Source organism: Geobacillus sp. CAMR5420 (genome assembly GCF_000691465.1).
Classification (GTDB): Bacteria; Bacillota; Bacilli; order Bacillales; family Anoxybacillaceae; genus Geobacillus; species Geobacillus thermoleovorans.
This window is the reverse complement of the sequence record NZ_JHUS01000002.1, coordinates 1-57671: the sequence shown is the minus strand read 5'-3', so window position 1 is coordinate 57671 and position 57671 is coordinate 1. Positions and strand designations below refer to the sequence as shown.

58 protein-coding genes and 1 pseudogene (1 of these 59 running past the window's edge) are annotated in these 57671 nt (G+C 54.5%); 54 read left to right on the top strand and 5 right to left on the bottom strand.

The features are described from left to right. The 3 genes from DI44_RS16210 to DI44_RS16220 all read left to right on the top strand — a co-directional run. Window positions 1-41 carry the 3' end of a DUF1450 domain-containing protein gene (locus DI44_RS16210; RefSeq protein WP_011232879.1) on the top strand. 187 nt of this gene lie to the left of the window's left edge, so 41 of the gene's 228 nt are visible here — the last part of the coding sequence; the start codon falls outside the window, past its left edge; its stop codon occupies window positions 39-41. A gap of 144 nt (window positions 42-185) precedes the next feature. Further along, complete coding sequence (locus tag DI44_RS16215) at window positions 186-1484, top strand: HD domain-containing protein (protein ID WP_021321330.1); 1299 nt, start codon at window positions 186-188, stop codon at window positions 1482-1484. Between the two features lie 13 nt (window positions 1485-1497). Then, window positions 1498-2016 carry a YwgA family protein gene (locus DI44_RS16220; protein ID WP_021321331.1) on the top strand — a complete coding sequence of 173 codons (519 nt, stop codon included), beginning with the start codon at window positions 1498-1500 and terminating at the stop codon, window positions 2014-2016. A 183-nt stretch (window positions 2017-2199) separates the two neighbouring features. On the opposite strand, the gene DI44_RS16225 is transcribed toward DI44_RS16220, so the two are convergent. Both DI44_RS16225 and DI44_RS16230 read right to left on the bottom strand, forming a co-directional pair. Further along, a complete protein-coding gene (locus DI44_RS16225) occupies window positions 2200-3501 on the bottom strand; it encodes an NCS2 family permease (RefSeq protein WP_021321333.1) in 1302 nt (433 codons plus the stop codon). A 103-nt stretch (window positions 3502-3604) separates the two neighbouring features. Continuing rightward, entirely contained in the window at window positions 3605-3793 is a 189-nt protein-coding gene (locus DI44_RS16230; RefSeq protein WP_014196981.1) for a 2-hydroxymuconate tautomerase, read from the bottom strand. A 130-nt stretch (window positions 3794-3923) separates the two neighbouring features. Between DI44_RS16230 and DI44_RS16235 the strand changes: the two genes are divergently transcribed. Both DI44_RS16235 and DI44_RS16240 read left to right on the top strand, forming a co-directional pair. After that, on the top strand, window positions 3924-4592 hold the full coding sequence (locus DI44_RS16235; protein ID WP_014196980.1) for a site-2 protease family protein: 669 nt from the start codon (window positions 3924-3926) through the stop codon (window positions 4590-4592). Window positions 4593-4611: 19 nt separating this feature from the next. Further along, a complete protein-coding gene (locus DI44_RS16240; RefSeq protein WP_014196979.1) occupies window positions 4612-5127 on the top strand; it encodes a YwhD family protein in 516 nt (171 codons plus the stop codon). 131 nt (window positions 5128-5258) lie between these two features. Here DI44_RS16240 and DI44_RS16245 read toward each other — a convergent pair whose 3' ends face one another. Continuing rightward, window positions 5259-7304: a PBP1A family penicillin-binding protein gene (locus tag DI44_RS16245; protein ID WP_014196978.1), complete on the bottom strand. Its 2046-nt coding sequence runs from the start codon at window positions 7302-7304 to the stop codon at window positions 5259-5261. Between the two features lie 256 nt (window positions 7305-7560). Here DI44_RS16245 and speE point away from each other — a divergent pair, with 256 nt between their 5' ends. The 6 genes from speE (at window position 7561) to DI44_RS0116825 (ending at window position 12391) form a co-directional block, all read left to right on the top strand. Further along, window positions 7561-8388, top strand: a complete 828-nt coding sequence (speE, locus tag DI44_RS16250; protein ID WP_014196977.1) for a polyamine aminopropyltransferase — start codon at window positions 7561-7563, stop codon at window positions 8386-8388. A gap of 13 nt (window positions 8389-8401) precedes the next feature. Further along, a complete protein-coding gene (gene speB / locus DI44_RS16255; protein WP_014196976.1) occupies window positions 8402-9277 on the top strand; it encodes an agmatinase in 876 nt (291 codons plus the stop codon). A 131-nt stretch (window positions 9278-9408) separates the two neighbouring features. Next, window positions 9409-9786, top strand: coding sequence for a hypothetical protein (locus DI44_RS16260; protein WP_011232870.1), 378 nt, complete (start codon window positions 9409-9411; stop codon window positions 9784-9786). Between the two features lie 254 nt (window positions 9787-10040). After that, the gene (locus DI44_RS16265) at window positions 10041-10472 is read left to right on the top strand and encodes a DUF1934 domain-containing protein (RefSeq protein WP_014196975.1); all 432 of its coding nucleotides are present in this window, start codon (window positions 10041-10043) and stop codon (window positions 10470-10472) included. Between the two features lie 3 nt (window positions 10473-10475). Beyond that, window positions 10476-12149 carry an arginine--tRNA ligase gene (gene argS / locus DI44_RS16270; protein ID WP_011232868.1) on the top strand — a complete coding sequence of 558 codons (1674 nt, stop codon included), beginning with the start codon at window positions 10476-10478 and terminating at the stop codon, window positions 12147-12149. A gap of 74 nt (window positions 12150-12223) precedes the next feature. Further along, window positions 12224-12391 carry a DUF1427 family protein gene (locus DI44_RS0116825; protein ID WP_013146634.1) on the top strand — a complete coding sequence of 56 codons (168 nt, stop codon included), beginning with the start codon at window positions 12224-12226 and terminating at the stop codon, window positions 12389-12391. Between the two features lie 129 nt (window positions 12392-12520). Here DI44_RS0116825 and cls read toward each other — a convergent pair whose 3' ends face one another. Next, window positions 12521-13711 (bottom strand): cardiolipin synthase, encoded by a 1191-nt coding sequence (cls, locus tag DI44_RS16275; protein WP_011232866.1) that lies wholly within the window; start codon window positions 13709-13711, stop codon window positions 12521-12523. Between the two features lie 336 nt (window positions 13712-14047). Here cls and DI44_RS16280 point away from each other — a divergent pair, with 336 nt between their 5' ends. From DI44_RS16280 to DI44_RS16320, 9 genes are all read left to right on the top strand, one after another. Continuing rightward, complete coding sequence (locus tag DI44_RS16280; protein WP_014196973.1) at window positions 14048-16144, top strand: (Fe-S)-binding protein; 2097 nt, start codon at window positions 14048-14050, stop codon at window positions 16142-16144. 156 nt (window positions 16145-16300) lie between these two features. After that, on the top strand, window positions 16301-17479 hold the full coding sequence (locus DI44_RS16285) for an acetyl-CoA C-acetyltransferase (RefSeq protein ID WP_011232864.1): 1179 nt from the start codon (window positions 16301-16303) through the stop codon (window positions 17477-17479). Between the two features lie 322 nt (window positions 17480-17801). Next, complete coding sequence (locus tag DI44_RS16290) at window positions 17802-18653, top strand: 3-hydroxybutyryl-CoA dehydrogenase (RefSeq protein ID WP_011232862.1); 852 nt, start codon at window positions 17802-17804, stop codon at window positions 18651-18653. 233 nt (window positions 18654-18886) lie between these two features. Further along, entirely contained in the window at window positions 18887-20020 is a 1134-nt protein-coding gene (locus tag DI44_RS16295) for an acyl-CoA dehydrogenase (protein ID WP_011232861.1), read from the top strand. A 524-nt stretch (window positions 20021-20544) separates the two neighbouring features. Then, window positions 20545-21687, top strand: coding sequence for an acyl-CoA dehydrogenase (locus tag DI44_RS16300; protein WP_011232860.1), 1143 nt, complete (start codon window positions 20545-20547; stop codon window positions 21685-21687). A 246-nt stretch (window positions 21688-21933) separates the two neighbouring features. Continuing rightward, complete coding sequence (locus DI44_RS16305; RefSeq protein ID WP_011232859.1) at window positions 21934-22566, top strand: TetR/AcrR family transcriptional regulator; 633 nt, start codon at window positions 21934-21936, stop codon at window positions 22564-22566. Between the two features lie 17 nt (window positions 22567-22583). Continuing rightward, entirely contained in the window at window positions 22584-25844 is a 3261-nt protein-coding gene (icmF, locus tag DI44_RS16310; RefSeq protein ID WP_011232858.1) for a fused isobutyryl-CoA mutase/GTPase IcmF, read from the top strand. A 388-nt stretch (window positions 25845-26232) separates the two neighbouring features. Next, the gene (gene rpoE / locus DI44_RS16315; protein WP_011232857.1) at window positions 26233-26790 is read left to right on the top strand and encodes a DNA-directed RNA polymerase subunit delta; all 558 of its coding nucleotides are present in this window, start codon (window positions 26233-26235) and stop codon (window positions 26788-26790) included. A gap of 160 nt (window positions 26791-26950) precedes the next feature. Then, window positions 26951-28546, top strand: a complete 1596-nt coding sequence (locus DI44_RS16320) for a CTP synthase (protein WP_011232856.1) — start codon at window positions 26951-26953, stop codon at window positions 28544-28546. 180 nt (window positions 28547-28726) lie between these two features. On the opposite strand, the gene DI44_RS16325 is transcribed toward DI44_RS16320, so the two are convergent. Next, window positions 28727-29248 carry a DUF2529 domain-containing protein gene (locus DI44_RS16325; RefSeq protein WP_033024477.1) on the bottom strand — a complete coding sequence of 174 codons (522 nt, stop codon included), beginning with the start codon at window positions 29246-29248 and terminating at the stop codon, window positions 28727-28729. Between the two features lie 123 nt (window positions 29249-29371). On the opposite strand from DI44_RS16325, the gene DI44_RS16330 reads away from it, so the two are divergent. From DI44_RS16330 to DI44_RS0116820, 34 genes and pseudogenes are all read left to right on the top strand, one after another. Next, complete coding sequence (locus DI44_RS16330) at window positions 29372-29734, top strand: response regulator (protein WP_013146624.1); 363 nt, start codon at window positions 29372-29374, stop codon at window positions 29732-29734. Between the two features lie 208 nt (window positions 29735-29942). Further along, window positions 29943-30806 (top strand): class II fructose-bisphosphate aldolase, encoded by an 864-nt coding sequence (locus tag DI44_RS16335; protein WP_011232853.1) that lies wholly within the window; start codon window positions 29943-29945, stop codon window positions 30804-30806. 75 nt (window positions 30807-30881) lie between these two features. Continuing rightward, the gene (gene fsa / locus DI44_RS16340) at window positions 30882-31523 is read left to right on the top strand and encodes a fructose-6-phosphate aldolase (RefSeq protein ID WP_011232852.1); all 642 of its coding nucleotides are present in this window, start codon (window positions 30882-30884) and stop codon (window positions 31521-31523) included. Between the two features lie 132 nt (window positions 31524-31655). Continuing rightward, on the top strand, window positions 31656-32942 hold the full coding sequence (locus DI44_RS16345) for a UDP-N-acetylglucosamine 1-carboxyvinyltransferase (protein WP_011232851.1): 1287 nt from the start codon (window positions 31656-31658) through the stop codon (window positions 32940-32942). 34 nt (window positions 32943-32976) lie between these two features. Further along, window positions 32977-33939: a class II fructose-bisphosphatase gene (glpX, locus tag DI44_RS16350; RefSeq protein ID WP_011232850.1), complete on the top strand. Its 963-nt coding sequence runs from the start codon at window positions 32977-32979 to the stop codon at window positions 33937-33939. A gap of 252 nt (window positions 33940-34191) precedes the next feature. Further along, window positions 34192-35466 (top strand): transcription termination factor Rho, encoded by a 1275-nt coding sequence (rho, locus tag DI44_RS16355; protein ID WP_011232849.1) that lies wholly within the window; start codon window positions 34192-34194, stop codon window positions 35464-35466. A 257-nt stretch (window positions 35467-35723) separates the two neighbouring features. Further along, a complete protein-coding gene (gene rpmE / locus DI44_RS16360; protein ID WP_011232848.1) occupies window positions 35724-35924 on the top strand; it encodes a 50S ribosomal protein L31 in 201 nt (66 codons plus the stop codon). Window positions 35925-36325: 401 nt separating this feature from the next. Continuing rightward, window positions 36326-36949 (top strand): thymidine kinase, encoded by a 624-nt coding sequence (locus tag DI44_RS16365; protein WP_033024476.1) that lies wholly within the window; start codon window positions 36326-36328, stop codon window positions 36947-36949. 17 nt (window positions 36950-36966) lie between these two features. Next, complete coding sequence (locus DI44_RS16370) at window positions 36967-37149, top strand: hypothetical protein (protein WP_014196961.1); 183 nt, start codon at window positions 36967-36969, stop codon at window positions 37147-37149. A gap of 135 nt (window positions 37150-37284) precedes the next feature. After that, window positions 37285-37725: a hypothetical protein gene (locus tag DI44_RS16375; protein ID WP_011232846.1), complete on the top strand. Its 441-nt coding sequence runs from the start codon at window positions 37285-37287 to the stop codon at window positions 37723-37725. 95 nt (window positions 37726-37820) lie between these two features. Next, window positions 37821-38897, top strand: a complete 1077-nt coding sequence (prfA, locus tag DI44_RS16380; RefSeq protein ID WP_031406635.1) for a peptide chain release factor 1 — start codon at window positions 37821-37823, stop codon at window positions 38895-38897. Then, window positions 38887-39768, top strand: a complete 882-nt coding sequence (gene prmC, locus DI44_RS16385) for a peptide chain release factor N(5)-glutamine methyltransferase (RefSeq protein ID WP_015376070.1) — start codon at window positions 38887-38889, stop codon at window positions 39766-39768. The genes prfA and prmC overlap by 11 nt, the downstream gene beginning before the upstream one ends. 59 nt (window positions 39769-39827) lie before the next feature. Then, a complete protein-coding gene (gene spoIIR, locus DI44_RS16390) occupies window positions 39828-40691 on the top strand; it encodes a stage II sporulation protein R (protein WP_033024491.1) in 864 nt (287 codons plus the stop codon). A gap of 129 nt (window positions 40692-40820) precedes the next feature. Then, a complete protein-coding gene (locus DI44_RS16395; protein WP_013146615.1) occupies window positions 40821-41888 on the top strand; it encodes an L-threonylcarbamoyladenylate synthase in 1068 nt (355 codons plus the stop codon). A gap of 412 nt (window positions 41889-42300) precedes the next feature. After that, entirely contained in the window at window positions 42301-42852 is a 552-nt protein-coding gene (locus DI44_RS16400; RefSeq protein WP_011232841.1) for a manganese efflux pump MntP family protein, read from the top strand. A gap of 253 nt (window positions 42853-43105) precedes the next feature. After that, window positions 43106-43552, top strand: a complete 447-nt coding sequence (locus tag DI44_RS16405; protein ID WP_013146612.1) for a low molecular weight protein arginine phosphatase — start codon at window positions 43106-43108, stop codon at window positions 43550-43552. Between the two features lie 25 nt (window positions 43553-43577). Further along, entirely contained in the window at window positions 43578-44867 is a 1290-nt protein-coding gene (locus tag DI44_RS16410) for a methyl-accepting chemotaxis protein (protein WP_033024473.1), read from the top strand. A gap of 95 nt (window positions 44868-44962) precedes the next feature. Continuing rightward, entirely contained in the window at window positions 44963-45409 is a 447-nt protein-coding gene (gene rpiB / locus DI44_RS16415) for a ribose 5-phosphate isomerase B (RefSeq protein ID WP_033024472.1), read from the top strand. A 342-nt stretch (window positions 45410-45751) separates the two neighbouring features. After that, window positions 45752-46330, top strand: a complete 579-nt coding sequence (locus DI44_RS16420) for a TIGR01440 family protein (protein ID WP_013524809.1) — start codon at window positions 45752-45754, stop codon at window positions 46328-46330. Between the two features lie 92 nt (window positions 46331-46422). After that, a complete protein-coding gene (glyA, locus tag DI44_RS16425; RefSeq protein ID WP_014196952.1) occupies window positions 46423-47661 on the top strand; it encodes a serine hydroxymethyltransferase in 1239 nt (412 codons plus the stop codon). A 151-nt stretch (window positions 47662-47812) separates the two neighbouring features. Further along, window positions 47813-48442: a uracil phosphoribosyltransferase gene (upp, locus tag DI44_RS16430; RefSeq protein ID WP_011232835.1), complete on the top strand. Its 630-nt coding sequence runs from the start codon at window positions 47813-47815 to the stop codon at window positions 48440-48442. Window positions 48443-49048: 606 nt separating this feature from the next. After that, entirely contained in the window at window positions 49049-49273 is a 225-nt protein-coding gene (locus tag DI44_RS16435) for an AtpZ/AtpI family protein (RefSeq protein ID WP_015376065.1), read from the top strand. Window position 49274: 1 nt separating this feature from the next. Next, on the top strand, window positions 49275-49658 hold the full coding sequence (locus DI44_RS16440) for an ATP synthase subunit I (protein ID WP_015376064.1): 384 nt from the start codon (window positions 49275-49277) through the stop codon (window positions 49656-49658). Between the two features lie 17 nt (window positions 49659-49675). Beyond that, window positions 49676-50389 (top strand): F0F1 ATP synthase subunit A, encoded by a 714-nt coding sequence (gene atpB, locus DI44_RS16445; RefSeq protein ID WP_015376063.1) that lies wholly within the window; start codon window positions 49676-49678, stop codon window positions 50387-50389. A gap of 67 nt (window positions 50390-50456) precedes the next feature. Then, window positions 50457-50675: a F0F1 ATP synthase subunit C gene (gene atpE / locus DI44_RS16450; protein ID WP_011232830.1), complete on the top strand. Its 219-nt coding sequence runs from the start codon at window positions 50457-50459 to the stop codon at window positions 50673-50675. Window positions 50676-50795: 120 nt separating this feature from the next. Beyond that, complete coding sequence (locus DI44_RS16455; RefSeq protein ID WP_198527184.1) at window positions 50796-51329, top strand: F0F1 ATP synthase subunit B; 534 nt, start codon at window positions 50796-50798, stop codon at window positions 51327-51329. Further along, window positions 51326-51862, top strand: a complete 537-nt coding sequence (locus tag DI44_RS16460; RefSeq protein WP_011232828.1) for a F0F1 ATP synthase subunit delta — start codon at window positions 51326-51328, stop codon at window positions 51860-51862. Before DI44_RS16455 ends, DI44_RS16460 begins: the two co-directional genes overlap by 4 nt. 24 nt (window positions 51863-51886) lie before the next feature. Then, the gene (atpA, locus tag DI44_RS16465; protein ID WP_011232827.1) at window positions 51887-53395 is read left to right on the top strand and encodes a F0F1 ATP synthase subunit alpha; all 1509 of its coding nucleotides are present in this window, start codon (window positions 51887-51889) and stop codon (window positions 53393-53395) included. A 67-nt stretch (window positions 53396-53462) separates the two neighbouring features. Continuing rightward, entirely contained in the window at window positions 53463-54320 is an 858-nt protein-coding gene (gene atpG, locus DI44_RS16470) for an ATP synthase F1 subunit gamma (RefSeq protein WP_011232826.1), read from the top strand. 27 nt (window positions 54321-54347) lie between these two features. Next, window positions 54348-55769 (top strand): F0F1 ATP synthase subunit beta, encoded by a 1422-nt coding sequence (gene atpD, locus DI44_RS16475; RefSeq protein WP_011232825.1) that lies wholly within the window; start codon window positions 54348-54350, stop codon window positions 55767-55769. Window positions 55770-55791: 22 nt separating this feature from the next. Next, on the top strand, window positions 55792-56193 hold the full coding sequence (locus DI44_RS16480; RefSeq protein ID WP_011232824.1) for a F0F1 ATP synthase subunit epsilon: 402 nt from the start codon (window positions 55792-55794) through the stop codon (window positions 56191-56193). Window positions 56194-56466: 273 nt separating this feature from the next. Next, window positions 56467-56835 (top strand): NADH-quinone oxidoreductase subunit A, encoded by a 369-nt coding sequence (locus tag DI44_RS16485; protein ID WP_033024470.1) that lies wholly within the window; start codon window positions 56467-56469, stop codon window positions 56833-56835. Next, window positions 56826-57338, top strand: a complete 513-nt coding sequence (locus DI44_RS16490; protein WP_011232822.1) for an NADH-quinone oxidoreductase subunit B — start codon at window positions 56826-56828, stop codon at window positions 57336-57338. The genes DI44_RS16485 and DI44_RS16490 overlap by 10 nt, the downstream gene beginning before the upstream one ends. A gap of 3 nt (window positions 57339-57341) precedes the next feature. Next, window positions 57342-57671 (top strand): annotated as a pseudogene (locus tag DI44_RS0116820) (NADH-quinone oxidoreductase subunit C); the annotation flags it as partial.

Genomic DNA, 57671 nt, shown 5'->3' with positions numbered 1-57671 from the left:
AACTGATTGATAAAATTGCTGAAAGGTTGAAAAAGCGATAACCGATCACCTTCTTTGCCGAAAGAAGGTGATTTTTTGTTTTTTCCGTCAATAATGGAGAAAGACGGAGAAAAAAGTCAACTATTTCTTTGCCAAAAGAAACGGCGTATAATAGATGTATGTTGGAGACGGAAGAGGAGGATGCGATGTATTCCGGCGGGCAGCTTGACGAAGAAAAAGTGTTTAAAGATCCGGTGCACCGATACATACATGTTCGCGACAAAGTGATTTGGGATTTGATCGGCACAAAAGAATTTCAGCGCCTGCGCCGCATCAAGCAGCTCGGCACGACATATTTGACGTTTCACGGCGCCGAGCACAGCCGGTTTAACCATTCGCTCGGCGTTTACGAAATCATCCGCCGCATCATTGACGACGTGTTTGTCGGCCGCGATCATTGGGATCATAGCGAGCGCCTTCTTTGCCTATGCGCGGCGCTCTTGCACGATTTAGGGCACGGCCCGTTTTCCCATTCATTTGAAAAAGTGTTTCGCCTTGACCACGAAGATTTTACACAGGCCATCATTTTAGGCGATACAGAAGTGAACGCCGCACTTCGCCAAGTGGATGACGATTTTCCGCGAAGGGTCGCTGAAGTGATCGCCAAAACGTACCCGAACAAGCTTGTTGTGAGCCTCATTTCGAGCCAAATTGACGCCGACCGGATGGATTATTTGTTGCGCGATGCCTACTACACCGGCGTCAGCTACGGCTATTTTGACATGGAGCGCATTTTGCGCGTCATGCGCCCGCGCGAAGACCAAGTCGTCATCAAACGAAGCGGCATGCATGCGGTCGAGGATTACATCATGAGCCGCTACCAAATGTATTGGCAAGTGTACTTTCATCCCGTGACGCGCAGTGCGGAAGTCATTTTGACGAAAATTTTGCATCGGGCGAAAAAGCTGTATGAAGAGGGGTATCGTTTTCAGACGAAGCCGGTTCACTTTTTGTCGTTTTTTGCGGGAAACGCGCCGCTTGGCGATTACTTGGCGCTGGATGAGGCAGTCATCTTGTTTTACTTCCAGCAATGGCAATACGAACGGGATCCGATTTTAAGCGATCTGTGCCAGCGGTTTGTCCGCCGCCGCCTGTTCAAATATACGGAGTTCCATCCGACGAACGAGCAAATGGCGAAGCTCATTGAGCTGACCGGTTTGTTTCAAAAAGCAGGGATTGACCCGGACTATTATTTGGTTGTCGATTCCTCGTCCGATTTGCCGTACGACTTCTATCGGCCGGGAGAAGAAGGCGAACGCCTGCCGATTTATTTGTTGATGCCAAACGGGGAGCTTCGCGAGCTGTCGCGCGAATCGGTGCTCGTTGACGCCATTTCCGGGAAACGGCGCACCGACCATAAGCTGTATTTCCCAGCTGATTTCCTGGAAGACTTGTCGACGAAGCGGACAGTGAAGAAAAAGATTATGGAAATTTTAAAGGGTTAGGAGATGACGGAGAGTGCTCACAGAGCATGCGAAAGTAATGAAGGCGTTGGCGGCCGCCGGGGAAATTGCCGGCCGCAAAAAGCTGCAAAAAATGATCTACATCGCGAAAAAGCTCGACTTTCCGTTTTACGAGAAATTCGATTTCCACTTTTACGGCCCGTATTCGGAAGAGCTGACATGCCGCATCGAAGAGCTGTGCGCGCTCGGCTTTTTGCATGAAGTGAAAGAGAAAAAGAGCGGTTATATGCAATATCGCTATACATTGACCGAAGCGGGCGAACAGTTTTTGCGCCATTATGACTGGGACATGCCGGGTCTTGCCGAATGCATGCAAGCGATGAACGAACAAAATGCCCGTTTTTTGGAACTTGTGTCCACCGTACTTTATTTTGAACATTTGCCGAAAGACGAAGTGAAAGAGAAAATTGCGGTGTTAAAAAGCAAGCAGCGCTATACGGAAGAAGAAATCGATGAGGCGTACGCGTACATTGAGGCGCTGCGCAGCCGATGCCACAACAAAACTCGCGTGTAGGCGGGCGGAAAAAGCTGCTTCAACGTATCATCAGTTGGCCATAGACGAAAAGGGGCTGACCCAAAAAGCCGTCTGTCTTCAGGATAGACACAAAATATAGTGCGAAAGAAGCGGTTAGTGCGTATATATAGAGACGAAAGAGGGTGTCCCGATCCTTTTGGGACACCTCCTTCTTCTTTTTGGTTAATGCGGCAAAAACGCCAGCTGCAAAAAGAACAGCACCGCCAGCACGTACAGCAGCAACGGCACATCGCGCCAGCGGCCGCGGGCGATTTTTAAGAGCGGGTACGAGATGAAGCCGAGCGCGATGCCGGTCGCGATGCTGGAGGTGAGCGGCATGCTTAAGATGATGAGAAAGGCCGGGAACGCCTCGTCGAGCTGATGCCACGAAATATGGGCGATATTGCTGATCATCAAGCTCCCGACGATGATGAGCGCCGGGGCGGTGATGGCCGATAACCCGGCGACCGCGCCGACCAGCGGGCTGAAAAAGGCCGCGATGACAAACAGGACAGCGACGGCGAGCGCCGTCCAGCCGGTGCGTCCGCCAGCGGCGACGCCGGTTGATGACTCGATGTACGCTGATGTCGGGCTTGTGCCAAACATGGCGCCGATGGTCGTCGCGACCGAGTCTGCCAACAGCGCCTCGCGGGCGCGCGGCAGCGTGTTCCCTTTCATCAGTCCGGCTTGCTGGGCGACGCCGATCATTGTGCCGGTCGTATCAAAGAGTGTGACGAGCAAAAAGGAGAAGACGACCGCGTACAAACTATGGCCGATGACGTCCCCGATGGCCGCGAATGGATTGGTAATGATCAGCCCTTCTGGCAGCGACGGCAGCGAGACGATGCCTTTGTCAAAGTGAAGTTGCCCGGTCGCATAGGCGATGATGCCGGTGACGACCATGCCGTAAAACAGGGCGCCGTTGACGCCGCGCATCATCAGAATGAGCGTCACCGCCAGGCCGATGAGCGTCAACACGGCCGACGGGGCATGCAAGTCGCCAAGCGCGACCAAATTTTGCGGATGGGCTTGGATGATTCCGGTCAGCCGCAGGCCGATAAAGGCGATAAACAGCCCGATGCCAGCGGTGATGCCGTGTTTTAAGCTGTCGGGGATCACTTCGATCAGCTTGCTGCGGAGCGGGGTGAGCGACAGCAGCAAAAACAACATTCCTGCCACAAACACGGCGGAAAACGCGGTTTCGTACGAAATGCCGCCGTGCGAGCCGACGACGGAATAGGCGAAATAGGCGTTCAGCCCCATGCCGGGCGCGATGGCGATCGGATAGTTGGCAAAGATGGCCATCCATAGCGTGCCGACGACGGTCGCGATGACGGTGGCGGTGAACGCCTGTTCAAACGGGACGCCGGCATCTGATAAGATGACCGGATTGACGACGATGATGTACACCATGGTGAAAAAAGTCGTCAGGCCAGCGAGAAATTCCGTTTTGCGGTCAGTCTGTTTCTCTGCGAAACGAATCATGGGCCACCTCCTAAAAAACGAACAATGTCAGAAACCATTATAAATAATATTCGTTTTTTCCTAAAAATGCAACGGGAGCGCTTCATGCGCCCCCGCTCTTGTGTCACTCTGTGTCGCTCAGCCGTTTTCCGGCGATCGCATAATGGTCTTTCGTCATTTCTTCAATGAATACGACAACGCTCTCCCGTTTCGCCCCTGTCGTCTCGACGACGGCGTCCGTCACTTTTTCAACAAGCGCTTTCTTCTGTTCATCCGTGCGGCCGGCGAGCATTTTGATCGTTACGTACGGCACGGTTGTCCCCCCATTTCATTGTCGAGTGCTGTCGCGCTTATTATACCACGGGATGAGGAAGTTCAGTCCACTTTTTTCTGCTAATCATGTATACTAAAGATAGTGAATATAGGGAAAAGGAGTTTATGAAGTGGATCGAATTTTGCCGTATTCGTTAAGTGAAATTCCGTACGTGCTCTTGACGCTGGCGTTAGCATTTTCCGTGCATGAGTTCGCCCATGCCTACGTTGCTTACAAGTTCGGCGATCCGACGGCGAAAAATCAAGGGCGGCTGACGTTATCACCGTTTGCCCATTTGGATTTGCTTGGCACCCTGCTTATCTTTCTCGCAGGGTTTGGCTGGGCGCGCCCGGTGCCAGTCAATCGCTTTTATTTCAAAAATCCGCGCCTTGCCGGCATTCTCGTGTCGGTTGCCGGACCGCTGAGCAACCTCGTGCTTGCCGCGCTTGGATTTGTCATTTGGTACGCGATGATCGATTTCGGCCTCATGCGGGCGCTGCCAGATTGGTTTGCGGCCGGGTTTGATCTGTTTTTCCAAATTTTTATCAGCTTGAACGCTGTCTTGTTTTTGTTTAATTTATTGCCGTTTCCGCCGCTTGATGGGTATCGTATTATTGAAGACTTGGCCCCGGATGGGCTGCGGGCGAAAATGACGCAATGGGAAAGCTACGGGGCGCTCATTTTTCTCATCCTTGTGCTCACGCCGCTTGACCGCTATACGATTGAGCCGGTGTTTCAAGTGGCGCTGCCGTTTGTATTGGAAAACTTGCAGTCGTTGGTCGCCAATTTGTTTATGTAAGGAAGGAGGAACAAGCGGAATGGAGCAAAAAAAGAAAAAAAACATCGGCTTTAATATCATCAAAGACGATCCGACCGACGGGCACCGCGGCTTTGGCGCCGGGGCGTTGAGCTTAGAAAACGTTTCGCCGGTCATCATTGACGTCGAAGCGGGCGAAGCGTTCGTCGATATGGGGGCGATGCATGCGCGCAGCGCCGTCGAGCGCGGCATCAAGTTTTTGCCCGACCGTTCCGCCGTGCCAAACGGCAAGCCGTATTGGATCGTCTGGGTGACGATTGAACGACGCGAGGACGGCCCGTATTACGCCGGGGTGACGGCGTGCGAAATGACGATCGACCGTGAGGCGCGCCGCGGCTATAAGTTATTGCCGGAACATGTGAATCGGCTTGATAAATCGCTAAAGCGGCACATTATTGTCGATCATATGGACGCGAAATCAAAACGGGTGCTCGCCGACTTTTTGAAAGGGCATGACATCGGGATGTGGAACCGTTCGAGCGACAAGCTGAAACAAGATTTGGAAGTGGAAATGTGACGGTTTTGTGAAAAGATATGGGCAAGGGCTTGTTCTTGTTTGAAAAAAAGGATAAACTAAATCTACATGTATAACACAGGAAAACTAGGACAAGAAAATCCCCTGCGTATGCACGCAGGGGATTTTCTTGTTTAAAACCATGGGAACCATTTCTCGAACCAGCTTTGATTGTCTTCTTTTTTCTTCTTTTTCTTTTCCAAATGGTCGGTGCAATAGTCGGTCGGTTCTGTACCGATGAGATAGTACGTTTTTCGTTTCACCGGACAGGAGTCGGTGGCCAGCTTGCCGTTTTGCGGGTCGATGTAGACGCCGATGACGCCTTTGGTCGGTTTGAACGATTTTTTCGGTTCGCCAGCGAGGCTTTGTTCCATAAAGTGAACCCATATTTGTTTGGCATATTGCCTTTCCGCAGGACGATCCATCGTTTCTCCGCGATCGTAGCCGGTCCAGACGCCGGCGACTAGTTGCGGGGCGAACCCGATCATCCAACTGTCCGTTTTCGTCGTTCCCGACTTGCCGGCGTACGGACGCGTGATGTCATCGATGATTGACTGCCCGGTGACGGTTGTATAGCCGTTTAACTTCGGGTCGAACATCCCGGTCATTAAATGGGTCGTCACAAACGCCGCGTCGCGGTCGAGCACTTGCCGGCTCTCCGGCTTATGTTCATATAGCACGTTTCCGTTTGCATCCACGACTTTTTGAATAAACACCGGTTCGGTTTGTTTGCCGTAGTTGGCCAGCGTGCTGTACGCGGCCACCATGTCGATCACTTTCACGGGCGAGGTGCCGAGCGCCAACGACGGCACTGCTTTCAATCTGCTTGTGATGCCGAGCGCTTTCGCTGTGTCGACGAGTTTGTCGGCGCCGATGAACTGGAGCGTTTTCACCGCAAAGACGTTGTCGGATACGGCGAGCGCCTCGGCGAGCGTGATCGGGCCGTTGGCATAGTAGTCATTGTAATTATGGGGGGTGTACGACGATCGGCCGCCGTTAAACGTAAATGTCGTCAGCTCGCTGCGCAGTTGGGTCGATGGGGTGAATCCTTGCTCGATCGCCGCGTAATACAAAAACGGCTTAAATGTCGACCCTGGCTGGCGTTCCGCCTGCACGGCCCGGTTGAATGGGCTCTCTTCGTAGTTGCGTCCGCCGACGAGCGCCTTTACTTCCCCGGTGCGTGGATCCATCGACACAAGCGCCGCTTGAATGGCGGAGTGCGGGTCGATGATGCGACGGATTTGCTCTTCGGCAATCCGTTGCAGACGCGGATCCAGCGTCGTATAGACGCGCAGCCCCCCAAGCTCGATCGTCCGCTCATCCAGGCCGAGTTTCGTGCGCAACTGCTGTTTGACGACATCTTGAAAATACGGAGCGATCGGCTGCTCTTGTTTGTGGTGCCGGGCGTAGACGAGTTTGTCGCGGTACGCCTGCTCCGCTTCTTGGCGGCTGATGTAGCCGGCTTCCACCATGGAGGTGAGCACGATTTTTTGCCGCGCTTTCGCCCGCTGTTCATTGACAAACGGCGAGTAGTAATACGGCCCTTTCGGAATGCCGGCGAGCATGGCTGCCTCGCTGAGCGTCAGCTCGCTCGCGTGCTTGCCGAAATAGTAGCGGGCTGCCGCCTCAATCCCGTAGGCGCCATGGCCGTAGTAAATCGTATTCAAATAGCCTTCCAAAATTTGATCTTTGCTGTAGTTGGCTTCAAGCCGGATGGTGTACAACGCTTCCTGGATTTTTCGCGACCACGTTTTTTCATGCGTCAAAAACAAGTTGCGCGCATACTGCTGGGTGATCGTGCTCGCCCCTTCGACTTTTGCCATCGCCTCGACATTCGCAATGATGGCGGCGGCGATTCGCTTCAAATCAAACCCGTGATGTTCGTAAAACTTCCGGTCTTCAACGGCGATCGTCGCTTCGATGATGTGCGGGGACATGTCTTTGAGCCGAACCCAATAGCGTTTTTGACCATGGTCGCTTTCCCCGATTTTGCTGCCGTCAGCGGCATAAAAAATCGTCGTCTGCGGCACGGCGACCGGCGGGGCGCCTTCGATTTTCGCGAACAACACAAAGCTCCCGAGAGCGGCGAAGGCAAAGATGACGAGAAAAAAGCCGATAAAGACGGCGGCGCGCACATATTTCCACGTGCCGCGAAAACGGCTGCCCGGGATCGGTTCCATTGCGCATCACCTCAACGGTTTTGGCGTTGTTTTAGACATGCGGGCGGACGCCCGGCTGAATGCGCCGCCTTGCTTTTGTCAAGGCTTCGCCAGCGAGGTTTTCCGCTTTTTCTTACCAGTATGAAAAAAAATTTTTTATTTTAAACTTGTTCCTCTTGCATTTTTGCTAGATTGCTCTATACTTTTTCATGTTTAGTTTTTCGTTGGCTAAGGAAAACTTGTATAGTAAGCAACGCTCGGAGAAAGGATGTTACCGATGGAACTTTGGTTTACCGAAAAGCAAACGGAGCATTTTGGCATCACCGCACGCATCATCCGCACTTTACATACAGAACAGACGCCGTTCCAAAAGCTCGATATGGTCGAAACGGCGGAGTTTGGCAACATGCTCATTCTAGACGGCATGGTCATGACAACACAAAAAGACGAGTTCGTCTATCATGAAATGGTCGCCCATGTGCCGCTGTTCACCCACCCCAATCCGGAAAACGTGCTTGTCGTCGGCGGCGGCGACGGCGGCGTCATTCGTGAAGTGCTGAAGCACCCAAGCGTCAAAAAAGCGACGCTTGTCGAAATTGACGGCAAAGTGATCGAGTGCTCGAAAACCTACTTGCCGGAGATTGCCGGCAAACTCGATGATCCGCGCGTCGAAGTGAAAGTCGATGACGGGTTTATGCATATCGCCAAAAGCGAAAACGAGTATGACGTCATTATGGTTGACTCAACCGAACCGGTCGGCCCAGCGGTCAACTTGTTCACAAAAGGGTTTTACGCCGGCATCGCCAACGCGTTGAAGGAAGACGGCATTTTCGTCGCCCAAACGGACAATCCGTGGTTTAAGGCCGATTTGATTCGCAACGTATACCGCGATGTGAAAGAAATTTTCCCGATCACCCGTTTGTATACGGCGAACATTCCGACGTATCCGAGCGGGCTCTGGACGTTTACGCTCGGCTCGAAAAAATACGACCCGCTCGCTGTGAGCGACGACCGATTCCATGACATTGAGACGAAATATTACACGAAAGAGCTGCATAAAGCGTGTTTTGTCTTGCCGAAATTTGTCGCGGATTTAACGAAGTAAGGGGGCGCAGGCAATGCGATTTGATGAAGCCTATTCGGGCAACGTGTTTATCGGCAGCCATCCGAATTTTGAAGAAAGCGAAGCCGTCATTTACGGGATGCCGATGGACTGGACGGTCAGCTACCGGCCTGGCTCACGGTTTGGCCCGGCCCGCATCCGCGAAGTGTCGATCGGGCTTGAGGAGTACAGCCCATATTTGGACCGCGAACTCAAAGACATCCGCTACTTTGACGCTGGGGACATTCCGCTGCCATTTGGCAATGCGGCCCGCAGTTTGGAGCTGATTGAACAGTTCGTGAAAAAGGTGCTTGACGCCGGCAAATTTCCGCTCGGCCTTGGCGGCGAGCATCTTGTCTCCTGGCCGGTCATGAAAGCGGTGTATGAATACTACCCGGATTTGGCCGTCATTCATATGGATGCGCACACGGACTTGCGCGAACATTACGAAGGCGAGCCGCTGTCGCATGCGACGCCGATCCGCAAGGTCGCTGACCTGATCGGCCCGACGAATGTCTTTTCGTTCGGCATCCGCTCCGGCATGAAGGAAGAGTTCGAATGGGCGAAAGAAAACGGCATGTACATCGCCAAGTTTGAGGTGCTTGAACCGCTCCGCTCCGTGTTGCCGAAGCTCGCTGGCCGTCCGGTGTATGTGACGATTGACATCGATGTGCTTGATCCCGCTCATGCCCCAGGCACTGGGACGGTCGATGCCGGCGGCATTACGTCAAAAGAGCTGCTTTCGGCCATTCACGAGATCGCCCGCTCCGACGTGCGAGTCGTTGGCGCCGATTTGGTGGAAGTCGCACCGATTTACGACCATTCCGAACAAACGGCCAATACGGCGAGCAAGCTTGTGAGAGAAATGCTGCTTGGCTGGGTGGCGAAGTGAAAAATGAGAAAAAGCGCCTAAATCGCAAGTTTGCGAGGGCGCTTTTTTCTTTGGTGGGACAAAAGATGCAGGAATATGAGCGTACGGAGCGTAATAATATGTAATGTATTTACAGAAAAAGGAGAGGGGGAATGAAGATGGGCGTGAAGCTGATCAAAATTTCCGTTGTGTACTTTGTCATTGGCGTCTGTATGGGGCTTGGCATGTCGATGACCCATTCGTTTGCGCTGACCCCGGTCCATGTCCATATCAACTTGCTTGGCTGGACGGCCTTGACGCTTGCTGGCATCATCTATCATTTATTTCCACAAGCGGCGGCGACGAAATGGGCGAAAGTGCATTTCTGGCTGCACAATATCGGCCTGCCGGTCATGATGATCGGTCTCATTTTCGTCGTTTACGGCAACGAAGCGTTCGTGCCGGTGACAGCGATTGGCGGGGTGCTCGTCGTGATAGGTGTCATTCTTTTTGCTATTAACGTGTTAAAAAATGTTCGGGCGTCATCATAAAATACCGATGGAACAAAGAGGGTGTCCCAAAAGGATCGGGACACCTTTTCTTATTACCGTATGTAGGTATAAAACAATCATTAAGAAACGATATGTTGTGTTTTGTTTAAGGAAAAACAACCTTTTGGGTCAGCCCCTTTTTTTGCCCACTGGAGCGGAAATCTGCCATCGGGTTTGTCCCCTCTTGAATGGAGCGAAACAGTTCATTATACTATAAATTATGACTGTTTGTTCGCAAAGGTGTGTTCATCGATATGAAGGAAACAAACGGCATCCCGGCGCGCCTCCGCCAAGTGGCTGTCATTCGCGACGGTCCGCGCCAAGAGACGGTTGTGCTTGAGGCGGATGGCACGTATTACATAAAAGGGGAAACCGTTTATTTGCAGTTTGCCGAAGAAAACGAACTCGGGCGGGTGAACAACATTGTGAAAATCGCGCCTGACGAGGTGACCATCCTTCGCTCCGGAGCGGTCGAGATGCGGCAAACGTTCCGCCGCCGGCAAGAAACGCCGGGCCATTATGGGACAGCGTTTGGACGATGGGCGCTGGCGGCCAAAACGAGCTCCATGGAGTTTCACTATGATGAGCAGCGGAAAAAGGGGCGGCTTTTTCTTTCCTATGAACTGATGCTAGGCGATGAGCGAAGCGGGCGCCATACGTTGACGTTGACATTTAAGGGGGTATAAGCGGTGAACATTGTCGGACAAATCAAGGAAAAGATGAAAGAAGAAATCCGCCAGGCGGCGGTAAGAGCAGGGCTGGCTTCGGCCGACGAGCTGCCGGATGTGCTGCTTGAGGTGCCGCGCGACAAGGCGCATGGCGACTACTCGACGAACATCGCCATGCAGCTCGCCCGCATCGCGAAAAAACCGCCGCGGGCGATCGCCGAAGCCATCGTCGGGCAGCTTGACCGCGAACGCATGTCGGTCGCCCGCATCGAGATCGCCGGGCCGGGGTTTATTAACTTTTACATGGACAACCGCTATTTGACGGCGGTCGTGCCGGCGATTTTGCAGGCGGGACAAGCGTATGGCGAATCGAACGTCGGCAACGGGGAAAAAGTGCAAGTCGAGTTCGTCTCGGCCAATCCAACCGGAGACCTGCATTTAGGTCATGCCCGCGGCGCGGCGGTCGGCGATTCGCTTTGCAACATTTTGGCGAAAGCCGGGTTTGACGTGACGCGTGAATACTATATTAATGACGCCGGCAAGCAAATTTACAATTTAGCGAAATCGGTCGAAGCCCGTTATTTTCAGGCGCTCGGTGTCGATATGCCGTTGCCGGAGGACGGCTATTACGGCGACGATATCGTCGAAATCGGCAAAAAGCTTGCCGAAGAGTACGGCGACCGGTTTGTCGAAATGGAGGAAGAAGAAAGGCTTGCCTTTTTCCGCGACTATGGGCTCCGCTATGAGCTTGAAAAAATCAAAAAAGACTTGGCCGACTTCCGTGTGCCGTTTGACGTCTGGTATTCGGAAACATCGCTCTATGAAAGCGGAAAAATCGACGAAGCGCTTTCCACTTTGCGCGAGCGCGGCTATATTTACGAGCAGGACGGGGCGACATGGTTCCGTTCGACGGCGTTTGGGGACGACAAAGACCGCGTCTTAATTAAGCAGGACGGCACATATACGTACTTGCTTCCGGACATCGCCTACCATCAAGACAAGCTGCGGCGCGGGTTCAAAAAGCTCATCAACATTTGGGGGGCGGACCACCACGGCTACATTCCGCGCATGAAGGCGGCGATCGCTGCGCTCGGTTATGATCCGGAGGCGCTTGAAGTGGAAATCATTCAAATGGTGAACCTATACCAAAACGGTGAGCGCGTCAAAATGAGCAAGCGCACCGGCAAGGCGGTGACGATGCGCGAGCTCATGGAAGAAGTCGGCGTCGATGCCGTCCGCTATTTCTTTGCGATGCGCTCGGGCGATACGCATTTGGATTTTGACATGGACTTGGCCGTGTCGCAGTCGAATGAAAACCCGGTTTACTACGTCCAATACGCGCACGCCCGCGTTTCGAGCATTCTTCGCCAAGCGGAGGAACAACACATTTCCTATGACGGCGACTTAGCGCTTCACCATCTTGTGGAAACGGAAAAGGAAATCGAGCTGCTCAAAGTGCTCGGCGATTTCCCCGATGTCGTCGCCGAGGCGGCGCTCAAGCGGATGCCGCATCGCGTCACCGCCTATGCATTCGATTTGGCTTCCGCGCTCCATAGCTTTTATAACGCGGAAAAAGTGCTTGATCTGGACAACATCGAAAAAACAAAAGCCCGCCTCGCGCTTGTCAAGGCGGTGCAAATTACGCTGCAAAATGCGTTAGCGCTCATTGGCGTTTCAGCGCCGGAACAAATGTAAACGAACGAGGGGGAGCGACTGCTCCCTCTTTTGTTTGGGCATTCTAAAGAAAAACAGTGGTGGAGGATCAACAAATGAAAGAAGTTGTACTATCGCTCATCACCGGCATCGTTGTCGGCTTTTTGTTCACCTTGCTTCGGTTGCCGATTCCCGCTCCCCCGGCGTTGGCCGGCATCGCCGGCATCGTCGGGGTGTATCTCGGCATGCGGTTGTTTCAATGGTTCACGGTGTTTTGGAAGTAAGCACTTGCATGATCAAACGGGGAACAAAACCCGGTTGGCGCAATTTTGGCAGCATCAAGCCGCCGGAAGCGCCGGCCGGGTTTTTTTGCTTCTTCTGTTGCTTGGGAGGGAAATGGAACTTCAGACCGGTCAAAGCCAGGCGGAGATGAGCTGGGAAATCGACTGTTTGCCGCGGTCAAGAAGCGAACGTTTTTGCCAAAAGTCGACCGTCAGCGGCTCGGCGCGCAACAAATCGCGCTCGATCGCCCGTTTGACGAGGCGGGTAAACGCGCGGTCAAACACATAGCAGTTGATTTCGCTGTTTAAAAACAAGCTGCGCCGATCGAAATTTGCTGTGCCGACGTCGCACCACTCCTCATCGATGACGAGCGTTTTTGCATGGTAAAATCCTTGGTAAAAGCGGTAAATGCGCGCGCCGGCTTTCAAGAGTCGATAAAAGTACGGATAGGCAGCCTCTTTGACAAATAAATGGTCCGCCTTCAGCGGCACAAGGACGGTCACACGCACCCCGCGCCGAAGCGCTTGCATGAGCTCGTTAAACAGCGGCCGGCTTGGGATGAAGTATGGGCTGCCGATCATAATTTCTTTTTTCGCCTGGCGGATGACCTCGATAAACTGTTCTTCAAGGGCAGCGCCGTTGGTGGCGACGAGCTGATGGCGAATGGCGCCGGCCGAAAGCGGCGGGAAGTAGCGATGTTTGTCAGGCACCGTCCGGCCCGTTGCTTCTTCCCAGTCGTGCAAAAACTGTTCTTGCAAGTCGTGAACCCCTTCGCCGTTCACTTTTAAGTGGTAATCGCGCCATTCGCCGAAGTTGGCGTCTTTTCCGTTGTATTCACGGCCGATGTTAAAGCCGCCGATGTAGCCGACCCGACCGTCGATGACCGTAATTTTCCGATGGTTGCGGCGGTTGAGGCGGTAAATGAAAAACGGAAAGCGCGGCTTTCGGGCATAGGCGAACTCCACCCCGCTTTCCTCGAGCGAACGGATGAGCGCTTTCGGCAGTCCAAAGCTGCCGATCCAATCGGTCAACACTCGCACTTTCACGCCGGCAGCTGCTTTTTCCTTTAAAATCTGGAAAAATGGCGCGCTCGTTTCGTCATTTTTTATAATGTAAAACAAGACGTGAATATGATCGCGGGCGCGGCCTAGTTCAGCGAAGTAATCAGAAAATAAATGCCTGCCGTTGATATAGAGGGAAATATCGCTTCTCCGCTCCGGGTAGACGACTTTTTTGCGCCCATTGCGGAAGATGAACTGTCCAAGCTTGTCATCAAGATAAACGAGCAGCAATACGATGGCAATGACGGAAATGACGACCATATCTTCTCCTCCTATGTCGATTCGGTATTTATTAATGTGCCCGAGAACGCGCAAAACGTTTCAAATTGCATCTACCGTGAACATACCCAAACTCCAAATGAATAAAATTTCCATATTGATGAATTTTTTTCGTCATGGGAGTCTATAGAGGGCTGAACAAATCGATGATTCCCCCGCGACCGCTCCGTTGCAAAGGGAAAGTTTTCGCGGCTGGGATGAAAAAAAGGCTATTGACTGAATGCTCATTCATTTGTACAATAGACATAAAGCGAATTCTGAAAATTTCTTTTGTTATGGCAACACATTCGCTCGAAAAACGGGGGAAGGGGAGAGAAGATGAATGCCTTGTTGGTGGTGAACTGGCTCGCGTTTTTGCTTGTAACCGCTTACGCAATTTACTTGTTTGCATATGTCGTAAAAACGCGGGCGATGTACATCAAACTCGGCAAAAAATTCGAGTTTGACCACAAAGTAAAAGAGCGGCTGCGAAACATCTGGGTCAACGTGTTCGGCCAGAAAAAGCTGCTCAAGGACAAAAAAAGCGGACTGATCCACGTCGTCTTTTTCTATGGCTTTATTCTCGTCCAATTTGGCGCGATTGATTTCATCATCAAAGGGCTTGCGCCGGGGGCGCATTTGCCGCTTGGGCCGCTGTATGCGGGATTTACGTTTTTCCAAGAAATCGTCACCTTGCTTATTTTGATCGCGGTGCTCGCCGCCTTTTACCGCCGTTACATTGAAAAGCTCGTCCGTTTAAAGCGCGACTTGAAAGCTGGGCTTGTCCTCATCTTCATCGCCGGGCTCATGCTGTCGGTGTTGTTCGGCAACGGGATGAGCATCATTTGGCACGGCGAAGAAGCGACATGGAGCGAGCCGGTCGCCTCGCTTATTGCTGCCGCGTTTTCCTGGGTCGGCGAAACGGGGGCTGCGGTGCTCTTCTTTATCGCCTGGTGGGTGCATCTGTTGATTTTGCTCACGTTCCTCGTGTACGTGCCGCAATCAAAGCACGCCCATTTGATCGCTGCGCCGATCAACGTCTTTTTCAGCCGGCTGACGCGGCCGAAGCTTGCGCCGATCCATTTTGAAGACGAAAGCCAAGAATCGTTTGGCGTCGGCAAAATTGAGGATTTCACGCAAAAGCAATTGATCGACTTGTATGCCTGTGTCGAATGCGGCCGCTGCACAAGCATGTGTCCGGCGACCGGCACGGGGAAAATGTTGTCGCCAATGGATTTGATTTTAAAATTGCGCGACCATTTGACGGAGAAAGGGGCGGTCGTCACGTCACGCACGCCGTGGGTGCCCGCGTTCGCTTTCAAACATACAAGGGGCAATCAGCTCGCGTTCGCCGCGGCGTCGGAGCAGGCGGCGACGATCGAAATGCCAAGCTTAATCGGCGATGTCATCACCGAAGAAGAGATTTGGGCCTGTACGACGTGCCGCAACTGTGAGGACCAATGCCCGGTCATGAATGAGCATGTCGATAAAATCATCGACTTGCGCCGCTATCTTGTCCTGACGGAAGGACGGATGAACCCGGACGCGCAGCGGGCGATGACGAACATCGAACGCCAAGGCAATCCGTGGGGCTTGAACCGAAAAGAGCGGGAGAACTGGCGCGAGCTGCGCGATGATGTGCATGTGCCGACCGTCAAAGAGGCAGCGAAAGCGGGAGAGGAAATCGAGTACTTGTTCTGGGTCGGCTCGATGGGGTCGTATGACAGCCGGAGCCAAAAAATCGCCCTTGCGTTTGCCAAACTGCTGAACGAAGCGGGCGTCAAGTTTGCGATTTTAGGCAACAAGGAGAAAAACTCGGGCGATACGCCGCGCCGGTTAGGAAATGAGTTTTTGTTCCAAGAATTAGCGACGAACAACATCGCGGAATTTGAAAAAGCGGGCGTCAAGAAAATCGTGACGATCGACCCGCACGCTTACAATACGTTCAAAAATGAATACCCGGATTTTGGGTTCGAGGCCGAAGTGTATCATCATACCGAGCTGCTCGCCAAGCTCATCGAAGAAGGGCGGCTCGTGCCGAAACATCCAGTGAATGAACGCATTACGTTCCATGACTCGTGCTATTTAGGACGCTACAATGACGTCTATGACGCGCCGCGGAAAATTTTGCGCGCTATCCCGGGCGTCGAGCTTGTCGAAATGGAGCGCAACCGCGAACGCGCCATGTGTTGCGGCGCCGGCGGCGGCCTCATGTGGATGGAGGAGACGACCGGCAACCGGATCAACGTCGCCCGCACTGAGCAAGCGCTCGCTGTCAATCCGACGGTCATCAGCTCCGGCTGTCCGTACTGTCTGACCATGTTGTCAGACGGCACGAAGGCCAAGGAAGTGGAAGACCGCGTCTTTACGTACGATGTCGCCGAGATTTTGGCAAAATCAGTATTTGGTGAAGAAAAAGAAGAAGCGGCGTCGTAAAAATAGTTGCGAAGACAATTTCTATTTTTTAAAATAATAAGTATAATGAAAGAGAAGGTGTATGATCGTACACCTTCTCTTTCGCACCACGACCGAGCGAGCGTTCAGTCTGTGTTTTGTAATCGCTTTCTTATCCGATGAAAAGGGGAGAGGAATATGGGAAAAACAGTGATTGTCAGCGGGGCGCGCACCCCGTTCGGAAAACTCGGCGGTTCTTTGCAAGCGCTGTCAGCGTCAGAACTCGGCGGCATTGCCGTGAAAGAAGCGCTTGCCCGCGCGGATGTGAGCGTGGAACAAGTCGATCATGTCATTTTAGGCACCGTCTTGCAAGGCGGACAAGGACAGCTCCCATCACGGCAGGCGATGCGCCATGCCGGCATTCCGTGGCATGTTCGCACCGAGACGGTCAATAAAGTATGCGCATCGGGCATGCGCGCCGTGACGCTCGCGGATCAGCTCATCCGCTTAGGCGACGCCGATGTCGTTGTCGCGGGCGGGATGGAATCGATGAGCAACGCCCCGTACGTGCTGCCGAAAGCGCGCTGGGGGTTGCGAATGGGCGACAGCACGGTGAAGGATTTAATGGTGTATGATGGCTTGACATGCAGTTTTACCGGCGTCCATATGGGCGTTTATGGCGGGAATACAGCGCGTGAACTTGGCATTACACGCGAGGCGCAGGATGAGTGGGCGTACCGCAGCCATATGCGAGCCATTGCCGCCATCGAAGCCGGTCGGCTCGCGGAAGAGATCGTTCCGGTGACGATTCCGCAGCGCAAAGGAGAGCCGCTTGTCGTCGAACACGACGAGGCGCCGCGCAAAGACACGTCGCTTGAAGCGTTGGCGAAACTGCCGCCGGTGTTTGACCCGGAAGGAACGATCACTGCCGGCAACGCCCCGGGCGTCAACGACGGCGCCGCGGCGCTCGTCTTGATGAGCGAGGAGCGCGCCGCCCGCGAGGGGCTTGAGCCGCTCGCGACTGTTGTCGCCCACACCGCCATCGCCGTTGAGGCGAAAGATTTCCCAAAAACGCCGGGACTTGTCATCAACGAGCTGCTCCGCAAAACGGGAAAAACGGTCGACGACATTGCCTTGTTCGAAATAAACGAAGCGTTTGCCGCTGTTGCTCTTGCTGCGATCCAAATCGCCGGCCTTGACCCGGAAAAAGTGAACGTCAACGGCGGCGCTGTCGCCCTCGGCCACCCGATCGGCGCGAGCGGCGCACGCATCATCCTCACGCTCATTTATGAGCTGAAACGCCGCGGCGGCGGCCTCGGCATCGCCGCCATCTGCAGCGGCGGCGGCCAAGGCGACGCCATCTTGGTCGAGGTATAACGAGCGGGGCGCGGCGGGCAAGCGGCATGCCGCCGTCGCCTTCCAGTGTTGCGCCAAGGCATAGGATGCGGCGTGTGACCGTCTGCCCCAAGCGTTGCGTCATGAGGCATCGCGCCATATGGTGCGGCATGCCGCCGCTGTCTCTGCCGCAACGTGCGGCACGTTGCTCATTGCCGCAACAGCCGCGGTATCAACGGTTGACAGCAGGGGTTGTTGTGATGACGATGCAAAGACCGGTTGCCGTTGGCTGCTGGCGGCAGTGAGGCATATGAGTTTGAGCGCGGAACAGGAAACGCAAAGCGGACGATAGGGGGAACAGAAGATGGATGTGAAAACAATCATGGTCGTCGGCGCCGGACAGATGGGGTCAGGAATCGCTCAAGTGTGCGCCGTCGCCGGCTATCAAGTGTTTTTGTACGACATTAGCGAAGCGCAGTTGGACAAAGGAATCGCCAACATCGAAAAAGGGCTCGCCCGCCAAGTGGAAAAAGGGAAAATGACAGCGGTGGACAAAGACGCAGCGCTCGCGCGGCTTGCCCGCTCGACCGACTTGCATGCCGCCGCTGAAGCGGATCTTGTCATTGAAGCGGTCGTCGAAAACATGGACGTGAAAACAAAGCTGTTCGCCGAGCTCGATGCGCTCGCCCGCCCGGAGACGATTTTAGCGTCGAACACGTCGTCGCTGCCGATTACGGAAATTGCCGCCGCGACGAAACGGCCAGAGAAAGTGATCGGCATGCACTTTATGAACCCGGTGCCGGTGATGAAGCTCGTCGAAATTATCCGCGGATTGGCGACGGCTGATGACGTGTATGAAACGATCGAAGCCGTTGCCCGCAAGCTCGGCAAAGTGCCGGTCGAAGTGAACGACTTTCCGGGCTTTATTTCGAACCGCGTTCTCATGCCGATGATCAACGAAGCGATTTACGCCTTATACGAAGGGGTGGCGACCAAAGAAGCCATCGATGAAGTGATGAAGCTCGGCATGAACCATCCGATGGGTCCGCTGACGCTCGCTGATTTTATCGGGCTCGATACGTGCTTATACATTATGGAAACGCTTCATGAGGGGTTCGGCGATGACAAATACCGCCCATGCCCGCTCTTGCGCAAATATGTGAAAGCCGGCTGGCTCGGCCGCAAGACGGGCCGCGGATTTTACACGTATGAATAAACCGCTTGGCGTCGCTCCAGGACAACGCCGAAGCGTGCCGCAATGTGCGTGGGGCGGCGCCCGCTATGCTGTCTGCCGACCGTAACGCCGCACGTTAGGTGCATGCGGGAACGCTGTTTTACAGCCTATAAGGCAAATCTATAGAATCGTTCAGTTGCCTGCTGGCTGCCCCATGGAGCGGAGGAGCGCCTGAAAACACCATTGTGTCAGCGACATCGGAAGGAGGCCATTTCATGGAATTTCGCTTCACCGAAGAGCAGGAAATGATGCGGCAAATGGTGCGCGAGTTCGCCGCGGCGGAGATCGCCCCATTTGTCGAGCGCATGGAACAAGGGGAGTTTCCGCGCCCGATTTTAGCGAAAATGGCCGAACTCGGCCTAATGGGCATCACTGTCCCGGAGCAATATGGCGGCGCGGGTATGGACTTTGTTTCGTACATCATCGCCATTCATGAAATTTCTAAAGTGAGCCCGACCGTCGGTGTCATCTTATCAGTGCACACGTCGGTCGGCACGAATCCGATCTTGTATTTCGGCACCGAAGAACAGAAACAAAAATACGTGACAAAGCTCGCCCGAGGTGAGTACTTGGGGGCGTTTTGCCTTACTGAACCGAGCGCCGGCTCGGATGCGAAAAGCTTGAAGACGAAAGCGGTGCGCCGTGGAGATCGTTATGTGCTAAACGGCTCAAAAATATTCATCACCAACGGCGGGGAGGCAGATACGTACATCGTCTTCGCCCGCACGAATCCGGAAGAAGCCGGAAGCCGCGGCATTTCCGCGTTCATTGTGGAAAAAGGGACGCCAGGGATGTCGATTGGCAAAGATGAGAAGAAGATGGGGCTGCACGGGTCGCGGACGGTGACCATTACGTTTGAAGACGCCGAAGTGCCGGCGGAAAACTTGCTCGGTCAGGAAGGGGAAGGATTTAAAATCGCGATGGCCAACCTTGACGTCGGTCGGATTGGCATCGCCGCCCAAGCGCTCGGCATCGCGGAGGCGGCAGTCGAACATGCCGTCGCCTACGCGAAAGAGCGGGTGCAGTTTGGCAAACCGATCATTGAGCAGCAAGGCGTCGCTTTCAAGCTTGCCGATATGGCGACGGCGGCGGAAGCGGCGAAATGGCTCGTCTATCGCGCCGCTTGGCTGCGCGCGCAAGGGCTGCCGTGCGGAAAAGAGGCGTCGATGGCGAAGCTCTTCGCTTCACAAACAGCGATGGACAATGCCATCGAGGCGGTGCAAATTTTCGGCGGCAACGGCTACACGAAAGACTACCCGGTCGAGCGGCTGTTCCGTGACGCGAAAATTACGCAAATTTACGAAGGAACGAGCGAAATTCAGCGCATCGTCATCAGCAAACATTTGTAACCAGGCATGTTGATGAACCAATCCAAACCAGATGAGAAGGCTCTGTTCCTAGCTTTTCTGCCGTAGTCGGCAAGCCGTTCGCTTGCCGACTGGGCATGCGACAGCATGCCCTCCTCGAACAATGAACGTTTTGCGGGCAAATGGCATTTGCCCGTCGGCGTTCTTGTTCGAGGGAAGAGGCAGAAAAGCTTGTGTTCAGTCAGCTCATGATTGGCAACCGAATGAAATGGTGGAATGAGCCGCAAACCGTCGGGTCTTCGGAAGGCTGAACAACGCCGCTTTCAGGGATGGAGGCATAAACACGGGGCTCTGTCATTTGCTGCGTTTTGTTGTGCAGCCGGAGCGATCCTATTCTCTTTTCCCAACAACGATTCGTTGTCTGTCTTTGGAAAACCCGGAATGGGCGGCGAACTGGATGGCAACGTCGCGGCACAACGATTCATTGTCTGTTTTTGGAAAACGGTGATCACGCTGGCACGGGGGACGAGGATTTCGGATATATAGGAAAACGGGGGAATGAAACGATGAACTTTCGATTGAGCGAAGAACATGAAATGCTGCGAAAAATGGTGCGCGAATTTGCCGAAAATGAGGTAGCGCCGACTGCCGCTGAGCGCGACGAAGAAGAGCGGTTTGACCGCGGCATTTTCAACAAAATGGCTGAACTCGGTTTAACAGGCATTCCGTGGCCGGAAGAATACGGCGGCATTGGCAGCGATTATTTGGCCTATGTCATTGCCGTTGAGGAGCTGTCGCGCGTCTGCGCCTCGACCGGGGTGACGCTTTCCGCGCATATATCGCTCGCCAGCTGGCCGATTTACAAGTTCGGCAACGAAGAACAAAAGCAAAAGTATTTGCGCGCCTTAGCGACTGGGGAAAAACTGGGGGCATACGCTCTGTCCGAGCCGGGGGCGGGGTCGGATGTCGCCTCGATGAAAACGCGTGCGGTAAAAGACGGGGACCACTACATTTTAAACGGCTCGAAAGTATGGATCACCAACGGCGGCGAAGCGGAAATTTACGTCGTATTTGCCGTCACCGATCCGGAAAAGCGGCATAAAGGGATCAGCGCCTTTATCGTGGAAAAAGGAACGCCGGGCTTTTCGTTCGGCAAAAAGGAAAAGAAACTCGGCATTCGTTCGTCGCCGACGACGGAGCTCATTTTTGAAGACTGCCGCATTCCGAAAGAAAACTTGCTCGGTCAAGAAGGAGAAGGGTTTAAAATCGCCATGATGACGCTCGATGGCGGCCGCAACGGCATCGCCGCCCAAGCGGTCGGCATTGCCCAGGGCGCGCTGGATGCGGCGGTGGACTATGCGAAACAGCGCGTCCAGTTCGGCAAACCGATCATCGAGCAGCAAGGGGTCGCTTTCAAGCTCGCTGACATGGCGACGGCCATTGAAGCGGCGCGGCTCTTGACCTATCAAGCGGCATGGTTGGAGTCGAATGGCTTGCCGTACGGCAAAGCATCCGCCATGGCGAAACTGTTTGCCGGCGACACGGCGATGAAAGTGACGGTCGAGGCGGTGCAAATTTTCGGCGGCAACGGCTACACGAAGGACTACCCGGTCGAGCGGTTTATGCGCGACGCGAAGATTACGCAAATTTACGAAGGAACGCAAGAAATCCAACGCCTTGTCATTTCGCGCATGTTGACACGCAATTAAACATTGCGTGTCCACTCATTCGTGTTGACACACAATTAAACACTGCGCGTCCACTCATTCGTGTTGACACACAATTAAACACTGCGCGTCCACTCATTCGTGTTGGCGCGCGATTGAAACATTGTGCGTCATTTCAATGGTTTTGGATCTGAACGGCGGCTTGGCGCTTTGGGGAAGGGCGCACGGATAGGCATGGGGCGGGGCGGCGCCCCGCCGTCAAATGGGAATGGGGGAGAGACAACGAACATGAAAAAACGGGAAGTGATTGCATCGGTCAAAGACGAAAAGCTCGTGAAAAAACGGCGCAATGAGATGATCAAAGGCGCGATTTCCTTGTTTAAACAAAAAGGTTTCCACCAAACGACGACAAGGGAGATCGCCAAAGCGTCCGGCTTCAGCATCGGCACGTTGTACGAGTACATCCGCAAGAAAGAAGACGTCCTCTATCTCGTGTGCGACCGCATTTACGACGAAGTGCGGGAGCGGACGGAACAAGACCTCGGTGCCCACCATGGCACGATCGAAGGGTTAAGGCGCGCCATTGCCCACTATTTCCGCGTTGTTGATGAACTCGATGATGAAGTGCTCGTCATGTATCAAGAAGTGAAAGCGCTAAGCAAAGAATCGCTGCCGTATGTGTTGAATAAAGAACTCGATATGGCGGCGATTTTCGAACATATTTTGCGCGCATGCGTTGAGAGCGGGGCGCTGCAGCTTTCTGAAAGCGAAATCCGCCTGTTCGCCCACAACATCGTCGTTCTTGGGCAAATGTGGGCGTTCCGCCGTTGGGTGCTGCGGAAAATGTATACACTCGATGAATATATCGAACTGCAAACCGAGTTTTTATTAAAGGGGATTATGGAGAAACAGCGAGTCTAAAAGGGGGAGAAGAAACGATGGCGCACATTTACCGTCCGAAGCATCACGTCCGCTTTGTGACTGCATCGAGCTTGTTTGACGGCCATGACGCCTCAATCAACATTATGCGCCGCATTTTGCAGGCGAGCGGCGCCGAGGTCATCCATTTAGGCCATAACCGATCGGTGGAGGAAATCGTCAATGCCGCCATTCAGGAAGATGTGCAAGGCATTGCCGTCTCCTCGTATCAAGGCGGGCATATGGAATTTTTTAAATATATGTACGACCTGCTCCAAGAGCGGGGGGCGTCCCATATCCGCATTTACGGCGGCGGGGGCGGCGTCATCATCCCGCGGGAAATCAAAGAGCTGCACGAATATGGCATCGCCCGCATTTTCTCGCCGGAAGACGGCCGACGCCTCGGCTTGCAAGGGATGATCAACGTCATGCTTGAAGAGTGCGATTTTCCGACCGTGACGGTGGTGACCGATGAACTGGAGCGGCTTCCGTCCGGCGATGTGCAGGCGATCGCCCGGCTCATCACGCTGTGCGAATATCGCGCCGAGGGGGAAAACAAAGAGGCGGCCGCGGCGGCGGAAGCCGCCATTGAACAAGTGAAGGCGCTCGAGAAGCGCGTGCCGGTGCTCGGCATCACCGGCACAGGCGGAGCTGGGAAAAGCTCGCTCACCGATGAGCTCGTCCGCCGCTTTTTAAACGAAATTCCTGATATCAAAATCGCGATCTTGTCAGTCGACCCGACGAAGCAAAAAACGGGCGGGGCGCTGTTGGGCGACCGCATCCGGATGAACTCGATCAACTCGCCGCGCGTTTACATGAGAAGCTTGGCGACGCGCCATTCCCGCACGGAACTGTCGCCGGCGATTCGCGACGCCATTTCGGTTGTCAAAGCGGCCGGATTTGATCTTGTCATCATTGAAACGAGCGGGATCGGCCAAGGCGACGCCGCCATTACCGAAGTGTGCGACGTGTCGATGTACGTCATGACAAGCGAGTTCGGCGCGCCGACGCAGCTTGAGAAAATCGACATGATCGATTATGCCGATTTGATTGTCATTAATAAATTCGAGCGCAAAGGGTCAGAAGACGCAAAACGGCAAGTGCAAAAACAATATCAGCGCAGCCACCAGCTGTTTGACCGCGATGTTTCGGAAATGCCGGTGTACGGCACGATCGCCAGCCAGTTTAACGACCCAGGCACGAATACGCTCTTTGTCGCGCTTGTGGATACGATCAATAAAAAAGCAGGAACGAATTGGAAAACAAGCTTAAAAACGGTCGCCAATGTCGAAAAGCATAATGTCATCATCCCGAACGAGCGCCGCTACTATTTGCGTGAAATCGCGGAAACGGTCCGCTCGTACCACCGCCGCGCCGAGCAGCAAGTCGAAGTGGCAAGACGCCTGTTCCAAATTGAAGGGGCCATCGAAGCGGCGAAGGAACGGGGCGAAGCGGAAGACGTGATCCGCGCGCTCGAGACGCTCAAAGCGGATTATGAGGCGAAATTGACGCCGGAATCGAAGCGCATTTTGGCGACATGGGAAGAAACGAAAGCGAAATATGCGGCAAAACAATTTGTTACGAAAGTGCGAGACAAAGAAATTGTCACCGAACTGACGACGAAAACGTTGTCCGGTTTGGACATTCCGAAAGTCGTCTTGCCGAAATTCAAAGACTACGGAGAGATTTTGCGCTGGGTGTATAAAGAAAATGTCCCTGGCTCGTTCCCGTATACGGCCGGCGTCTTTCCGTTCAAGCGCCAAGGCGAAGACCCGAAACGGCAGTTTGCCGGCGAAGGGACGCCGGAGCGCACGAACCGCCGCTTCCATTACTTGTGCAAAGAAGACAAGGCGAAGCGGCTCAGCACCGCGTTCGACTCCGTGACGCTCTATGGCGAAGACCCGGACTACCGGCCGGACATTTTCGGCAAAGTCGGGGAAAGCGGTGTCAGCGTCTGTACACTTGATGATATGAAAAAGCTGTACAAAGGGTTTGACTTGTGCGACCCGCTCACATCCGTGTCGATGACGATCAACGGTCCGGCTCCGATTTTGCTGGCGATGTTTATGAATACGGCGATTGACCAGCAAGTCGAGAAAAAGGAAGCCGAGCTTGGCCGCCCGCTCACGCCGGAAGAGTACGAACAAGTGAAGGAATGGACGCTGCAAACGGTGCGCGGCACGGTTCAAGCCGATATTTTGAAGGAAGACCAAGGGCAAAACACGTGCATTTTCTCGACCGATTTCGCCTTAAAAATGATGGGCGACATTCAAGAGTATTTCATCAAGCACCGCGTCCGCAACTACTACTCGGTGTCGATCTCCGGCTACCATATCGCCGAGGCGGGGGCGAACCCGATCACGCAGCTGGCGTTTACGCTTGCGAACGGCTTTACGTATGTCGAGTATTACTTGAGTCGCGGCATGCACATTGACGATTTTGCGCCGAACTTGTCGTTTTTCTTCAGCAACGGCCTCGATCCGGAGTATTCGGTCATCGGCCGCGTCGCCCGCCGCATTTGGGCGATCGTCATGCGCGAAAAATACGGCGCCAACGAACGGAGCCAGAAACTGAAATACCATATCCAAACGTCCGGCCGTTCATTGCACGCGCAGGAGATCGATTTCAACGACATCCGCACGACGCTGCAGGCGCTTCTGGCGATTTATGACAACTGCAACTCGCTGCATACGAATGCCTATGACGAAGCGATCACGACACCGACCGAAGAGTCGGTCCGTCGGGCGATGGCGATCCAACTCATTATCACGAAAGAGTTTGGCCTGACCAAAAACGAAAACCCGCTCCAAGGGTCGTTCATCATTGAAGAGCTGACCGATTTGGTTGAAGAAGCGGTGTTGCAAGAGTTTGAACGGCTCAACGACCGCGGCGGCGTGCTCGGGGCGATGGAGATGCAATACCAGCGCGGCAAAATTCAAGACGAATCACTTTACTATGAAACGAAAAAACATACCGGCGAACTGCCGATCATCGGCGTCAACACGTTCTTGAACCCGAATCCGCCGTCAGAGGACGAACTGAACAACATCCAGCTCGCCCGGGCGACGTATGAAGAAAAAGAGACGCAAATCCGCAACTTGCGCGAATTCCAAGAGCGGAACAAAGACAAAGCCGGCCCGGCGCTCGAACGGCTGAAGCAAGTGGCGACAAGCGGCGGCAACATTTTCGAAGAATTGATGGAAACGGTGAAAGTCGCCAGCCTTGGACAAATCACCCGCGCCTTGTACGAAGTCGGCGGACAATACCGGCGGAATATGTAATTCGAGGGAGTTTCGTTGTTTTCTGCTTTCGATGGGCGCCCTTGATCACAATGGACAACGGCCCGTTGAACTTTAGCAGATCGGTAGAATGATGGGCAGCGGCTGTTGGCGTACTGGCCCGCCGGAGGCGAAACGAACGGAACGCGGATTGGGCCAAAAGATCAAGACGAATGGGCTTCGTAAGGAAAAAGTGGAGCGGTGTGAACAAAGGTGATTGTGACAACGGATATGTCGGAATCGGAAGGAGGGCCGCCCTCGCCGCAGGGCTGCCCTCCTTTGCTTTTTTCGGCAAATGGGTAGCATAAACCCCGACAATTTGTTTATAATGAATGGTATGTATTCCACTTGCATTCATTTGTTTCATTAATATAGAAGGGGAGTGCTGAACTTGAGCCTGCAGCAGCAATACTCGCCGGAGGAATTGCAGGAGATGTCGTTCGTCGAGCTGGCGAACCTCATTTTGCTTGACAAGCGGGAGGCGCTGCCGTTTGATCAACTCGTTCGTGAAGCAGCAGCGCTGGCCGGCATATCGGAAGAAGAGATGGAGGCGCGGCTGGCCCAATATTACACCGATTTAAACATCGACGGCCGGTTTATTTGCGTTGGGGAAAACGTCTGGGGATTGCGCGCATGGTATCCGTTTGACCAGACAGAAGACGAAACGGTGACGATCGTCAAGCCGAAGAAGAAGAAAAAAGCGCTTGACGATGAATACGATGAATACGATGAGTTGCTTGAAGATGAAGATCTCGATTACGACGATTTGGATGAATATGATGGGGAAGAGCTCGAGCTTGATGAAGACGAGCTCTTGGAAGATGAAGAATTCGATCTGGACGAAGACGTCGCGTTTGACGATGACATTCTCGGCGATGAAGAGTTTGAGCTGGACGATGCGCCGCTTGATGAAGAGCTTGATCTCGAAGAGCCGGACGAAGACGAATAACCGCTTGACTTTGCCAGGGGAACCCGGTACAATGTGTGTTGGGCTCTTGAAAACGAACAAATCGATCGCTCCCTTACGTACGGTAAGCGGAGCGTTTTTTATTTGCGCCTTTCGCAAACACTGAAACTGTTACCGCAATTTCGGCAAGGGGGAAGACAAAATGACGAAATACATTTTTGTGACGGGCGGCGTTGTTTCCTCACTCGGGAAAGGGATTACGGCGGCTTCGCTTGGACGTTTGTTGAAAAACCGCGGGTTGAACGTGACGATCCAAAAGTTTGACCCGTACATTAACGTCGACCCAGGGACGATGAGCCCGTATCAGCACGGCGAGGTGTTCGTCACGGACGACGGTGCAGAGACGGATTTGGATTTAGGGCATTATGAACGGTTCATCGATATTAATTTAAACAAATACAGCAACGTGACGACAGGAAAAATTTATTCCGCCGTCATCCGCAAAGAGCGCCGCGGCGATTACCTAGGCGGCACGGTGCAAGTCATTCCGCACATTACCAACGAAATTAAAGAGCGCGTCTTCCGGGCCGGAAGAGAGACGAACGCCGATGTCGTCATTACGGAGATCGGCGGCACGGTCGGCGATATTGAATCGCTTCCGTTTTTAGAAGCGATCCGCCAAATCAAAAGCGATGTTGGACGAGAAAACGTCATGTACATCCACTGCACGCTCGTGCCGTACATCAAGGCGGCTGGGGAAATGAAAACGAAGCCGACGCAGCACAGCGTGAAAGAATTGCGCAGCCTCGGCATTCAGCCGAACGTCATCGTCGTGCGCACGGAAATGCCGATGCCGCAGGAAATGAAAGAGAAAATCGCCCTCTTTTGCGACATCGATCCGAAAGCGGTCATCGAGGCGCGCGATGCCGACACGCTGTATGCGGTCCCGCTTATGCTTCAAGAACAAAAACTGGACCAAATCGTGTGCGAACATTTGCGCCTCAACTGCCGCGAAGCGGATATGACCGAATGGAAGGCGCTCGTCGAGAAAGTGCGCAACTTATCGAAAACGACGAAAATCGCTTTGGTTGGCAAATACGTCGAGCTTCCGGACGCCTATATTTCTGTTGTTGAGGCGCTCCGTCATGCGGGGTATGCGTTTGACACCGACATTGATATTCAGTGGATCAATGCTGAGCATGTGACGCGTGACAATGTAGCCGACCTGTTGAAAGATGCGGACGGCATTTTGGTTCCGGGCGGGTTCGGCGACCGCGGGGTCGAAGGGAAGATTGAGGCGATCCGCTACGCCCGCGAGCAGCGCGTGCCGTTTTTGGGCATTTGCTTAGGAATGCAGCTCGCCTCGATTGAATTTGCTCGCCATGTTGTCGGGTTGTCCGGCGCCCATTCGTCCGAGTTTGACCCGAACACGCCGCATCCGATCATCGACTTGCTTCCGGAGCAGAAGGATGTCGAAGATTTAGGCGGCACGCTCCGCCTCGGCTTGTATCCGTGCAAGCTGCAGGAAGGGACGCTTGCCTACGCCGCCTACGGCGATGAAGTCATTTACGAGCGCCATCGCCATCGGTACGAATTCAACAACCAATACCGGCCGATCATGGAAGAGCACGGCTTCGTCTTTTCCGGCACGAGTCCGGACGGACGGTTGGTTGAAGTGATCGAACTCAAGGATCATCCGTGGTTCGTCGCCGCGCAATTCCATCCGGAATTCACCTCGCGCCCGACGCGGCCGCAGCCGCTGTTCCGCGAGTTTGTCAGAGCGTCGCTGAAAGAGTGACGAAAAAGGGGCTGTCCCAAAAAAGCCGTAGAACGGCCTTTTGGGTTCAGCCCCCTTTCTTTTTTGGATATTTTTCATCTTGTCAAGCACGATGCCCATTGATCAGGCGCCGTTTTTTGGGCGGTTTCTATACCTCTTTGCCTTTGGCCGGTCGGAGAGCGCTCGCTTTCATGGCGGCTGTTATTCATATTCCGCCAAAATTTCATCGAGCAAAACGCGCAGTCCGTAGTAGATGAATGAAGCGGTGATGATCGTCGGCATGCCGATGCGGCGGCCGTCTTCGGTCGGCACGAGCGGGCGGGAAAGTTTGCTGTCGATAAAGACGGTGGCCATATCGGCCAGTCCGGGTTCATCCTTGACGAGCGCCGCGACGGCCACTGCATCGACGCCGTGCACCTGCAGCTGTTCGACGAGGCGAATGGCCTCAGGATCGGCGGAAAAGCGGGCAAATAGAAGCGCTCGGTCCGTTTCCTGCCAGTCATCGGTTGCTGTCGGCTCAAGCCGTTTGGCTTTCGGCAGCGGATCGGGGCCAAGAAGCGCAGCGGTGACGACCGCATCGAGTTCACCTATGCCATACAGCCAAATGCGTCCATCACCGATGGCGGCCTGAGCGAGCAGACGCGCCCCGTCTTCGAGCGCCAGCTCTTCATCCGCGGCGATTTTTTGCAACAATCCGATCGTTTGCGTCGTTAAAATTTTCACGGTTCGGCCTCCCTTCGCCGCTATTATACAAAATCGGCAAACAACAAGAAAAGCAAGCAGGAAAAGGGTTTGCCAAATGCGAAACATTAATAGGGAGAAAACAGGGAATAGAGGTGCATAACTGTGGGAAACAAAATTTTGATTGTCGACGACCAGTATGGCATCCGCATTTTGCTCAACGAAGTGTTTCAGCGGGAGGGGTATGTAACGTATCAGGCCGCCAACGGCATGCAGGCGCTCGAAATCGCCCGCAAACATCACCCCGATCTTGTGCTTCTTGATATGAAGATTCCTGGCATGGACGGCATTGAAATTTTAAAACGGTTGAAAGAGATTGATCCGGATATTAAGGTGATCATCATGACCGCCTACGGGGAGCTCGATATGATTCAAGAAACGAAAGAGCTCGGGGCGCTGATGCATTTTGCCAAGCCGTTTGATATTGACGATTTGCGCGTTGCCGTCAAAAAATACATTACCGCCTAGACAGCGCCATCGACGAGCGGCTTTCCTTTGGCAAAGAAAGCGCATCGGTGGACATTGATGACGCTGTCGTCTTTAGGAGAATAAAGGGTGGAAATGTTGCCGTTTTGCCGGCAAGTTGGTATGCTTATAACGTAGATGGATTTTGCGCCTGTGGACCCAGTCACCGCCAGGGCGACAAAGACGACGATCAGCTAAGGAGGATGGAACCATGCCGTTAGTATCGATGAAAGAGATGCTCAACGAGGCGCTGCGCGGCAAATACGCGGTCGGTCAATTTAACATTAACAACTTGGAATGGACACAAGCCATTTTAGCGGCGGCCGAAGAGGAAAAATCGCCGGTCATTCTCGGCGTCTCCGAAGGGGCGGCCCGCTATATGAGCGGATTCAAAACGGTCGTCAATATGGTCAAAGGGTTAATGGAAGACATGAACATCACCGTTCCGGTCGCCATCCATCTCGACCATGGATCGAGCTTTGAAAAATGCAAAGCAGCGATTGACGCCGGGTTCACCTCGGTTATGATTGACGCCTCCCACCATCCATTTGAAGAAAACGTCCGCATCACCTCGCAAGTCGTTGAATATGCTCATGCGCGCGGCGTTTCGGTCGAAGCGGAGCTCGGCATCGTCGGCGGGCAGGAAGACGACGTCGTCGGAGAAGGGATCATTTACGCCGACCCGAAAGAGTGCGAAGAGCTTGTCAAACGGACAGGCGTCGACTGTCTCGCCCCGGCGCTCGGTTCTGTGCACGGCCCGTACAAAGGAGAGCCGAAGCTCGGATTTGCCGAAATGGAGCAAATCCGCGATTTAACCGGCGTTCCGCTTGTGCTCCACGGCGGCACCGGCATTCCGACCGAACAAATTCAACGCGCGATCTCCCTTGGCACATCGAAAATCAACGTCAATACCGAAAACCAAATGGCGTTTACCAAAGTCGTCCGCGAACTGCTCGCGAAAGACCCGAACGTCTATGATCCGCGCAAAATCATCGGCCCGGGCCGCGACGCCATCAAAGCGACGGTCATCGGCAAAATGCGCGAGTTTGGCTCGTCCGGAAAAGCGGCGCGATGAATCGGCTTCGCGGGCGGCGTTTGGCCGCCGCGCGGCTGCCTTTGCATGTGCAACGAATAACAAGGAGGGTTCAGCATGAAATTTTTTATCGACACTGCCAACTTGGAAGAAATCAAACACGCCCATGAACTCGGCATTTTGGCCGGCGTCACGACCAACCCAAGCCTCGTGGCGAAGGAGAACGTATCGTTCCATGATCGGTTGCGCGAAATTACATCGATCGTTTCTGGTTCGGTGAGCGCTGAAGTCATTTCGACCGACGCCGCTGGCATGATCGCGGAAGGCGAAGAGCTGGCGAAAATCGCCCCGAACATTACGATCAAAGTGCCGATGACGCCGGAAGGCTTAAAAGCAGTCAAGGCGTTCAGCGAAAAAGGGATTCAAACGAATGTGACGCTTGTGTTCACCGCCAACCAGGCGCTCTTGGCCGCACGCGCCGGCGCGACGTACGTCTCTCCGTTCCTCGGCCGCCTCGATGACATCGGCCATAACGGTTTAGAGCTCATTTCCACCATCGCTGAGATTTTCAACATTCATGGCATTGAAACGGAAATCATCGCCGCTTCGATCCGCCATCCGCACCATGTGACAGAAGCGGCGTTGCGCGGGGCGCATATTGCCACGGTTCCGTACAAGGTGCTTATGCAATTGTTCAACCATCCGCTGACCGATCAAGGAATTGAGAAGTTTCTCGCCGACTGGAATCGGCAAAAATGAAAGTAAGCCGTTTGCCTCTTGGGTGAAGCGGGCTCGCTCTGCCGCGTTCAGGCCGGACGTGATGAGCCCGCCCGGCTTTGCTTTTTCGTCCCAGGGGTGAAGCCAACTTCCGAGCAAAGAAGGGAGACGACGATGGATAAAATGAAAATTATCGGCGGAGATCGGCTGCGGGGAACGATCAAAGTGAGCGGTGCGAAAAACAGCGCGGTCGCTTTGATTCCTGCAGCGATTTTGGCCGATTCGCCGGTGACGATCGAGGGGTTGCCGGACATTTCCGACGTGCACATTTTAGGAAGCTTGATCGAAGAAATCGGCGGCTCGTTTTCGTTTGACGGCAAAGAGGCGGTCATCGACCCAACGAATATGGTGTCCATGCCGCTTCCAAATGGGAAGGTGAAAAAGCTGCGCGCCTCCTACTATTTGATGGGGGCGATGCTTGGCCGCTTCAAAAGAGCGGTTGTCGGCTTGCCGGGCGGATGTCATCTCGGTCCGCGCCCGATTGACCAGCATATCAAAGGGTTTGAGGCGCTGGGAGCCACCGTAACGAACGAGCAGGGCGCCATTTACTTGCGAGCGGAGGAACTGCGCGGAGCCCGCATTTTTTTGGACGTCGTCAGCGTCGGCGCGACGATCAACATCATGCTGGCGGCGGTGCGCGCCAAAGGGCGGACGATTATCGAAAATGCGGCGAAAGAGCCGGAAATCATCGATGTAGCGACATTGCTTTCGAATATGGGCGCGAAAATCAAAGGAGCCGGCACCGATGTGATCCGCATTGACGGCGTCGAAAAATTATCGGGCTGCCGCCATGCCATCATCCCGGATCGGATCGAAGCCGGGACGTACATGATCGCCGCCGCGGCCACCAATGGCGAAGTCGTCGTCGACAACGTCATCCCGCAGCACGTTGAATCGCTGACGGCCAAATTGCGCGAAATGGGGGTGCGCGTGGAGACGGGGGAAGATCAAATTCTCGTCTGCGGCACCGACGTTTTGAAAGCGGTTGACGTCAAGACGCTCGTCTATCCGGGCTTCCCAACTGATCTGCAGCAGCCGTTTACCGCGCTGCTGACAAAAGCCAACGGCACAAGCGTCGTCACCGACACGATTTACAGCGCCCGCTTCAAGCATGTCGATGAATTGCGGCGCATGAACGCCAATGTAAAAGTCGAAGGCCGCTCAGCCATCGTCACCGGCCCCGTCAAACTGCAAGGGGCGAAAGTGAAGGCGAGCGATTTGCGCGCCGGGGCGGCGCTTGTCATTGCCGGGCTGATGGCTGAAGGAGTGACGGAGATCACCGGCGTCGAGCATATCGACCGCGGCTACAGCAACCTCGTCGAAAAACTGTCTGACATCGGCGCCACCATTTGGCGCGAAAAAATGACCGATGAAGAAATCGAGCAAGTGAAAAACGCGTAACGTCCAGTCGACAAAGGGGAAGGGGAGAACGACGATGGAACGAAGCTTATCGATGGAACTCGTGCGCGTCACCGAAGCGGCGGCGCTTGCCGCCGCCCGCTGGATGGGGCGCGGGAAAAAGAATGAGGCTGATGACGCCGCGACGTCGGCGATGCGCGACGTGTTTGACACCGTGCCGATGAAAGGCACCGTCGTCATCGGCGAAGGGGAAATGGACGAAGCGCCGATGCTGTATATCGGGGAAAAGCTCGGCAACGGCTATGGCCCACGCGTCGATGTCGCTGTCGACCCGCTTGAAGGGACGAACATCGTCGCTTCCGGGGGATGGAACGCCTTGGCTGTCGTCGCTGTCGCTGACCACGGTCATCTGCTTCACGCGCCGGACATGTACATGGAGAAAATCGCCGTCGGGCCGGAAGCGGTCGGGATGATTGACATTGAGGCGCCGATCATCGACAATTTAAAGGCGGTGGCGAAGGCGAAAAACAAAGATATTGAAGACGTCGTCGCGGTTGTTCTCAACCGTCCGCGCCATGAGCGTCTCATTCATGAGCTGCGTGAAGCCGGCGCCCGCATTAAGCTCATCAATGACGGCGATGTCGCCGCCGCCATTAACACGGCGTTTGACCATACCGGCGTTGACATTTTGTTCGGCTCGGGCGGCGCGCCGGAAGGAGTGCTCGCGGCGGTCGCGTTGAAATGCCTTGGCGGCGAACTGCAAGGGAAGTTGCTGCCGCAAAACGACGATGAAGTCGAGCGGTGCAAACAAATGGGCATTGACGTCAACAAAGTGCTGCGCATGGACGATTTGGTGAAAGGAGACGACGCGATTTTTGCCGCCACCGGCGTCACCGACGGCGAGCTGTTGCGCGGCGTGCGGCTGAAAGGGGCGTACGGCCTCACCCACTCCGTCGTCATGCGGGCCAAGTCCGGCACGGTCCGCTTCATCGAAGGGCGGCACAGTTTGAAGAAAAAACCGAACTTAGTCATCAAATGATATCCTACCATCCGGCCGGGCGCCGGAGCCGCGCCTGGCTCGGAAAAACAAAAAAATATTGATTAAAAAGAAGAAAAAAGGGTAAAATAGTCGTGTTGCTTATGCAAAAATAAGCTCTGCCATTCTACTTCTTTATTTCATTTCAGCCTTCATCATCTTCGAAATGAATCCCTTCGCCTGTCGAATTGATGACCAATACGTCCGAACACGAACGATGGGAGAATAGGAAAATTTGCAAAGTGTGGTGTCAAGATGGAATTAACGTTAGCAGCACTAGAAAACATGAAATTGAAGGAGCTGTATGAGCTCGCCAAGCAATACAAAATTTCATACTACAGCAAGTTGACGAAAAAGGAGCTTATTTTTGCGATTTTGAAAGCGCGTGCCGAACAAGACGGCCTCTTTTTCATGGAAGGCATCCTCGAAATCATTCCGTCGGAAGGATTCGGCTTTTTGCGCCCGATCAACTATTCCCCGAGCTCGGAAGACATTTACATTTCCGCTTCCCAAATCCGCCGTTTTGATTTGCGCAACGGGGATAAAGTATCCGGCAAAGTGCGGCCGCCGAAAGAAAATGAACGCTACTTCGGCTTGCTTCATGTCGAAGCGGTCAACGGCGAAGACCCGGAAGTCGCCAAGGAGCGCGTTCACTTTCCAGCGTTGACGCCGCTTTACCCGAATCGGCAAATGAAGCTGGAGACAACGCCGGACAAGCTGTCGACCCGCATCATCGACTTGATCGCTCCCGTCGGCTTTGGCCAGCGCGGGTTGATCGTCGCGCCGCCGAAAGCTGGCAAGACGATGCTGCTGAAGGAAATTGCCAACAGCATCACCACAAACCACCCGGATGTCGAGTTGATCGTCTTGCTCATTGACGAACGGCCGGAAGAAGTGACCGACATCGAGCGGTCGGTGCAAGGCGATGTCGTCAGCTCGACGTTTGATGAGGTGCCGGAAAACCATATTAAAGTGGCCGAGCTTGTCTTAGAACGGGCGATGCGATTAGTTGAGCATAAGCGTGACGTCGTCATTTTAATGGACAGCATCACCCGCCTCGCCCGGGCGTACAACTTGGTCATTCCGCCGAGCGGACGCACGCTCTCAGGAGGGATCGACCCAGCGGCGTTTCATCGCCCGAAGCGGTTTTTCGGCGCGGCGCGCAACATCGAAGAAGGCGGCAGCTTGACGATTTTGGCGACCGCCCTCATTGACACCGGGTCGCGCATGGATGACGTCATTTACGAGGAATTTAAAGGCACCGGCAACATGGAGCTCCATCTTGACCGCTCGCTCGCCGAGCGCCGCATTTTTCCGGCGATTGACATTCGCCGCTCGGGAACGCGCAAAGAGGAGCTGCTCATCCCGAAAGAACATTTGGAAAAGCTGTGGGCGATCCGCAAAACGATGGCCGATTCGCCCGACTTTATCGAGCGGTTTTTGAACAAATTGCGCCGGACGAAGTCAAACGAAGAGTTTTTCGCCTTGCTCGATCAGGAGTGGAAACAGGGCGGCCCGCCCCGTCTGTAGGCAGTTGGCGGAATTTGCCGCGAATCGCCCGTTGCAAACTGACAGAAAAGCTGTTATAATCTTAACATGTGTGTTTTGGCTATCGCCTTTTGGTTTGTGCGATCCGTGATTTGCACCGGCTGGGTTCGCTTCGGTGGAGTCCCAGCTGTTCCATGCGCTGCGCCTTGCCAAACGGGCGGGCGCGCATAAGCATGAAGCGTTCCATGCTACGAATCACTCTGTTTCGATAAGATACAGGGCGGAAGGAGATGAAAACGATGAAACAAGGCATCCATCCAGAGTACAAAAAAGTCATCGTCCGTTGCGCATGCGGCAACGAATTCGAAAGCGGTTCGGTCAAAGACGAGCTGCGCGTGGAGATTTGCTCGGAATGCCATCCGTTCTTCACGGGCAAACAAAAATTTGTTACGGCAGCGGGCCGCGTGGATAAATTCAATAAAAAATACGGCCTTAAGTAACAAGGACGTGACGAAAGCAGGCAAGCGAAACTTGCCTGCTTTTTCGTGAGAGCATATAGATGCAACGGAGAAGTTTACCATATCTTTGACGGAAAAGCGGTTTGCCCCTTTTCGACTGTCGGAGGAAAGCCACAGGCTTCTCCGTCACGACTTGGCGTGACGGAGGACCGAACAACCGCCTGCTTCACAGACCCATATATGGGTCTTTAAGCGGCGTTGTTCGGTCGCCCGACAGTCGATCAAATACTCGGTAAAAGTTGCAAATCGTAAAGCTTCAAATTGCATCTATACAGATGGAAGGCCGGTTGCTTACAAGGCTGATCCCGCTGATCGTCGCGATGGCAGACGGCAAGGAGCGGCCGATGGTTTGAGGACAGTGTTGTGTGAAAGGAGAGGCCCCAATGTACGTGATGACGCAGTCCGGCTGGCTTGAGGTCATTTGTGGATGCATGTTTTCCGGCAAATCAGAAGAATTGATTCGCCGCGTCCGCCGCGCTCAGTTTGCCAAGCAGGAAGTGAAAGTGTTCAAACCGACGATCGACAATCGTTATAGCGAAGACGCAGTCGTGTCGCACAACGGCAATTCGGTGATCGCCATTCCGGTCGCGACGCCGGCGGAAATGTTCCGCTACATTTCCGCCGCCACCGACGTCGTCGCCATCGATGAAATACAGTTTTTTTCCGACGACATCATCGATGTGGTGCAAACGCTCGCTGATTGCGGCTGCCGCGTCATCGCCGCGGGGCTCGACCAAGATTTTCGCGGCGAACCGTTTGGCCCCGTGCCGGCGCTGATGGCGATCGCGGAGTCGGTGACGAAGCTGCAGGCGGTTTGCACGGTATGCGGTTCCCCGGCCAGCCGGACGCAGCGGCTCATTAACGGGGCGCCCGCCTCTTATGACGATCCGGTGATTCTCGTCGGCGCCAGCGAGGCGTACGAGCCTCGCTGCCGCCATCACCATGAAGTGCCTGGCAAACCGAAAAAGCGATACAACCGCCCGCTTGCTGGACATACGGGTGAGTGATGGTGAGGCGGTCACTGATGTTGTTTGGCCGCTTTCATCGGCCAAGTGGCGAAGCGCAGCCATCGTTGATGGAAACGGTGCATATTCGTATGTTTCGCCGACCGAGAAGGGCGGAAGCGGCGCCATCATTCTCGCCCGTCTCGTGCGTCCATTCGCTATGGGAGGAAAAAGCGTTTGGCATGCGGCTCGTTCATCATTGATCGTTCGCTTGACTAGGCTGCCCCTTTTGTTCGTTCGCCGCAAAATAGACGAATGATGGCAGAAAGATTTATGGCTTGCCGTGTATCATGGACGGGCGATCATGGACATCCTAACAGCTAAGGAGGCGAAAAAGGATGAGACGCATCTGGCTGTTAGGAATGATCTTCCTGCTTTCGGCCTGTTCGCTCGCTCCGGATCATCCGTCCTACCGCCAGCAAAGCGAGGACAAAAACGGCGCGCGGCTGATGACGGACGGGCGGCCGAAGATCGACGCTGACAGAGACTTGTACAACAACTTCGACGATCCGGAAAACGTGCGGCAAAACCCGAATTTTATCAGCTTGACCGAAGGAAGCGAAAACCAGCGCGCCGATACGCGCAAGGCAGCACAACTCATCGAGCGGTACACCGATTACCACGCCGACTCCATCTGGTTTCACGGCGGCAATATGTATGTGACCGTTGATGCACCGGAAGAGCTGTCTGACGAGGAGCGGCAGCGCGAGGCGCAACGCATTGACAAGCTGCTGACAAAAGCGATCCCGACATACGAGATCATCGTGCGCGTCAACTGAGAGCTCCCGCTTGCCAAAAGCGGGGGTTTTTGTTTGGCTTCATTTCATGCTATAATCTAAAATTAGACTGTGTGGGAAAAACAGAGGTGAATGATGTGTTTGATCGGTTGGAAGCTGTGGAGCAACGGTATGAAAAGCTCAATGAACTGTTGATGGACCCCGACGTCATCAACGATCCGAAAAAGCTGCGCGATTATTCGAAAGAGCAGGCGGATTTGGAAGAAACGGTGCAAACATATCGCGAATACAAATCCGTTCGCGAGCAGTTGGCTGAAGCGAAAGCGATGCTCGAAGAAAAGCTGGAACCCGAGCTGCGCGAGATGGTGAAAGAGGAGATCAGCGAGCTGGAAGAACGGGAAGAGGCGCTCGTTGAAAAGCTGAAAGTGTTGCTTTTGCCGAAAGATCCGAACGATGAGAAAAACGTCATTATGGAAATCCGCGCGGCCGCCGGCGGCGAAGAGGCGGCGCTGTTTGCCGGCGACTTGTACCGGATGTATACGCGCTATGCGGAATCGCAAGGGTGGAAGACGGAAGTGATCGAAGCGAGCCCGACCGGCCTCGGCGGCTATAAAGAAATCATTTTTATGATCAACGGCAAAGGGGCGTATTCAAAGCTGAAGTTTGAAAACGGCGCGCACCGCGTCCAGCGCGTCCCGGAAACGGAGTCAGGCGGGCGCATCCATACGTCGACGGCGACGGTCGCCTGCCTGCCGGAGATGGAAGAAATCGAAGTCGAAATCAATGAAAAAGACATTCGCGTCGACACGTTCGCCTCAAGCGGACCGGGTGGGCAAAGCGTCAACACGACGATGTCGGCCGTGCGCCTCACCCATATTCCGACCGGCATTGTCGTCACGTGCCAAGACGAAAAATCGCAAATCAAAAACAAAGAAAAAGCGATGAAAGTATTGCGCGCCCGCATTTACGACAAATACCAGCAAGAAGCGCGCGCTGAATACGACCAAACGCGCAAGCAAGCTGTCGGCACCGGCGATCGTTCTGAACGCATTCGCACGTACAACTTCCCGCAAAACCGCGTCACCGACCACCGCATCGGACTGACGATCCAAAAGCTCGATCAAGTGCTCGATGGGCATTTGGATGAAATCATCGAGGCGCTCATTTTGGACGACCAAGCGAAAAAATTGGAGCAAGCGAACGATGCGTCGTAACGTACATGAAGTCCTCGCCTGGGCTTCTTCTTTTTTGCGCGCCCACGGAAAAGAGGAGCGGGCGGCGGAGTGGCTATTGTGCCACCATTTGCGCACCGATCGGGCCGGGCTGTTCGCCCGTTGGCGCGAGCCGGTCGACGAAGCGGTATATGAACGATTTGCGGCCGATGTGCGCCGCCATGCGGTGGACCATGTGCCGATTCAATATTTGATCGGCTATGAATCGTTTTACGGCCGGTTGTTTCTTGTCAATCGCCATGTGTTAATCCCGCGCCCGGAAACGGAAGAACTGGTGCTTGGCGTCCTAAAGCGGGTGCCGCGTCTATTTGCTGGTCGGAAGCGGATCGATGTCGTTGACGTCGGCACTGGCAGCGGGGCGATCGCCGTGACATTGGCGCTGGAGAACAAAGCGTTGTCGGTGACCGCAACCGATATTTCCGAAGCGGCGCTCGCGGTCGCCCGTGAAAACGCCCGGCGGCTCGGGGCGAACGTTTCATTTTTGTGCGGCGATTTGCTGCAGCCGATCATGGCCATGGGGTGGACGGTCGATGTCGTCGTTTCCAATCCACCGTACATTCCAGAGACGGACGCCGCTATGCTTTCCCCGGTCGTCAAAAACTATGAGCCGCACACGGCGCTCTTTGGCGGCCGCGATGGGCTCGATTTTTACCGCCGCTTCGCCCGCGAGTTGCCGCTTGTGCTCGGCGCGCCGGCGCTTGCCGCTTTTGAAGTCGGCGCCGGGCAAGGGGAAGCAGTGGCGGCGCTCTTGGCCGCAGCGTTTCCAGAAGCCGAAGTGGAAGTCGATTTTGACCTCAACGGCAAAGACCGGATGGTGTACATGACGCGGCCGAAAAACGGGAAAACGTGTTAGATTGATAGGTTTAAAAACGAGCGGCGCCGTCCACAATGAAAGGTGAAAGGACGGTGCCGATGATGACCATCAAAGGAAATGCCATTGCCATATGTTTATATATCATTCTATTAACGACAGGCGTACTCGTCGAGCTGTACGGCCACAAGACGGACGCCGGGGCGAACGCGGCGGTCGCCATCCCTGATGAGGCAATCCGCCTGCGCATTTTAGCCAACAGCGACGCCGATGAAGACCAACAATTGAAGCGAAAAGTGCGTGATGCGGTCAATGCGCAAATCAACGGCTGGGTGGCCGAACTCACTTCGTTTGAGGAAGCAAAGCGCGTCATCCGCTCTCACCTGCCGGACATCGAGCGGACGGTCGCCCGCGTGTTGCGCGATGAACAAAGCAATCAAACGTACAAAGTGGAGTTTGGCCCGGTTCATTTTCCGACGAAAGTGTACGGCAACTACGTATATCCGGCTGGCATCTATGATGCCGTGCTGATCACACTTGGGGAAGGAAAAGGAGCAAACTGGTGGTGCGTTCTGTTCCCGCCGCTTTGTTTTCTCGATTTTTCCAACAGCGATGCCGTCATGATGGAGGCGAACCGATCGCCTGCAGGAACGAATGAACCGGTGTCGGCTGAGAGCGTCCGGTCAATGGAAGCCGGGTCGAAGCAAAACAGCGAGTCGGCCGAAGCGGAAGCTGAGGCGATGCGAAGCGGCGAGCAGGCCATCGAGCGGGACGAACCGAAAGAGGAGAGGGGTGCGATGGCGGAAACCGAAGATCGCGCCGCTTCGTCCATCCATGCGGATGGCGAGAAAGACAAAGGGCACACTGATGATCAAGACTCGTCCTTCGTCGTCATGGCCGAGCCGGAACAGCCGGTGGAAGTAAAATTTTTCTTCAAAGAGTGGCTCAGCCATCTCATTCCATAAGCATCTATCCACAAAGTTATCCACAAAAATAACAAGTTTATTCACAATTTGTGTATAACTGTGGAAAGGCATCGGGCGGCGATCTGACGCTTGTAAAAAAAGCCGCCATTTTCAAGGCGAATCACGGCGATGGAGAAGGTGAAACGATTGAAAACGCGTGTTTGGGTTGTGGATAATATTGTTGATAAACAGCAAGTTTATCCACAAATACGAGAGGCGGTTGAATGGCTGCGGGCCGGGGAAGTTATCGCATTCCCGACGGAAACGGTGTACGGGTTGGGGGCCGATGCGGCCAATACAGCCGCGGTGGAAAAAATTTTCGCCGCCAAAGGGCGGCCGAGCGACAATCCGCTCATCGTTCATGTCGCCAGCATGGCCCAAGCGGAGGCGGTAGCCGCCTCGATCCCGCCGATGGCGAAAACGTTGATGGAGCGGTTTTGGCCGGGGCCGCTCACGTTAGTATTGCCAAAACGGGCCAAAGCGGTGTCTGAACGGGTGACGGCCGGGCTGCCGACGGTGGCGGTGCGCATGCCGGATCACCCGCTGGCGCTGGCGTTGATCGAGGCGAGCGGCTTGGCGTTGGCCGCCCCGAGCGCGAATCGGTCAGGAAGGCCGAGTCCGACGACGGCGGCGCACGTGCTTGCCGATTTAGACGGGCGGATCGCCGGGGTGATCGACGGCGGGCCGACCGGCGTGGGCGTTGAATCGACGGTGCTCGATTGCAGTGGGGGCGTGCCGACGATTTTGCGCCCGGGAGGAGTGACGAAAGAGGCGCTTATTGAAGCGATCGGCCGCGTTGAAGAGGCCGCTGCTGTGGATGACGAGGCGGCGCCGAAAGCGCCGGGGATGAAATATACGCATTATGCGCCGAAAGCGCCGCTTTGGATCGTCGCCGGCCCGCCCGCGTTTTTGCAGCGGCTTGTCGATGAAAGCCGGGCGGAAGGGAAAACGGTCGGCGTGTTGACGACCGAGGAGAACCGGGATCAGTATGCGGCCGATGTCGTGCTGCCGTGCGGAACGCGCCAGGCGCTTGAGACGGTCGCGAGCCGGCTGTACGACACGCTGCGCCGATTTGATGAAACGAACGTCGATCTCATTTACAGCGAGGCGTTTCCGGAAGAAGGAATCGGCGCGGCGATCATGAACCGGCTCCGCAAAGCAGCCGGCGGACGCGCCATCAGCGAACAGCGGAAATGAAAGGACGGCCGTCTGTATAGATGCAGCGAACAAGTTTCACATATCCTGGTCGAAAAAGCAGCTTGTCTATTTTTTGACGGTCGGAGGCAAGCCGCAGGCTTCTTCGTCGCGCCTTGGCGTGACGGAAGACCGAACGGAAACGCGCTTCACAGATCCATGTATGGGTTTGGAAGCGGCGTTGTTCGGTCGTGCGACAGTCGAGAAAACGGCTCTGCAAACGGTAAGGTTCAAATGGCAACTAGAGGATTTGGGGGATGCCGTTTCCAAGCGCGAAACCGGTCTGTTGTGGACCGGTTTTTTCTTTTCCGTCCGCCCGTCAATCAGGCGGCGCCCATTGGCTGCCCGCTCTGCTTCTAAACTGCCCTGGACGTGCATATGTTTAGCAATAAGGCCGGTCCGGGAGGGAAGAAACATGGGCGCATTCATCGGCGAAATCATCGCGCTGTCAATGATGGCGCTGGCGCTGGGCATGGACGCGTTTTCAGTCGCTTTAGGAATGGGGCTGTTGCGCCTCCGGCTGCGGCAAATGTTTTATATCGGGTTGACGATCGGCTTGTTTCATATTCTCATGCCGCTTGCTGGCATGGCGGTCGGCCGCTTGCTGTCGCGCGAGTTCGGAAGTGTCGCGACATACGCGGGCGGGGCGCTGCTGTTATGGCTTGGCGGGCAAATGATCATCGCCTCGTTCCGGAGGGACGATGGCTCACCGCTGTTTCCTCGTGGGGTGGGGTTGCTTTTTTTTGCGTTCAGCGTCAGCCTAGACAGCTTTTCCGTCGGGCTGAGCCTCGGCATTTTCGGAGCGCGGACGATGGTGACGATTTTGCTGTTTGGTCTGTTCAGCATGGTGCTGACATGGGTTGGGCTTTTTGTCGGCCGCCATTTTCAGCAATGGCTCGGTTCGTACAGCGAAGCGCTCGGCGGCAGCATTTTGCTGGCGTTCGGGCTTAAGCTGCTTTTTCTATAAACGGCGGCAGGCGGTTTTCCTTCAGTGGAAAAAAGCGGACGGCCTGCTTTTTTGCGGCTCTTCACCAAAAGTTGTACTTGATTTTTTCTGAACATACCCTATTTACGCTTGTGAGGGAAAATCAGCACTTTTTGCCTATCCTTACGCAGGAAACCGCATTGCTTGTCAAGTACATGTTGTGGTGAAGAGCCTTTTTTTGCTCTTTTCCCTATGGTATATTGATGGTAAGTCATTGATGTGAAGAGGTGGTTGTATGCCATACCGCATTTTGTTCGTCTGCACGGGCAATACGTGCCGAAGCCCGATGGCCGCTGCATTGTTGGAGAATAAGCAGCTGCCAGGCGTCGAGGTGAAATCGGCCGGCGTGTTTGCGGCGGAAGGGAGCGAGGCGTCGGTTCACGCCAAGACGGTGTTGAAGGAAAAAGGAATCGAAGCGGCCCACCGCTCCTCGCAGCTGAAAAAAGAGCATATCGACTGGGCGACGCACGTGCTGGCGATGACATCCGGCCATAAAGAAATGATCGTCGAGCGTTTCCCAGAAGCGAAGGACAAAACGTTTACGTTGAAGCAGTTCGTCTCGGGAACAGACGGCGACATCGCCGATCCGTTCGGCGGGCCGATTGAAGTGTACCGGGCGGCGCGCGATGAGCTGGAGAAGCTCATTGACCGCTTGGCGGAAAAGTTGCAAACAGAACAATGAGGTAAAGAAGTGAGGGGGAACACAAATGGGGGGGACAAGTCATCGGTTCGGTTTGCGCCTGAAGCTCGTCGTCTTTACGACAGCGTTGGCGCTGATCACGTATTCAACGAGCGCCTTTTTCTTGTACGTTTTGTATGATCAGTGGTTCGCCTCATGGAACAAAAGCGTGTTCACGATGATCGTGTTGCTCCTTGGCATCTTTTGGTCCGGAGTGCTTGCCTATTTGGCCGCTGGCTGGATTACAAGGCCGCTGCAACGGCTCGAGGAAGCGGCGGCAAAGGCGACGGAAGGGCATATCGATGAGGATGTTCCGCTGCCCTCTTCCCATGACGAAATTCGCTCGCTGGCTGTCGCGTTCAACCGGATGCTCGGCCATTTGCGCGCAGTCGTCGCCAATGTGGAAGAGAGCGCAGCGCGCACGACGGAAAAGACGGCGGAAATGAGGCAGGCGTCCGAAACAGCGTCAAACCGTGCACGCGATATTGCAGCGACGATTGACGACATTTCCAAAGGGGCGGCGTCTTCGGCCGAGGCGATTCAAGAGGCGGCTGCGGCGGCCGAGGATGTGCTTGCCATCGCCGTGCAAGTCAAAGAAACAGCCGAGCGAGCGGAACAGTCGGTATATGGGATGGCCGAAACGTTGAAGGCAAGCCGCGATATCACCGATTCGCTCATTAGCGGCATCGATCAGCTGGCTGACGATCAAGAACGGTCGCGGGCGGCTGTCAAGCAGCTCGAAGCACACGCCAATCAAATCGGCAACATTACGTTGCTTGTCGCGGACATCGCCGAACAGACGAACTTGCTTGCGCTCAATGCTTCCATTGAGGCAGCCCGCGCCGGCGAGCACGGCCGGGGGTTTGCCGTTGTCGCCGAGGAAGTGCGCAAGCTGGCGGATGAGAGCGCCAAGGCGGTCAAGAAAATCGCGGAACTGGTCGGCAACATTCAAAATGAAGTCGCCCGTGTGGTGGCGCAAATGGACAAGCAGGTGGCTGCTGCCAACGCTGAGGCGGCGAAAGGGGAGCGCACGAATGAGGCCATTGCGGCCATGGCGGCCTCAGCTGATGAAGTGATCCGCGCCGTCCATGACATCGCTGAGCTGGCGAAGCGTCAAATGGGGCATATGGAGCGGGCCGCGGCGCAGACGCAAGAAGTGGCGGCGATTGCTGAGCAGACGTCCGCCGGCGCGCTCGAAGTTGCGGCGGCGACCGAGGAGCAGGCCGCATCGATCAACGATGTGCATCAACTGGCTGGCGAGTTGGTTGAACAGGCCGAACAATTGCAGGCGGCTGTCGCCCGGTTCCGCACCCGTTGATGCACATGCAAATATGATTCATCGAAAGGAGGAAGGGCGATTCCTCCCTGGCTTTCGCTATCACTGCGAAGCCTAGGGCTCCCCGCCCGAACGTGATGAAAGTCGCGATTGCTTCTGACCATGGTGGAGTTCGCATTCGTGAGGAAATTAAAGCACTGTTGGATGAAATGGGAATCGAGTACACCGATTTTGGCTGCGATTGTGAAACATCGGTCGATTACCCGGATTACGCGCTTCCCGTCGCGGAAAAAGTGGCGCGCGGCGAATTTGATCGCGGCATTTTGATCTGCGGCACCGGCATCGGCATGACGATTGCCGCCAACAAAGTGAAAGGGGTGCGCTGCGCCCTTTGCCACGACGTCTACAGCGCCAAGCTGACGCGCATGCATAATGACAGCAACATTCTCGCGATGGGGGAGCGCGTCATCGGCCCCGGCCTGGCGCGCGAAATCGCCAAGGCATGGCTTGAGACCGAATTTGAAGGCGGACGCCATGCGCGGCGAATCGGCAAAATCGCCGAGTATGAAAATAAGCATTTGTAGGCGGAACCAGGGCCGCATCGGAGCGGATGCGGCCTGTGGGCCATAAGCGAAAGGTGTGGGCGTCTAGCTTCATGAGGGCAGCAGCGCAAAGGCTGGGAATTCGGCGATGTTCACAACAAACGCTGTTCATCTTTCGCGAATCATTGGTGAAAATACTAGAAGGCCATTGAAAAACAGCCGTTTTTTTTGAAATGGATGATTCTCAAGTGAAGGAAGAGCAGCATGTATAAGGTTTCTCCATTTGAAAAGCAACGTGATGGAGCCGCATTTTTCGTTACATCACCAGACTTCTAGTGTTCGTCAAGGATCGTGTGGGGCACACCGTGCGAAGGAGGGAAGGGAATGGACGCACGATTGACCGAATGGCGGCAGCAATGGCAAGCCATCTTGCATGAGTTTCGCAAACAGGCTCCGCTTGGCCGCGGCGATGTCGTTGTGATCGGCTGCAGTACGAGCGAGGTGCTTGGCGAGCGGATCGGCACGGCTGGATCGATGGACGTTGCCGCCATGCTGTTTGCCGAGCTTGACGCGTGGCGGCGCGAAACCGGCATTGCGCTCGCGTTTCAATGTTGTGAACATTTAAATCGGGCGCTTGTTGTCGAACGGGAAACCGCCAAAACTCACGGGCTGGAGATCGTTTCGGTCGTTCCGGTGCCGAAAGCGGGTGGGGCGATGGCCGCCTACGCCTATCGAAAGTTCGCTGACCCGGTCGTTGTCGAGGCGATTCGCGCCGATGCCGGCATTGACATCGGCCATACGCTCATCGGTATGCATTTGAAGCCGGTTGCCGTTCCCGTGCGCGTTTCGGTGAAGCACATTGGATCGGCGTGCGTGACGCTGGCGAAAACGCGGCCGAAGCTGATCGGCGGCGCCCGAGCGGTCTACTCGTTGGAAAATCCGAATGATTCCTGTTCTTTCTAGCGGTTTCATTCATTTTTTCTTTGAATTTGCCTAGCTGAAGCTGATAAAATAAAAACGAATATTCACTGATTTCGCATAAGGGGGAGCTATTGATGAATTACTTGCCACAACAAGATCCGCAAGTGTTCGCCGCTATTGAGCAAGAGCGGAAGCGGCAACATGCGAAAATTGAACTGATCGCCTCGGAAAACTTTGTCAGCCGCGCGGTCATGGAAGCGCAAGGGTCGGTGCTGACGAACAAATATGCGGAAGGCTATCCGGGACGCCGCTACTACGGCGGTTGTGAATATGTCGACATCGTCGAAGAGTTGGCGCGCGAGCGAGCGAAGCAGTTGTTTGGAGCGGAGCATGTGAACGTCCAGCCGCACTCCGGGGCGCAGGCGAACATGGCCGTTTATTTCACCGTTCTTGAGCACGGCGACACGGTGCTTGGCATGAACTTGTCGCACGGCGGCCATTTGACGCACGGCAGCCCGGTCAATTTCAGCGGCATTCAGTACAATTTTGTCGAATACGGCGTCGATCCGGAAACGCATGTCATTGACTATGACGACGTGCGCGAAAAAGCGCGCCTTCACCGGCCGAAGTTGATCGTCGCCGGCGCGAGCGCCTATCCGCGCATCATCGACTTCGCCAAGTTCCGCGAGATTGCCGATGAAGTCGGCGCCTATTTAATGGTTGACATGGCCCATATTGCAGGTCTTGTTGCGGCAGGTGTTCATCCGAATCCAGTGCCGTACGCCCATTTCGTTACGACGACGACGCACAAAACGCTGCGCGGTCCGCGCGGCGGGATGATTTTATGCCAGGAGCAGTTCGCCAAACAGATCGACAAAGCCATTTTCCCTGGCATTCAAGGCGGCCCGCTCATGCATGTCATTGCCGCCAAAGCCGTCGCGCTCGGCGAAGCGTTGCAAGACGACTTTAAAGTCTACGCGAAGCGCGTCGTGGAGAATGCCAAACGGCTCGCAGCCGCCTTGCAAAACGAAGGATTCACTCTCATTTCCGGCGGCACGGACAACCATTTGCTGCTTGTCGATTTGCGCCCGCAGCAGCTGACCGGGAAAACGGCGGAGAAAGTGCTCGATGAGGTTGGGATTACGGTCAACAAAAACACGATTCCGTACGATCCGGAAAGCCCGTTTGTCACAAGCGGCATCCGCATCGGCACGGCCGCGGTCACGACGCGCGGCTTCGGATTGGAAGAGATGGACGAAATCGCCGCCATCATCGGCCTTGTGCTGAAAAACGTCGGCAGCGAACAAGCGCTTGAGGAAGCGCGCCAACGCGTCGCCGCTTTGACGGAAAAGTTTCCGCTCTATCAAGACTAAGCGCCGCCGCTTCGTCCGAAACCGTACGGTGCACCGCCTCCGGATTTGGCGGTGCGCCTTTTTCCGTTCGTTCGGCAGTTGAATAGGCGCTCGTTTTCCAGTAGAATGTATAGAAGTGCAGCGCATACATACGGAAGAGGAGAGTTGACCCATGGGAAAAGTGTACGTCTTTGATCATCCGCTCATCCAGCATAAATTGACCTACATTCGCGACAAGAATACGGGCACGAAAGAATTTCGCGAGCTTGTCGACGAAGTGGCGACGTTGATGGCGTTTGAAATTACACGTGATCTGCCGCTTGAGGAAGTCGAGATCGAAACCCCCGTCAGTAAAGCCAGAGCGAAAGTGATCGCCGGCAAAAAACTGGGCGTCATTCCGATTTTGCGCGCCGGCATCGGCATGGTTGACGGCATCCTGAAGCTCATCCCGGCGGCGAAAGTCGGCCATATCGGCTTGTACCGCGATCCCCAAACATTAAAGCCGGTCGAATATTACGTCAAGCTGCCGAGCGATGTCGAAGAGCGCGATTTTATCATCGTCGACCCGATGCTCGCAACCGGCGGATCAGCGGTGGCGGCGATCGATGCGCTGAAAAAGCGGGGTGCGAAAAGCATTAAATTTATGTGCCTGATCGCGGCGCCGGAAGGAGTCAAAGCGGTGGAAACGGCCCACCCGGATGTGGACATTTACATCGCTGCCCTTGATGAGCGGTTGAACGACCACGGCTATATTGTCCCTGGTCTTGGCGACGCCGGCGATCGGCTGTTTGGCACAAAATAACAGCTGCAAGGCGCCCCGCGCCGCGCGGGGTTCGCATTCCATCGAGCGGCGGAGAGGGTGCCTTGCCCATGCGTCAGTTAAGCGCTTGCATCGAATAGGCCGCGGCAGAAAGATGGCGCTGAGAAACCGCTCCGTTTGCAAAGCCAAGTATATATATTATAGATGCAACGAAGAAGTTTAACATATCCTTGACGGAAAAGCGGTTTGCCCCTTTTCGACTGTCGGAGGAAAGCCACAGGCTTCTCCGTCACGCCTTGGCGTGACGGAGGACCGAACAACCGCCTGCTTCACAGACCCATATATGGGTCTGGAAGCGGCGTTGTTCGGTCGCCCGACAGTCGATCAAATACTCGGTAAAAACTGCAAATGGTAAAGCTTCAAATTGCATCTATATAGAATCATGAAAAGGAAAATAGGCTAAAAATAAAATATATCATTATACATCATCATTGTGAGAAGAAAATGAGAAATTGTCACAAATTATTAATATTTGCCCTATGTGAATGAGGTTTTACGTGGAAACACATTGACATTGACCAGGCCGTATTGTATCCTTTACAAGGGGTAGATTGAGAAGGTTTTCATTATGTTAAAGGGTGTGTTGGCATGTCCCCAAAACAGCGCCACCCGTTTCAAGCCATGGCGTTGATGTCCGCCATCGTCTCCCAACTTGTTGGTTCGATTTTGGTCGGCGTTTTCGGCGGGAGATGGATCGATGATCGATTTGGCACCGAGCCGATCTTTTTGATCGTCGGCCTTTTGCTTGGACTGGCGGCCGGCGTGTATGCGATGTTGCGCTTGATCCGCCAATATTTCTCTGGGGAGCAATAAAATGGGAAATCTTCAAGCGATGTTTTGGCGGCAAGTTCGATACATATTGTATTTGCTCGCCATCTATACGCTCGGCTTTGGATTTACGCCGTATAAAACCGTTTTTCTCAGCTTGATTCTCGGCACATCGATCAGCCTCCTCATGGTTTGGAACTTAACCTGGAAAATCGAAAAATTCGGACAAGCGGTGGCGGCGCGCAAAAAAGTGCGCACATTAGGCACCTTATCGCGTTTGGCGCTTGCCGCATTGGCTGCTGTCATTGTTCTGACGTATCCGCAATATTTTCATATCGTGCCAACCGTTTTGGGATTAATGACATCCTACATTGTCATTATAATAGATTTCTTCTTTCACAAATGGAAAAACGACAAGCTGCAGGCATGAAAGCGAGGTGAGAGAGGATGGAGCATAAAGCGCCGCTTGTCGAATTTTTAGGCCTTACGTTTAATTTATCTGATATGTTGATGATTACGATCACCTGTTTGATCGTTTTCATCATTGCTGTTGCGGCTACTCGCTCGCTTCAGCTGCGCCCGACGGGGATGCAAAACTTTATGGAGTGGGTCTTTGACTTTGTTAGAGGCATCATTAACAGCACGATGGATTGGCAAACGGGCGGCCGCTTTTTGACGCTGGGGGTCACGCTCATCATGTATGTGTTTGTGGCCAATATGCTTGGACTGCCGTTTTCCGTCCATGTCAACGGCGAACTTTGGTGGAAATCGCCGACCGCGGATGCGACCGTTACGTTAACGCTGGCGGTGATGGTCGTCGCCCTCACCCACTACTATGGGGTGAAAATGAAAGGGGCATCCGACTATTTGCGCGATTACACCCGTCCAGTCGCCTGGTTGTTCCCGCTTAAAATCATCGAAGAGTTTGCCAACACGCTGACGCTCGGTTTGCGTCTTTTCGGGAACATTTACGCCGGGGAAATTTTGCTTGGCTTGCTCGCCAGCCTTGGCACGCATTACGGTGTGCTTGGCGCTGTTGGCGCAGCCATTCCGATGATGGTGTGGCAAGCGTTCAGTATTTTTGTCGGAACGATTCAGGCGTTCATTTTTACGATGTTAACAATGGTTTATATGGCTCATAAGGTCAGTCATGACCATTGAGCATTCCTTATCATTTCATTAAGGACTTGAAACATTACTTTAACATGGTGAAGGAGGATCTATCAACATGAGTTTGGGTGTACTTGCAGCTGCGATTGCGGTAGGTTTGGGGGCGTTAGGCGCCGGCATCGGCAACGGGTTGATCGTCAGCCGTACCATTGAAGGGATTGCTCGTCAACCAGAATTGCGTCCGGTTTTGCAAACGACGATGTTCATCGGGGTTGCGTTGGTTGAGGCGCTTCCGATCATCGGTGTCGTCTTCTCGTTCATTTACTTAGGTCGATAAGAAATCGATATGGAAAGTGATGGCGAAGTTCGTGTCAACGACCACCTTCGCCATTCCTTTATGTGCGGTTTTGCGAGACCGCATCGGTGCGATAGCTGTCGAAAGGAGTGAAACGCGGTGTTGTGGAAGGCAAACGTATTGGTGCTCGGCGAAGCGGCGCATGGCATCAGCGGCGGCACGATTATTTACCAATTGCTGATGTTCATTATTTTGCTGGCCTTGCTGCGCAAATTCGCTTGGCAGCCGTTAATGAATATCATGAAACAACGTGAAGAACATATCGCGAACGAAATCGACCAGGCGGAAAAACGCCGTCAAGAAGCAGAAAAACTTCTTGAAGAACAGCGCGAACTGATGAAGCAGTCGCGCCAAGAAGCGCAAGCGCTCATTGAAAACGCGCGCAAGCTGGCTGAAGAGCAGAAAGAACAAATTGTCGCCTCGGCCCGTGCGGAAGCGGAACGGGTGAAAGAAGCGGCGAAAAAAGAAATCGAGCGTGAAAAAGAACAGGCGATGGCCGCGCTCCGCGAACAAGTGGCCTCGTTGTCTGTCTTGATCGCCTCAAAAGTGATTGAAAAAGAGCTGACCGAGCAAGATCAACGCAAGCTGATCGAAGCGTACATCAAAGACGTTCAAGAGGCAGGAGGAGCGCGATGAACCAAGAAGTGATCGCCAAACGGTACGCGTCCGCTTTGTTCCAAATCGCGCTCGAACAAGGACAGCTTGATCGAATCGAAGAAGATGTTCGCGCCGTGCGCCAGGCGTTGGCGGAAAACGGCGAGTTTTTATCGCTTCTTTCGTATCCGAAACTTTCCTTGGATCAGAAAAAAGCGCTCATCCGCGAAGCGTTCGCCGGTGTGTCCACCCCGGTGCAAAACACGCTTCTCCTTCTTCTGGAGCGCCATCGCTTCGGCCTTGTGCCCGAGCTGGCGGAACAGTTTCTCGCCCTCGTCGACGATGCGCGTGGCATCGCCAAGGCGGTCGCCTATTCGGCGCGGCCGTTGACGGACGAAGAACTGCGGGCGCTTTCCGACGTCTTTGCCCAAAAAGTCGGCAAACAGACGCTTGAGATCGAAAATATCATTGATCCGGAACTCATCGGCGGCGTGAAGCTGCGCATCGGCAACCGCATTTACGACGGCAGCGTCAGCGGGCAGCTTGAACGGATTCGGCGGCAGCTGATCGGCTAACATTTGAAGACAGGGGTGAAAGGCATGAGCATTCGAGCGGAAGAAATCAGCGCGCTCATTAAGCAGCAGATTGAAAACTATGAATCGCAAATCCAAGTGAGCGACGTCGGCACCGTCATCCAAGTCGGCGACGGGATCGCGCGCGCTCATGGGCTCGATAACGTCATGTCCGGCGAGCTCGTCGAGTTTGCCAACGGCGTGATGGGCATGGCGTTGAACTTGGAAGAAAACAACGTCGGTATCGTTATTTTAGGACCGTACACCGGCATTAAAGAAGGGGACGAAGTGCGCCGTACGGGCCGGATCATGGAAGTGCCCGTTGGGGAAGCGCTCATCGGCCGCGTCGTCAACCCACTCGGTCAGCCTGTTGACGGATTAGGGCCGGTGGAAACGACGGAAACGCGCCCGATCGAGAGCCCGGCGCCGGGCGTTATGGACCGGAGATCGGTGCATGAGCCGCTGCAAACCGGGATTAAAGCGATCGACGCGCTCGTGCCGATCGGCCGCGGCCAGCGCGAACTCATCATCGGCGACCGGCAAACAGGGAAAACGTCCGTCGCCATTGACACGATCATCAACCAAAAAGACCAAAACATGATTTGTATTTATGTCGCCATCGGGCAAAAAGAATCGACGGTCCGCACCGTTGTCGAAACGCTCCGCAAACACGGCGCGCTCGACTATACGATCGTCGTCACCGCTTCGGCGTCGCAGCCGGCTCCGCTTTTGTTCTTGGCGCCGTATGCCGGTGTGGCGATGGGCGAGTATTTCATGTATAAAGGCCAACACGTGTTAGTGGTCTATGACGATTTATCGAAACAAGCCGCGGCATACCGTGAATTGTCGCTCTTGCTTCGCCGTCCGCCGGGCCGTGAAGCGTATCCGGGGGATATTTTCTACTTGCACTCCCGCCTGCTTGAGCGCGCAGCGAAATTGAGCGATGCCAAAGGCGGCGGTTCCTTGACCGCGCTTCCGTTCGTCGAAACGCAAGCGGGCGATATTTCCGCGTACATTCCGACGAACGTCATCTCGATTACGGACGGGCAAATTTTCTTGCAATCGGACTTGTTCTTCTCCGGCGTCCGCCCAGCGATCAACGCAGGGTTGTCCGTTTCGCGCGTCGGTGGGGCAGCGCAAATCAAAGCGATGAAAAAAGTAGCCGGGACGCTCCGTTTGGACTTGGCCGCTTACCGTGAGCTGGAGGCGTTCGCCCAATTCGGCTCCGACCTCGACAAGGCGACGCAAGCGAAGCTCGCCCGCGGGGCGCGCACGGTCGAAGTGCTGAAGCAAGATTTGCATCAGCCGATTCCGGTCGAAAAACAAGTGTTGATCATCTATGCATTGACGCGCGGCTTTTTGGACGACATTCCGGTTGAAGATGTGCGCCGTTTCGAGAAAGAGTTTTACTTGTGGCTCGACCAAAACGGCCAACACTTGCTTGAGCACATCCGCACGACGAAAGATCTTCCGAACGAAGACGATCTCAATAAAGCGATCGAAGCGTTCAAGAAAACGTTTGTCGTTTCACAATAAGGCCGGCGGGGGCATATCGCCCCCTCACGCCTGTTAGAACCCGTGCAGCAAAAAGGTGGTGAAACCTTTGGCATCGTTACGCGATATTAAAACGCGCATCAATGCGACGAAGAAGACAAGCCAAATTACAAAAGCGATGGAAATGGTCTCGACGTCGAAGCTGAACCGAGCGGAGCAAAACGCGAAATCGTTCGTTCCATATATGGAGAAAATTCAAGAAGTCGTGGCCAATGTGGCGCTTGGCGCCGGCGGCGCTTCGCATCCGATGCTCGTTTCGCGCCCGGTGAAAAAGACCGGGTATCTCGTGATCACGTCGGACCGCGGTCTGGCTGGCGCGTACAACAGCAACGTGCTGCGCCTCGTGTACCAAACGATCCAAAAACGCCATGCTTCTCCGGACGAATATGCGATCATCGTCATCGGCCGCGTCGGGTTGAGCTTTTTCCGCAAGCGGAACATGCCGGTCATTCTCGACATCACCCGCTTGCCGGACCAGCCGTCGTTTGCCGATATTAAAGAAATCGCCCGCAAAACGGTTGGGTTATTCGCCGACGGTACGTTTGACGAGCTGTATATGTATTACAACCATTACGTAAGCGCGATCCAGCAAGAGGTGACGGAACGGAAGCTTCTGCCGCTCACTGACTTGGCGGAGAATAAGCAGCGCACGGTGTACGAATTTGAACCGTCGCAAGAAGAAATTTTGGACGTCTTATTGCCGCAGTATGCGGAAAGCCTCATTTACGGCGCATTGCTCGATGCAAAAGCAAGCGAACACGCCGCCCGCATGACGGCGATGAAGAACGCAACGGACAATGCGAACGAGCTCATTCGCACATTGACGCTTTCCTACAACCGCGCTCGGCAAGCGGCGATTACGCAAGAAATTACGGAAATTGTCGCCGGAGCAAACGCCTTGCAATAGGGGACTAGCAAGTTAGGAGGGAAAACGATGACAAGAGGACGCGTTATCCAAGTCATGGGTCCGGTTGTAGACGTCAAGTTTGAGAACGGCCACTTGCCGGCGATCTACAACGCCCTGAAAATTCAACATAAAGCGCGCAACGAAAACGAAGTCGACATCGACTTGACATTGGAAGTCGCCTTGCACCTTGGCGATGATACGGTACGGACGATCGCGATGGCGTCCACAGACGGCCTCATCCGCGGCATGGAAGTCATCGATACCGGTGCACCGATTTCGGTGCCGGTCGGCGAAGTCACGCTTGGCCGCGTGTTCAACGTCTTGGGCGAGCCGATCGACTTGGAAGGCGACATTCCGGCTGACGCCCGCCGCGACCCGATTCACCGTCCGGCGCCAAAATTCGAGGAATTGGCGACGGAAGTCGAAATTTTGGAAACGGGGATTAAAGTCGTTGACTTGCTTGCCCCGTATATTAAAGGCGGAAAAATCGGTTTGTTCGGCGGCGCTGGCGTAGGAAAAACGGTCTTGATTCAAGAGCTGATCCACAACATCGCCCAAGAGCACGGCGGGATTTCCGTCTTTGCTGGCGTCGGCGAACGGACGCGCGAAGGAAACGACTTGTACCATGAGATGAAAGATTCCGGCGTCATCAGCAAAACGGCCATGGTGTTCGGACAAATGAATGAGCCGCCGGGGGCGCGGATGCGCGTCGCCTTGACCGGCTTGACGATGGCCGAATACTTCCGTGATGAACAAGGCCAAGACGTGTTGCTCTTTATCGATAACATCTTCCGTTTCACGCAGGCCGGTTCGGAAGTGTCGGCGCTGTTAGGCCGCATGCCGTCGGCCGTTGGTTACCAACCGACATTGGCGACGGAGATGGGTCAATTGCAAGAGCGGATCACGTCGACGGCGAAAGGATCGATCACCTCGATTCAAGCGATTTACGTCCCGGCCGACGACTATACGGACCCGGCTCCGGCCACGACGTTCTCGCACTTGGATGCGACGACGAACCTGGAGCGGAAGCTCGCGGAGATGGGGATTTATCCGGCCGTTGACCCGCTCGCTTCGACATCGCGTGCGTTGGCGCCGGAAATCGTCGGCGAGGAGCACTACCAAGTCGCCCGCAAAGTGCAGCAAACGCTGCAACGTTATAAAGAATTGCAAGACATCATCGCCATCTTGGGGATGGATGAACTGTCGGATGAAGACAAACTCGTCGTTCATCGCGCCCGCCGCATCCAGTTCTTCTTGTCGCAAAACTTCCACGTGGCGGAGCAGTTCACGGGCCAACCGGGCTCCTACGTGCCGGTGAAAGAAACAGTGCGCGGCTTTAAAGAAATTTTGGAAGGCAAATACGACCATCTTCCGGAAGATGCGTTCCGCTTAGTCGGCCGCATTGAAGAAGTCGTTGAAAAAGCGAAAGCGATGGGTGTCGAAGTGTGACCCGGGATAGGGGGATTGGACAATGAAAACGATCCACGTGAGCGTCGTTACTCCTGATGGCCCGGTGTACGAAGACGATGTTGAGATGGTCAGCGTCAAAGCGAAAAGCGGCGAGCTCGGCATTTTGCCGGGGCACATTCCGCTTGTCGCCCCGCTCGAGATCAGCGCGGCCCGGCTGAAAAAAGGCGGCAAAACGCAATACATTGCCGTCAGCGGCGGCTTTTTGGAAGTCCGCCCGGACAAAGTGACGATTTTGGCTCAAGCTGCTGAACGGGCGGAGGACATTGACGTCCTCCGCGCCAAAGCGGCGAAAGAGCGGGCGGAGCGCCGCCTGCAAAGCCAGCAGGATGACATCGACTTCAAGCGGGCTGAACTGGCGTTAAAACGCGCCATGAACCGTTTGAGTGTTGCGGAAATGAAGTAAAAAGCAGGGGAAAACTCCCCTGCTTTTTTTGATGAAAACAGAAGAATCGTCCGTCAAGGAGAGAGGCAAACGCTCTCTCTTTTTTCGTTCCTCGCATTCCGTCGTTTCAACAAAGATGAAGCGCTTACATGAATGGATACAGTGTTGACAGTGTTAACTTGAAGTTTTGCTGACACGGCTGGATATAAATGTTATAATGAAATCGAAGGAATTATTGAAAAATTTCATCATTAACACCATACGTATGTAGTAAACCGGAAGGGGGCGAGCTGGTTGAGCAACATCTATGCAAACAGTTATTTGGTCATCTTCGTCTTCCTTTGCCTCGGTGTGTTGCTGCCGATCGGGGCGCTCACGGCCGGGCGGTGGCTGCGGCCGCACGTGCCGAGTGATGCAAAGGCGACAACGTATGAAAGCGGTAACAATCCCTTTCACGACTCGCGCGTTCAGTTCCAAGTTCGGTACTACCTATTTGCCTTGCTGTTTGTCATTTTCGATATCGAGACGGTGTTTTTGTACCCGTGGGCTGTTGTCTATGACCAACTCGGTTTGTTCGCGTTGGTGGAAATGATCATTTTCATCGTTTTGCTTGCCATTGGCCTTATCTATGCTTGGAAAAAGAAGGTGTTACGATGGATGTGAAATGGGAGGGTTTTTCTGGCGTCGAAATGGAAGAAGTGAAGCGAAACGTCTTTTTGACGACGTTGGAACAGTTGAAAGGATGGGCCCGAAGCAGTTCGCTTTGGCCGTTGACGTTCGGCCTTGCCTGTTGCGCTATCGAGATGATGGCGGTCGGCGGCGCCCATTACGACCTCGACCGGTTCGGTTCGTTTTTCCGCGCCTCGCCGCGGCAGGCGGACGTCATGATTGTCTCGGGCACGGTGACGAAAAAAATGGCGCCGCTCTTGCGCCGGTTGTATGACCAAATGCCCGAACCGAAATGGGTCATCGCCATGGGTTCGTGTGCGACAGCCGGCGGCCCGTACGTCAAATCGTACAGCGTCGTCAAAGGCGTCGACCAAATTGTCCCGGTGGACGTGTACATACCAGGCTGTCCGCCGAACCCGGCAGCGCTCATCTACGGTATTCATAAATTAAAAGAAAAAATCCGACTGGAAGCCAAAACGGGGAAGAAGGTGCTGTAACCGATGGATGAAGAAAAAGATTTGGCCCAGCGAAAAAAAGAAGCCGCTGAGCGGGCAAAACAGCTGGCGCGCGAACGGCTCGCGGCTAGGCAGGCAGATGAACAGGCCAAGTCAGCCGCCGAAACGGGCAGTTTGAAAACGCCCCCGAATTCGAATGGCAGCCAGCTCGAAACAACGAAGGGAGAGGCAACGGAACCGGCATCGGCCGACGATCTTGCATTGGCGAAAAAACGAGCAGCCGAGGAAGCGAGGGCGAAGGCGGCGGAACTGCGGAGACAGCGCGAGGCGGCTGCGTCCGGTGCGTCGACAGGGGACGACCTTGAGGCGGCGAAG

Bases quoted from the DNA above. Each gene is read 5' to 3' on its own strand.
- DI44_RS16375 (WP_011232846.1), top strand. From the start codon at position 37,285: ATGAGACGCATCTGGCTGTTAGGAATGATCTTCCTGCTTTCGGCCTGT.
- DI44_RS16245 (WP_014196978.1), bottom strand. From the start codon at position 7,304: ATGGAACCGATCCCGGGCAGCCGTTTTCGCGGCACGTGGAAATATGTG.
- DI44_RS16420 (WP_013524809.1), top strand. From the start codon at position 45,752: ATGGACGCACGATTGACCGAATGGCGGCAGCAATGGCAAGCCATCTTG.
- rpiB (WP_033024472.1), top strand. From the start codon at position 44,963: ATGAAAGTCGCGATTGCTTCTGACCATGGTGGAGTTCGCATTCGTGAG.
- DI44_RS16490 (WP_011232822.1), top strand. From the start codon at position 56,826: ATGGATGTGAAATGGGAGGGTTTTTCTGGCGTCGAAATGGAAGAAGTG.
- DI44_RS16305 (WP_011232859.1), top strand. From the start codon at position 21,934: ATGAAAAAACGGGAAGTGATTGCATCGGTCAAAGACGAAAAGCTCGTG.
- DI44_RS16480 (WP_011232824.1), top strand. From the start codon at position 55,792: ATGAAAACGATCCACGTGAGCGTCGTTACTCCTGATGGCCCGGTGTAC.
- speE (WP_014196977.1), top strand. From the start codon at position 7,561: ATGGAACTTTGGTTTACCGAAAAGCAAACGGAGCATTTTGGCATCACC.
- DI44_RS16320 (WP_011232856.1), top strand. From the start codon at position 26,951: ATGACGAAATACATTTTTGTGACGGGCGGCGTTGTTTCCTCACTCGGG.
- DI44_RS16295 (WP_011232861.1), top strand. From the start codon at position 18,887: ATGGAATTTCGCTTCACCGAAGAGCAGGAAATGATGCGGCAAATGGTG.
- spoIIR (WP_033024491.1), top strand. From the start codon at position 39,828: ATGATGACCATCAAAGGAAATGCCATTGCCATATGTTTATATATCATT.
- prmC (WP_015376070.1), top strand. From the start codon at position 38,887: ATGCGTCGTAACGTACATGAAGTCCTCGCCTGGGCTTCTTCTTTTTTG.
- atpD (WP_011232825.1), top strand. From the start codon at position 54,348: ATGACAAGAGGACGCGTTATCCAAGTCATGGGTCCGGTTGTAGACGTC.
- atpB (WP_015376063.1), top strand. From the start codon at position 49,676: ATGGAGCATAAAGCGCCGCTTGTCGAATTTTTAGGCCTTACGTTTAAT.
- rho (WP_011232849.1), top strand. From the start codon at position 34,192: ATGGAATTAACGTTAGCAGCACTAGAAAACATGAAATTGAAGGAGCTG.
- DI44_RS16265 (WP_014196975.1), top strand. From the start codon at position 10,041: ATGAAGGAAACAAACGGCATCCCGGCGCGCCTCCGCCAAGTGGCTGTC.
- atpE (WP_011232830.1), top strand. From the start codon at position 50,457: ATGAGTTTGGGTGTACTTGCAGCTGCGATTGCGGTAGGTTTGGGGGCG.
- DI44_RS16435 (WP_015376065.1), top strand. From the start codon at position 49,049: ATGTCCCCAAAACAGCGCCACCCGTTTCAAGCCATGGCGTTGATGTCC.
- fsa (WP_011232852.1), top strand. From the start codon at position 30,882: ATGAAATTTTTTATCGACACTGCCAACTTGGAAGAAATCAAACACGCC.
- glpX (WP_011232850.1), top strand. From the start codon at position 32,977: ATGGAACGAAGCTTATCGATGGAACTCGTGCGCGTCACCGAAGCGGCG.
- DI44_RS16260 (WP_011232870.1), top strand. From the start codon at position 9,409: ATGAAGATGGGCGTGAAGCTGATCAAAATTTCCGTTGTGTACTTTGTC.
- DI44_RS16405 (WP_013146612.1), top strand. From the start codon at position 43,106: ATGCCATACCGCATTTTGTTCGTCTGCACGGGCAATACGTGCCGAAGC.
- DI44_RS16300 (WP_011232860.1), top strand. From the start codon at position 20,545: ATGAACTTTCGATTGAGCGAAGAACATGAAATGCTGCGAAAAATGGTG.
- DI44_RS16365 (WP_033024476.1), top strand. From the start codon at position 36,326: ATGTACGTGATGACGCAGTCCGGCTGGCTTGAGGTCATTTGTGGATGC.
- DI44_RS16410 (WP_033024473.1), top strand. From the start codon at position 43,578: ATGGGGGGGACAAGTCATCGGTTCGGTTTGCGCCTGAAGCTCGTCGTC.
- upp (WP_011232835.1), top strand. From the start codon at position 47,813: ATGGGAAAAGTGTACGTCTTTGATCATCCGCTCATCCAGCATAAATTG.
- DI44_RS16335 (WP_011232853.1), top strand. From the start codon at position 29,943: ATGCCGTTAGTATCGATGAAAGAGATGCTCAACGAGGCGCTGCGCGGC.
- DI44_RS16345 (WP_011232851.1), top strand. From the start codon at position 31,656: ATGGATAAAATGAAAATTATCGGCGGAGATCGGCTGCGGGGAACGATC.
- glyA (WP_014196952.1), top strand. From the start codon at position 46,423: ATGAATTACTTGCCACAACAAGATCCGCAAGTGTTCGCCGCTATTGAG.
- DI44_RS16285 (WP_011232864.1), top strand. From the start codon at position 16,301: ATGGGAAAAACAGTGATTGTCAGCGGGGCGCGCACCCCGTTCGGAAAA.
- DI44_RS16215 (WP_021321330.1), top strand. From the start codon at position 186: ATGTATTCCGGCGGGCAGCTTGACGAAGAAAAAGTGTTTAAAGATCCG.
- cls (WP_011232866.1), bottom strand. From the start codon at position 13,711: ATGGTCGTCATTTCCGTCATTGCCATCGTATTGCTGCTCGTTTATCTT.
- DI44_RS16370 (WP_014196961.1), top strand. From the start codon at position 36,967: ATGTTGTTTGGCCGCTTTCATCGGCCAAGTGGCGAAGCGCAGCCATCG.
- DI44_RS16280 (WP_014196973.1), top strand. From the start codon at position 14,048: ATGAATGCCTTGTTGGTGGTGAACTGGCTCGCGTTTTTGCTTGTAACC.
- atpA (WP_011232827.1), top strand. From the start codon at position 51,887: ATGAGCATTCGAGCGGAAGAAATCAGCGCGCTCATTAAGCAGCAGATT.
- DI44_RS0116825 (WP_013146634.1), top strand. From the start codon at position 12,224: ATGAAAGAAGTTGTACTATCGCTCATCACCGGCATCGTTGTCGGCTTT.
- DI44_RS16400 (WP_011232841.1), top strand. From the start codon at position 42,301: ATGGGCGCATTCATCGGCGAAATCATCGCGCTGTCAATGATGGCGCTG.
- DI44_RS16225 (WP_021321333.1), bottom strand. From the start codon at position 3,501: ATGATTCGTTTCGCAGAGAAACAGACTGACCGCAAAACGGAATTTCTC.
- DI44_RS16395 (WP_013146615.1), top strand. From the start codon at position 40,821: ATGGAGAAGGTGAAACGATTGAAAACGCGTGTTTGGGTTGTGGATAAT.
- speB (WP_014196976.1), top strand. From the start codon at position 8,402: ATGCGATTTGATGAAGCCTATTCGGGCAACGTGTTTATCGGCAGCCAT.
- DI44_RS16440 (WP_015376064.1), top strand. From the start codon at position 49,275: ATGGGAAATCTTCAAGCGATGTTTTGGCGGCAAGTTCGATACATATTG.
- DI44_RS16240 (WP_014196979.1), top strand. From the start codon at position 4,612: ATGGAGCAAAAAAAGAAAAAAAACATCGGCTTTAATATCATCAAAGAC.
- icmF (WP_011232858.1), top strand. From the start codon at position 22,584: ATGGCGCACATTTACCGTCCGAAGCATCACGTCCGCTTTGTGACTGCA.
- rpmE (WP_011232848.1), top strand. From the start codon at position 35,724: ATGAAACAAGGCATCCATCCAGAGTACAAAAAAGTCATCGTCCGTTGC.
- DI44_RS16290 (WP_011232862.1), top strand. From the start codon at position 17,802: ATGGATGTGAAAACAATCATGGTCGTCGGCGCCGGACAGATGGGGTCA.
- DI44_RS16460 (WP_011232828.1), top strand. From the start codon at position 51,326: ATGAACCAAGAAGTGATCGCCAAACGGTACGCGTCCGCTTTGTTCCAA.